Annotated in this window: 52 protein-coding genes and 4 pseudogenes (1 of these 56 running past the window's edge); 17 read left to right on the top strand and 39 right to left on the bottom strand. The window is 59.4% G+C overall.

From position 1 onward, the window contains the following. The 7 genes from ACZYSM_RS19275 to ACZYSM_RS19245 all read right to left on the bottom strand — a co-directional run. On the bottom strand, positions 1 to 1,051 hold the 5' portion of the coding sequence (locus tag ACZYSM_RS19275) for an SfnB family sulfur acquisition oxidoreductase (RefSeq protein ID WP_489073563.1). It extends 143 nt beyond the left edge of the window; 1,051 of the gene's 1,194 nt are visible here — the first part of the coding sequence; the start codon lies at positions 1,049 to 1,051; its stop codon lies off the left edge, out of view. A 38-nt stretch (positions 1,052 to 1,089) separates the two neighbouring features. Beyond that, entirely contained in the window at positions 1,090 to 2,331 is a 1,242-nt protein-coding gene (locus ACZYSM_RS19270) for an SfnB family sulfur acquisition oxidoreductase (RefSeq protein WP_489073561.1), read from the bottom strand. A gap of 256 nt (positions 2,332 to 2,587) precedes the next feature. Beyond that, on the bottom strand, positions 2,588 to 3,352 hold the full coding sequence (locus ACZYSM_RS19265) for a hypothetical protein (RefSeq protein WP_489073559.1): 765 nt from the start codon (positions 3,350 to 3,352) through the stop codon (positions 2,588 to 2,590). 622 nt (positions 3,353 to 3,974) lie between these two features. Next, complete coding sequence (tcyN, locus tag ACZYSM_RS19260) at positions 3,975 to 4,727, bottom strand: L-cystine ABC transporter ATP-binding protein TcyN (RefSeq protein WP_489073557.1); 753 nt, start codon at positions 4,725 to 4,727, stop codon at positions 3,975 to 3,977. 4 nt (positions 4,728 to 4,731) lie between these two features. Next, positions 4,732 to 5,421 carry a cystine ABC transporter permease gene (tcyL, locus tag ACZYSM_RS19255; RefSeq protein ID WP_489073555.1) on the bottom strand — a complete coding sequence of 230 codons (690 nt, stop codon included), beginning with the start codon at positions 5,419 to 5,421 and terminating at the stop codon, positions 4,732 to 4,734. Further along, positions 5,421 to 6,215, bottom strand: a complete 795-nt coding sequence (gene tcyJ / locus ACZYSM_RS19250) for a cystine ABC transporter substrate-binding protein (RefSeq protein ID WP_489073553.1) — start codon at positions 6,213 to 6,215, stop codon at positions 5,421 to 5,423. Before tcyJ ends, tcyL begins: the two co-directional genes overlap by 1 nt. A gap of 319 nt (positions 6,216 to 6,534) precedes the next feature. Continuing rightward, entirely contained in the window at positions 6,535 to 7,527 is a 993-nt protein-coding gene (locus ACZYSM_RS19245; protein WP_489073551.1) for a D-cysteine desulfhydrase, read from the bottom strand. 192 nt (positions 7,528 to 7,719) lie between these two features. Between ACZYSM_RS19245 and epsC the strand changes: the two genes are divergently transcribed. Both epsC and betT read left to right on the top strand, forming a co-directional pair. Continuing rightward, positions 7,720 to 8,646 (top strand): serine O-acetyltransferase EpsC, encoded by a 927-nt coding sequence (gene epsC / locus ACZYSM_RS19240; RefSeq protein WP_489073549.1) that lies wholly within the window; start codon positions 7,720 to 7,722, stop codon positions 8,644 to 8,646. Positions 8,647 to 8,944: 298 nt separating this feature from the next. Beyond that, the gene (gene betT / locus ACZYSM_RS19235; RefSeq protein ID WP_489073620.1) at positions 8,945 to 10,900 is read left to right on the top strand and encodes a choline transporter BetT; all 1,956 of its coding nucleotides are present in this window, start codon (positions 8,945 to 8,947) and stop codon (positions 10,898 to 10,900) included. Positions 10,901 to 10,917: 17 nt separating this feature from the next. Here betT and ACZYSM_RS19230 read toward each other — a convergent pair whose 3' ends face one another. Together ACZYSM_RS19230 and ACZYSM_RS19225 are read right to left on the bottom strand one after the other, a co-directional pair. Then, the gene (locus ACZYSM_RS19230) at positions 10,918 to 11,175 is read right to left on the bottom strand and encodes a hypothetical protein (protein WP_489073547.1); all 258 of its coding nucleotides are present in this window, start codon (positions 11,173 to 11,175) and stop codon (positions 10,918 to 10,920) included. Positions 11,176 to 11,461: 286 nt separating this feature from the next. Then, positions 11,462 to 12,202: an SDR family oxidoreductase gene (locus tag ACZYSM_RS19225; protein ID WP_489073545.1), complete on the bottom strand. Its 741-nt coding sequence runs from the start codon at positions 12,200 to 12,202 to the stop codon at positions 11,462 to 11,464. Positions 12,203 to 12,334: 132 nt separating this feature from the next. Here ACZYSM_RS19225 and ACZYSM_RS19220 point away from each other — a divergent pair, with 132 nt between their 5' ends. Both ACZYSM_RS19220 and mgrA read left to right on the top strand, forming a co-directional pair. Then, complete coding sequence (locus ACZYSM_RS19220; protein ID WP_489073543.1) at positions 12,335 to 13,225, top strand: LysR family transcriptional regulator; 891 nt, start codon at positions 12,335 to 12,337, stop codon at positions 13,223 to 13,225. Positions 13,226 to 13,306: 81 nt separating this feature from the next. Then, positions 13,307 to 14,344 carry an L-glyceraldehyde 3-phosphate reductase gene (gene mgrA, locus ACZYSM_RS19215; RefSeq protein WP_489073541.1) on the top strand — a complete coding sequence of 346 codons (1,038 nt, stop codon included), beginning with the start codon at positions 13,307 to 13,309 and terminating at the stop codon, positions 14,342 to 14,344. A 110-nt stretch (positions 14,345 to 14,454) separates the two neighbouring features. Here mgrA and tauD read toward each other — a convergent pair whose 3' ends face one another. The 7 genes from tauD to ACZYSM_RS19180 all read right to left on the bottom strand — a co-directional run bounded on the left by tauD (position 14,455) and on the right by ACZYSM_RS19180 (position 22,892). Continuing rightward, positions 14,455 to 15,294 carry a taurine dioxygenase gene (tauD, locus tag ACZYSM_RS19210; protein ID WP_489073539.1) on the bottom strand — a complete coding sequence of 280 codons (840 nt, stop codon included), beginning with the start codon at positions 15,292 to 15,294 and terminating at the stop codon, positions 14,455 to 14,457. 247 nt (positions 15,295 to 15,541) lie between these two features. After that, a complete protein-coding gene (tauC, locus tag ACZYSM_RS19205) occupies positions 15,542 to 16,384 on the bottom strand; it encodes a taurine ABC transporter permease TauC (protein WP_489073537.1) in 843 nt (280 codons plus the stop codon). Next, on the bottom strand, positions 16,381 to 17,175 hold the full coding sequence (gene tauB / locus ACZYSM_RS19200; protein ID WP_489073535.1) for a taurine ABC transporter ATP-binding subunit: 795 nt from the start codon (positions 17,173 to 17,175) through the stop codon (positions 16,381 to 16,383). Before tauB ends, tauC begins: the two co-directional genes overlap by 4 nt. A 16-nt stretch (positions 17,176 to 17,191) precedes the next feature. After that, the gene (tauA, locus tag ACZYSM_RS19195) at positions 17,192 to 18,169 is read right to left on the bottom strand and encodes a taurine ABC transporter substrate-binding protein (protein ID WP_489073533.1); all 978 of its coding nucleotides are present in this window, start codon (positions 18,167 to 18,169) and stop codon (positions 17,192 to 17,194) included. 216 nt (positions 18,170 to 18,385) lie between these two features. Continuing rightward, on the bottom strand, positions 18,386 to 19,969 hold the full coding sequence (gshA, locus tag ACZYSM_RS19190) for a glutamate--cysteine ligase (protein ID WP_489073531.1): 1,584 nt from the start codon (positions 19,967 to 19,969) through the stop codon (positions 18,386 to 18,388). 215 nt (positions 19,970 to 20,184) lie between these two features. Continuing rightward, entirely contained in the window at positions 20,185 to 20,568 is a 384-nt protein-coding gene (locus ACZYSM_RS19185; RefSeq protein WP_489073529.1) for a PaaI family thioesterase, read from the bottom strand. Next, the gene (locus tag ACZYSM_RS19180; RefSeq protein WP_489073527.1) at positions 20,568 to 22,892 is read right to left on the bottom strand and encodes a Tex family protein; all 2,325 of its coding nucleotides are present in this window, start codon (positions 22,890 to 22,892) and stop codon (positions 20,568 to 20,570) included. Before ACZYSM_RS19180 ends, ACZYSM_RS19185 begins: the two co-directional genes overlap by 1 nt. A gap of 361 nt (positions 22,893 to 23,253) precedes the next feature. Here ACZYSM_RS19180 and ompR point away from each other — a divergent pair, with 361 nt between their 5' ends. Then, positions 23,254 to 23,994, top strand: a complete 741-nt coding sequence (ompR, locus tag ACZYSM_RS19175) for an osmolarity response regulator transcription factor OmpR (RefSeq protein WP_489073525.1) — start codon at positions 23,254 to 23,256, stop codon at positions 23,992 to 23,994. A gap of 119 nt (positions 23,995 to 24,113) precedes the next feature. After that, positions 24,114 to 25,427 (top strand): ATP-binding protein, encoded by a 1,314-nt coding sequence (locus tag ACZYSM_RS19170; protein ID WP_489073523.1) that lies wholly within the window; start codon positions 24,114 to 24,116, stop codon positions 25,425 to 25,427. 105 nt (positions 25,428 to 25,532) lie between these two features. On the opposite strand, the gene rimK is transcribed toward ACZYSM_RS19170, so the two are convergent. Both rimK and rimB read right to left on the bottom strand, forming a co-directional pair. Continuing rightward, positions 25,533 to 26,438 (bottom strand): 30S ribosomal protein S6--L-glutamate ligase, encoded by a 906-nt coding sequence (rimK, locus tag ACZYSM_RS19165; RefSeq protein WP_411390772.1) that lies wholly within the window; start codon positions 26,436 to 26,438, stop codon positions 25,533 to 25,535. Beyond that, on the bottom strand, positions 26,435 to 26,917 hold the full coding sequence (rimB, locus tag ACZYSM_RS19160) for a retropepsin-like aspartic endopeptidase RimB (protein WP_489073520.1): 483 nt from the start codon (positions 26,915 to 26,917) through the stop codon (positions 26,435 to 26,437). The genes rimK and rimB overlap by 4 nt, the downstream gene beginning before the upstream one ends. A gap of 219 nt (positions 26,918 to 27,136) precedes the next feature. Between rimB and ACZYSM_RS19155 the strand changes: the two genes are divergently transcribed. From ACZYSM_RS19155 to ACZYSM_RS19140, 4 genes are all read left to right on the top strand, one after another. After that, the gene (locus ACZYSM_RS19155; protein WP_489073519.1) at positions 27,137 to 27,544 is read left to right on the top strand and encodes an RNA-binding S4 domain-containing protein; all 408 of its coding nucleotides are present in this window, start codon (positions 27,137 to 27,139) and stop codon (positions 27,542 to 27,544) included. Positions 27,545 to 27,729: 185 nt separating this feature from the next. Further along, a complete protein-coding gene (hslO, locus tag ACZYSM_RS19150) occupies positions 27,730 to 28,632 on the top strand; it encodes an Hsp33 family molecular chaperone HslO (RefSeq protein ID WP_489073517.1) in 903 nt (300 codons plus the stop codon). A 179-nt stretch (positions 28,633 to 28,811) separates the two neighbouring features. After that, entirely contained in the window at positions 28,812 to 30,356 is a 1,545-nt protein-coding gene (locus ACZYSM_RS19145) for a phosphoenolpyruvate carboxykinase (protein ID WP_489073515.1), read from the top strand. Positions 30,357 to 30,486: 130 nt separating this feature from the next. Beyond that, positions 30,487 to 31,818 (top strand): IS4 family transposase, encoded by a 1,332-nt coding sequence (locus ACZYSM_RS19140; protein ID WP_489073513.1) that lies wholly within the window; start codon positions 30,487 to 30,489, stop codon positions 31,816 to 31,818. Between the two features lie 234 nt (positions 31,819 to 32,052). On the opposite strand, the gene ACZYSM_RS19135 is transcribed toward ACZYSM_RS19140, so the two are convergent. From ACZYSM_RS19135 to ACZYSM_RS19125, 3 genes are read right to left on the bottom strand one after another with little or no spacing between them, the layout of a single operon-like run. After that, positions 32,053 to 32,532, bottom strand: coding sequence for a YbaK/prolyl-tRNA synthetase associated domain-containing protein (locus tag ACZYSM_RS19135; RefSeq protein WP_489073511.1), 480 nt, complete (start codon positions 32,530 to 32,532; stop codon positions 32,053 to 32,055). Positions 32,533 to 32,542: 10 nt separating this feature from the next. Next, complete coding sequence (locus ACZYSM_RS19130; RefSeq protein ID WP_489073509.1) at positions 32,543 to 33,307, bottom strand: sulfite exporter TauE/SafE family protein; 765 nt, start codon at positions 33,305 to 33,307, stop codon at positions 32,543 to 32,545. A gap of 4 nt (positions 33,308 to 33,311) precedes the next feature. Beyond that, entirely contained in the window at positions 33,312 to 34,397 is a 1,086-nt protein-coding gene (locus ACZYSM_RS19125; RefSeq protein ID WP_489073507.1) for a TauD/TfdA family dioxygenase, read from the bottom strand. A 110-nt stretch (positions 34,398 to 34,507) separates the two neighbouring features. Here ACZYSM_RS19125 and ACZYSM_RS19120 point away from each other — a divergent pair, with 110 nt between their 5' ends. Continuing rightward, positions 34,508 to 35,437, top strand: coding sequence for a LysR family transcriptional regulator (locus ACZYSM_RS19120; protein ID WP_489073505.1), 930 nt, complete (start codon positions 34,508 to 34,510; stop codon positions 35,435 to 35,437). 17 nt (positions 35,438 to 35,454) lie between these two features. Here the strand turns inward: ACZYSM_RS19120 and ACZYSM_RS19115 are convergent. The 7 genes and pseudogenes from ACZYSM_RS19115 to ACZYSM_RS19085 form a co-directional block, all read right to left on the bottom strand. Next, positions 35,455 to 35,623, bottom strand: a pseudogene (locus tag ACZYSM_RS19115) (MFS transporter); the annotation flags it as partial. Between the two features lie 50 nt (positions 35,624 to 35,673). Continuing rightward, positions 35,674 to 35,827 (bottom strand): annotated as a pseudogene (locus ACZYSM_RS19110) (DUF1493 family protein); the annotation flags it as partial. A gap of 57 nt (positions 35,828 to 35,884) precedes the next feature. Beyond that, positions 35,885 to 37,156: a type II toxin-antitoxin system HipA family toxin gene (locus ACZYSM_RS19105; protein ID WP_489073503.1), complete on the bottom strand. Its 1,272-nt coding sequence runs from the start codon at positions 37,154 to 37,156 to the stop codon at positions 35,885 to 35,887. Further along, the gene (locus ACZYSM_RS19100) at positions 37,153 to 37,650 is read right to left on the bottom strand and encodes a helix-turn-helix domain-containing protein (RefSeq protein WP_489073501.1); all 498 of its coding nucleotides are present in this window, start codon (positions 37,648 to 37,650) and stop codon (positions 37,153 to 37,155) included. Before ACZYSM_RS19100 ends, ACZYSM_RS19105 begins: the two co-directional genes overlap by 4 nt. A 234-nt stretch (positions 37,651 to 37,884) precedes the next feature. Continuing rightward, on the bottom strand, positions 37,885 to 38,238 hold the full coding sequence (locus ACZYSM_RS19095; RefSeq protein WP_489073499.1) for a DUF1493 family protein: 354 nt from the start codon (positions 38,236 to 38,238) through the stop codon (positions 37,885 to 37,887). Positions 38,239 to 38,317: 79 nt separating this feature from the next. Beyond that, positions 38,318 to 38,914, bottom strand: coding sequence for a Fic/DOC family protein (locus tag ACZYSM_RS19090; protein ID WP_489073498.1), 597 nt, complete (start codon positions 38,912 to 38,914; stop codon positions 38,318 to 38,320). After that, entirely contained in the window at positions 38,914 to 39,084 is a 171-nt protein-coding gene (locus ACZYSM_RS19085) for a YhfG family protein (RefSeq protein WP_489073496.1), read from the bottom strand. Before ACZYSM_RS19085 ends, ACZYSM_RS19090 begins: the two co-directional genes overlap by 1 nt. Positions 39,085 to 39,309: 225 nt before the next feature. On the opposite strand from ACZYSM_RS19085, the gene ACZYSM_RS19080 reads away from it, so the two are divergent. From ACZYSM_RS19080 to ACZYSM_RS19065, 4 genes and pseudogenes are all read left to right on the top strand, one after another. Beyond that, positions 39,310 to 41,244 (top strand): RecQ family ATP-dependent DNA helicase, encoded by a 1,935-nt coding sequence (locus ACZYSM_RS19080; RefSeq protein ID WP_489073494.1) that lies wholly within the window; start codon positions 39,310 to 39,312, stop codon positions 41,242 to 41,244. A gap of 187 nt (positions 41,245 to 41,431) precedes the next feature. Continuing rightward, positions 41,432 to 41,521, top strand: a pseudogene (locus ACZYSM_RS19075) (hypothetical protein); the annotation flags it as partial. Beyond that, positions 41,522 to 41,716 (top strand): annotated as a pseudogene (locus ACZYSM_RS19070) (3-hydroxyacyl-CoA dehydrogenase); the annotation flags it as partial. 58 nt (positions 41,717 to 41,774) lie between these two features. Then, positions 41,775 to 42,206, top strand: a complete 432-nt coding sequence (locus tag ACZYSM_RS19065; RefSeq protein WP_489073492.1) for an acyl-CoA thioesterase — start codon at positions 41,775 to 41,777, stop codon at positions 42,204 to 42,206. A gap of 62 nt (positions 42,207 to 42,268) precedes the next feature. Here ACZYSM_RS19065 and ACZYSM_RS19060 read toward each other — a convergent pair whose 3' ends face one another. From ACZYSM_RS19060 to yrfG, 5 genes are all read right to left on the bottom strand, one after another. After that, positions 42,269 to 42,757, bottom strand: coding sequence for a glycine zipper domain-containing protein (locus ACZYSM_RS19060; protein WP_489073490.1), 489 nt, complete (start codon positions 42,755 to 42,757; stop codon positions 42,269 to 42,271). 350 nt (positions 42,758 to 43,107) lie between these two features. Next, positions 43,108 to 45,465: an FdhF/YdeP family oxidoreductase gene (locus ACZYSM_RS19055; protein WP_489073488.1), complete on the bottom strand. Its 2,358-nt coding sequence runs from the start codon at positions 45,463 to 45,465 to the stop codon at positions 43,108 to 43,110. Continuing rightward, positions 45,462 to 46,301: a formate dehydrogenase accessory sulfurtransferase FdhD gene (gene fdhD, locus ACZYSM_RS19050; RefSeq protein WP_489073486.1), complete on the bottom strand. Its 840-nt coding sequence runs from the start codon at positions 46,299 to 46,301 to the stop codon at positions 45,462 to 45,464. The genes ACZYSM_RS19055 and fdhD overlap by 4 nt, the downstream gene beginning before the upstream one ends. Before the next feature lie 104 nt (positions 46,302 to 46,405). Beyond that, positions 46,406 to 47,293, bottom strand: coding sequence for a LysR family transcriptional regulator (locus ACZYSM_RS19045; protein WP_489073484.1), 888 nt, complete (start codon positions 47,291 to 47,293; stop codon positions 46,406 to 46,408). Positions 47,294 to 47,457: 164 nt separating this feature from the next. Then, a complete protein-coding gene (gene yrfG / locus ACZYSM_RS19040; protein WP_489073482.1) occupies positions 47,458 to 48,120 on the bottom strand; it encodes a GMP/IMP nucleotidase in 663 nt (220 codons plus the stop codon). A 145-nt stretch (positions 48,121 to 48,265) separates the two neighbouring features. Here yrfG and nudE point away from each other — a divergent pair, with 145 nt between their 5' ends. Both nudE and cysQ read left to right on the top strand, forming a co-directional pair. Beyond that, the gene (gene nudE, locus ACZYSM_RS19035; protein WP_489073480.1) at positions 48,266 to 48,832 is read left to right on the top strand and encodes an ADP compounds hydrolase NudE; all 567 of its coding nucleotides are present in this window, start codon (positions 48,266 to 48,268) and stop codon (positions 48,830 to 48,832) included. Between the two features lie 11 nt (positions 48,833 to 48,843). Further along, positions 48,844 to 49,671, top strand: coding sequence for a 3'(2'),5'-bisphosphate nucleotidase CysQ (cysQ, locus tag ACZYSM_RS19030; protein ID WP_489073478.1), 828 nt, complete (start codon positions 48,844 to 48,846; stop codon positions 49,669 to 49,671). 194 nt (positions 49,672 to 49,865) lie between these two features. On the opposite strand, the gene ACZYSM_RS19025 is transcribed toward cysQ, so the two are convergent. The 6 genes from ACZYSM_RS19025 to ACZYSM_RS19000 all read right to left on the bottom strand — a co-directional run bounded on the left by ACZYSM_RS19025 (position 49,866) and on the right by ACZYSM_RS19000 (position 56,299). Next, positions 49,866 to 50,321, bottom strand: coding sequence for a thioesterase domain-containing protein (locus ACZYSM_RS19025; protein WP_489073476.1), 456 nt, complete (start codon positions 50,319 to 50,321; stop codon positions 49,866 to 49,868). Between the two features lie 50 nt (positions 50,322 to 50,371). After that, the gene (locus ACZYSM_RS19020; RefSeq protein ID WP_489073474.1) at positions 50,372 to 51,772 is read right to left on the bottom strand and encodes a sigma-54-dependent transcriptional regulator; all 1,401 of its coding nucleotides are present in this window, start codon (positions 51,770 to 51,772) and stop codon (positions 50,372 to 50,374) included. Beyond that, a complete protein-coding gene (locus tag ACZYSM_RS19015) occupies positions 51,769 to 53,577 on the bottom strand; it encodes a sensor histidine kinase (protein ID WP_489073472.1) in 1,809 nt (602 codons plus the stop codon). The genes ACZYSM_RS19020 and ACZYSM_RS19015 overlap by 4 nt, the downstream gene beginning before the upstream one ends. 56 nt (positions 53,578 to 53,633) lie before the next feature. Next, positions 53,634 to 54,179: a dTDP-4-dehydrorhamnose 3,5-epimerase gene (rfbC, locus tag ACZYSM_RS19010; protein ID WP_489073470.1), complete on the bottom strand. Its 546-nt coding sequence runs from the start codon at positions 54,177 to 54,179 to the stop codon at positions 53,634 to 53,636. Positions 54,180 to 54,260: 81 nt separating this feature from the next. Next, positions 54,261 to 55,343 (bottom strand): dTDP-glucose 4,6-dehydratase, encoded by a 1,083-nt coding sequence (gene rfbB / locus ACZYSM_RS19005; protein ID WP_489073468.1) that lies wholly within the window; start codon positions 55,341 to 55,343, stop codon positions 54,261 to 54,263. A 359-nt stretch (positions 55,344 to 55,702) separates the two neighbouring features. Beyond that, complete coding sequence (locus ACZYSM_RS19000) at positions 55,703 to 56,299, bottom strand: DUF3916 domain-containing protein (RefSeq protein WP_489073618.1); 597 nt, start codon at positions 56,297 to 56,299, stop codon at positions 55,703 to 55,705. Positions 56,300 to 56,393 lie beyond the last annotated feature (94 nt).

Here is a 56,393-nt window from a genome sequence, read left to right as displayed (position 1 = left end):
CCTGGCTGCCGGCCAGTTCGAACAAGGTGCTGCTGGCCGCCAGGGAAATTTCAGTGCTGATGGCGCGGGCTTCGGCGACGGCAATCGACGCGGCGGCAACGGTTTTAGCGTTGGTTTCAGCCTGGGCCTTGTCGAGGAACTCACCGGCGCGTTCCAGCAGTGCTTCGGCGGCGTGCAGGCGAATGCTCAAGTGGCCGAAGCTCTTGAGAGTTAATGGGTCTTCAGTGGCTTTGTCGTTGCCGGAATCAATCCACGGCCGGGTTTTGGTTCGTACAAAATGCAGTGCGTCTTCATAAGCGGCGCGGGCGATGCCGGTGTCGATGGCGGCGTGGAGAATCTGCGCCAGCGGGCCGACCGGGGTCGGGCGTTCGAAGGCGCTTTGGAACGGGATCACGTCCTCGGCCGCGACATACACGTCATCGAACACCACCGAACCGCTGCCGGTAGTGCGCTGGCCGAAGCCGCTCCAGTCGTCGATCACGCTCAGGCCCTGGCTGTCGCGCGGCACAAAGGCCAGTTGCTGCACACCGTTTTCATCCACCACGGAGGTCGGAATTCGTTGCGCGTAGATCGCCCCGGTGGAATAGAACTTGCGGCCGTTGATGCGATAACCCTCGCCATCGCGGTTCAGGCGGGTGACGCGGTCGTGAGCAGTTTTGGTGCCCAGTTCTGCAAGCGCATTGCCGAAACGCTGGCCGGCCAATACTTCTGCGTAGAGGCGTTTTTGTTGCTCGGGGCTGCCGTTTACCCGCAGCACTTCGAGGGCATAAAAATGGTTCTGCGGGATCTGCCCGAGGGACGCGTCGCCTTGGGCGATCAAGGCAATGACCTTGGCCAGGGTGACGTTGGAAACGCCTGCTCCTCCGTAGGCCTTCGGCACGCTGATGCCCCACAGGCCGGAGCGCGAAAACACTTCCAGTTCCGGGTACGGCAGTCGACGCTCGCGATCACGTAATGTGCTGTCGCGTTTGAAATCTTCGGCCAGGTCGCTGGCAACGATCAGGGCGTGTTCGTCGCTGCTTATGACCGCGACGTGTTGAGAAATAGTCATATGTTTCTCCAGAGATCTGGTCAAAAGTGTTCTGGTCGTCAGATCCAGGAATGTCTGGCGGGCAAGGTGCCGTTCAGGTGATAGGCGCCCACGGCGTGATATTTCCAGCGCACCGGGTCGTGAAGGGTGTGTACGCGTGCGTTGCGCCAGTGGCGGTCGAGGTTAAATTCGGCGAGGGTCGCGCGGCTGCCGGCCAGTTCAAAAAGCTTTTCACTGGCCAGCAGCGAGATCTCGGTGGTCAGTACTTTGGCTTCGGCCACAGCGATTGATGCGCGGGCCGCGGATTGGGCAGTCACCGGTGCGGCTCTGACTTGATCGAGCACTTGCCCGGCCTTGCGCAGCAGTGCTTCGGCGGCGTGCAGCTCAATTTTCAGCTTGCCGATATCGGCGATGACATACAGGTCATCACTGGCGCGTTCGACGTTGGCGTCGATCCACGGCCGCGATCGTTCGCGGACAAAACTGATGCTGTCGTCGATGGCGCCGCGGGCAATGCCGGCATCGATGGCGGCCTGAATCAATTGCGACACGGCGCCCTGGATATTGGGTATTTCAGTCAGCCTCCAGTTATCCACAACCAGCTCGGCTTCGACGGGGACGTTGTTGAGTAGCACGGTGCCGCTGGCGGTGGTCCGTTGGCCAAAGCCTGACCAGTCATCGACGATGCGCAGGCCGGGCGCGCCGCGGCGGACAAACGCCATGACTTGCTTGCCTTCGTCGTTCAGGGCTTTGACGGCAATCCAGTGGGCGAACAAGGCGCCGGTGGAGTAAAACTTCTGACCGTTGATGATGAAACCATCACCGGCGGCGGTGATCCGGGCTTTGAGTTCAAGGGTGTTTTTGGTGCCGCGTTCCGGCCCTGCATTGCCGATCCGCCAGCCTTCAAGGACGCTTTGGAACAACTGCTTTTTTTGCCGCTCGGTGGCGCTGTCCAATAGCACATTGAGAATGCCGAACTGGTTTTGCGGGATCTGCCCCAGCGCCGGGTCGGCCGCAGAAATAATCGCGAACACCTCAGCCAGGGTGACGAATGAAATCTGCGGACCGCCGAATTCACGGGGAATGGAAATACTGCCCAGGCCGCTGCGGGTGAACTGCTCTATTTCCGACCACGGCAACTTGCGCTGCTGGTCGCGCCGCGATGCTTGCAGGCGGGCAATATCAGCGAGTTCATGAGCGGCTTTTAAAGCTTCAGCGTCGTCACGCAAGACACGTGCGGGCAACAACAGCGGGGCGATGTCCAGATCACTCTGGACGGATGCATCTGCCAGATTAGACATCAGTGCCGCTCCTTGGCTGCACGCAATGCCCTGGCGATGTGCACCGGGGTGATTCTGACCATACCTACCTCACATCTCATGGATATGCCGCGAAAGCTGCGGCGAAATCAAAAACAAGAATGTCCGGTGGTCCGGTTTATATACCCTAATCGCGTATAAAAAATTAATAAACTAACTTTTAGGAATATGCATAGAAGGCCTGCTGTCATGTCCCCGCCTCTGAAGCAGTAGCCCCAGAGCAGGCGGGCGTGTGAGCTCAGCGGCGTCTGGTTTCGGCGGCTTTAAGTACCGTTCTCACGGGTATTTTGTTGTAGGGGTTGGCGCAACCGATCTTCAGTTTTCGGGCCGGTGCCCAGCGTGAGTTGTTACCCACGCGGTCGAGGATGCAGTAGGTGATTTCCAGTTGATTGTCTTCCCCAGCCTCCAGAATGACTGCGGTGGGCACCCAAACATTGATCGGCTTGCCAACCTCGCAGGCTTTGACCTTAGGCAGGTCTATACGCACGTCACCCCAACGCAGGGTGATCTCATCCTCGGCGGCCATGTTCAGGTAGGGCTCGATGGTCAGCGGCACGCCACGTTTGATCTGATTGGGGTTGACCCCCTGGCGGCGGATCGGCTCGGGGATGCCCAGAGGTTCAAGCCCCTGATTTTCTTCGCCGCAGACCTCCGAAGGCTGGCCGCCAGGGCAGCCGAGTTTGACCTGAACCCGTCTGGTGGCTGACAGCGCGGGGCCATGCCCGACTTGCATGACCCGATAGTGGATCCGCGAAGTGCCGTTGTGAATAAAACTCTCTGGCACCCGCAGGCTGACGGGTTGACCAACGTCGGCGACCCTGAGCGACCTGGACGCTACGTAGCAGCTGTCCCAGAACAGCTCGATCAGGTCACCTTCGTCCATGCCGGCGTAAGGCGGTATATCAATTAGCAGGTGAGCGGCGGCGATAACGCCTATGCCATGCGCATGGTTCTGCGCCAGAGACGGAGCGCCAAGTTCTGGTTTTGCCGAGGTATGTGTCATGTCGTTCTCCTTGATAGAGCGCAGCGAAATCCGTTTCGGGCAGGAACACAACGTAAGTGCCAAGCCGTCACTTATATAGCGCTACTCAAGTTGCAAAGTGATAAGCCAATTAGTTTAAACATCCAGAGTGCGTAATTAGCTCTGATATTTTTGTTTAGCTAAGGGGGAGTCAGAGTTCATGTCAAGTCAATGCGTGGGCAAACTTATCGAACTGCCTCTATTCAGAAATGGCCTACAGATAATTGGCATTTTAGTGTGCGTTCCTGGTGACTTTTGCCCAGAAGTTATTGCGCGAGCAACCGTGTTGCTGGCCAGTAACGCCAAGCAAACCATAGCCAGGATTATTGTGGTTTTTTGAGAGAAATGTATAACCGGAGGCATGTATGAACGCAGCCTACAATTAATAATCGCGCTGCCGAGCGGCTCATATGGCAGGGGAGTAAACGACGTTGTTTGTATAAAGACGTGGCGTGAACTGCTTCTATACAGAGCGGCTAGTCGCACGGGTCTGAATCAAAGTACTCATTTGAGAGTGGACGTTGGCAGGAAGGGTGGGCTTAAAAAGCAAACGTATTCCAGTAAAACTCGCTCCATCCTTGGTACGAGTTACTGGATCCGATAATTAAATATCGACGTTAAGAAATTTACTGAGAAACTGCCGCGTGCGTTCTTCTTTAGGGTTGGCAAACAATGCCTTGGCCTCTCCCTGCTCGACGATTACGCCCTTGTCGAAAAATACCACCCGGTTGGCCACGTCCCGGGCGAAGCTCATTTCGTGGGTGACGATCACCATGGTGCGTTTCTCTTCAGCCAGGCCACGGATGGTCGCCAGTACCTCGCCAACCAGTTCCGGGTCCAGGGCTGAGGTGGGCTCATCGAACAGGATCACCTCCGGTTCCATCGCCAGCGCGCGAGCAATCGCTACGCGCTGTTGCTGCCCACCGGAGAGCCTGCGTGGGTAAGCGTCTTCCTTGCCCGCCAGGCCGACCTTGGCCATCAGTGCGCGGCCCAAAGCGAGCGCTTTGTCCTTGGGCATTTTTTTTACCACCAGCGGGCCTTCGATCACGTTTTCCAGTGCTGTGCGATGGGGGAACAGGTTGAAGTTCTGGAACACGAAACCCACGTGCTGACGCAACCTGCGCACCAGACCTTGCTGCTGGTTCAACGGGCGGCTGCCATCGATTTCGATATCGCCGACCTTGATCCGGCCACTGGTGGGTTCCTCGAGAAAATTCAGACAGCGCAGGAAGGTCGTTTTTCCCGACCCGCTGGGTCCGATGATTGCGACCACCTCACCTTCCTCGACCCGCAGGTCGATGCCGTTGAGGACCGTCTGACCTTTAAATTGCTTCGTCAGTTTTTCAACCACAATCATGCGTTCAAGACTCCTGGTCGTGCCGATTGACCCGCTCTTCCAGACGGTTCTGCAGGTGCGCGAGCAGGCTGGCCAGAATCCAGTAGATCAGTGCGGCGGCAAGATACATGGTGAAAATTTCGAAGGTCCGGGCGGTGATTAGCTGCGCCTGACGGAACAATTCAGGGACCTGAATGGTGGCCGCCAGAGCGGTGTCCTTGACCAGCGAAATAAAGCTGTTGCCCAGTGGCGGCAAAGCAGTGCGCGCCGCTTGCGGCAGGATGGCCCGGCGCAAGGTTTGCGCGCGTGTCATACCGATACTGGCGGCAGCTTCCCACTGGCCGCGTTCGATCGAGCTGATCGCGGCACGGAGAATTTCGCAGGCATAGGCGGCCATGTTCAGCGAGAAGCCGATCAACGCCGCCGGCAGCGGATCAAGTTCGATGCCCAATTGCGGCAAGCCGTAATAGATCACGAACAACTGCACCAGCAGCGGTGTGCCGCGAAAGAACGACACGTAGACGCGGGCAATCCAGCTCACCAGCTTGAAGCGCGAAAGACGCATCAAGGCCAGGCCGAACCCCAGCAACAGGCCGAAAAACATCCCGCCCAGACTGAGGAACACTGTGTAATACGCGCCCTTGATCAGGAAGGGCGCGGAGTCCAGCGCAAGCTGCAGCGCCGCCTGGAGCTGCGGGAAGTGCAGTGCTTCCATTATTGAGTGACGTCAGCGTTGAAATACTTTTCCGAGAGCTTTTTCAACGTGCCGTCGGCGCGCAGTTTCTCGATGGCTTTGTTGATGGCGGTCAACAGTTCAGGCTCGCCTTTGCGCAGAGCGATACCGGCTTCCTGACGGGAGAAGGGCGCGCCGGAGACTGCGGTGTCTTTGGCTTTGCCCACCAGCTCGAGAGCGGCCAAGCGGTCCACCAGAATGGCATCGATACGGCCTACGCGCAGGTCCTGGTACTTGGTTGGATCATCGTCGTAGGTCTTGATGATGGCTTGCGGGACGTTGTCCTTGAGCCACTGCTCGTAGTTGGTGCCAAGGCCCACACCGACTTTCTTGCCGGCCAGATCGGCGGCGGTCTTGATGGTGCCTTCGTTCTTTTTCAGGGTCAGTGCCTGAATCCCGGAGATGGTGTAAGGCGTGGAGAAGTCGTACTTTTTCTTGCGCTCTTCAGAGATGGTTACCTGGTTGATCACCACGTCCAGACGCTTGGATTCCAGTGCCGCGAGGATGCCGTCCCATTTGGTCGGCTGCAGTTTCACTTTCACACCCAGCTCTTTTCCCAATGCCTCGGAGAACTCTACTTCGAAGCCTGCCAGCTTGCCGTTTTCATCGACGAAACTGAACGGTGGGTAGGTGCCTTCCAGACCGACATTCAGCGTGCCGCTGTCTTTTATTTTTTGCAGTTGCTCACCGGCAACTGCTTGCCCCAGCAGGCCTGCACCGAGTGCCAGACCCAGCGAGCCGATAAGCAGATTTCGACGTAGTGCGGAAAAATTCATGACAAGCCCCTATGTTTTCTTATGAAGATGCATTTGGAAAAGAAGGCAAATCTCAGGATCTGGACGACTGCAACATCCTGCCTGAAAGCAGCCTATGCGTCTTTCGGCATATTCGCCTACGGCGCGACTATATGACGGCTTTTTTAGATTGGAAAATAATATAAATTCACTTTGTTATTCTTTTATTGAATAGTAAACGATTGAATTTTGTCGAATTCGAAAAAATCGCAGCCTGCGGCAGCTCCTACAAAGGCAGGTTGATAACCGATTCCGTAGGAGCTGCTGCAGGTTCGGGCCGTGTTCGGGCGATTTTTTGCTTTTAAAATGCCCCCGCATACGCAAACAACGCCGGTGCTCCACCGGTGTGCAGGAAGATGATCGGGCCGTCATTAAAGCGCTGCCGACCGATGCCATCGAGCAGTCCGGCCATGGCTTTGCCGGTGTACACCGGGTCCAGCAACAAACCTTCCTGACTCGCCACCAGCTTGATCGCAGCCAGCGTGCCGGCGTTCGGCTCGCCATAGCGCGGGGCGAAATACTCGTCCCACAGCTCAACCTTGAAGCTCGCCGGCAAACTCACGCCGAGCAGCTCGGCAGTGCGTTCGGCCAGGCCTTGAACCTTCGGCCGCTGGGCTTCATCGCTGCGGGAAACCGTGACGCCCACCACAGGTAAATCCGGTAGCACTTCGCTCAGCGCCAACGCCAGACCGCTATGGGTCCCGGCACTGCCGGAGGCCAACACCACGGCGGCGAATTTCAAACCGCTGTCCTCAATCTGCCCGGCCAGCTCCAGGCCGGCGCGTACATAACCCAAAGCCCCCAAGGCGTTGGAGCCGCCAATGGGCACCAGGTACGGTTTTTTGCCGTTGGACCGCAGGCGCTCGGCGAGGGCGTGTAATTGATCGTCGGCATTGTCCAGGTTGTCCACTAACTCGACCTTGGCGTCGAACAAATCCAGCAGCAGGCGATTGCCGTTAGCCAGGTAGTTGCTGTCGCGGGTACCGATCGGATTTTCCAGTAGCGCCACGCACCCCAGCCCAAGCTTGGCGGCCAGCGCGGCGGTCTGGCGCACATGGTTGGACTGGATAGCTCCGGCGGTGATCAACGTATCGGCACCGGCAGCCAGTGCATCGGCGGCCAGGTATTCAAGTTTGCGCAGCTTGTTGCCGCCCAGCGCCAGCGGGGTGGTGTCATCGCGTTTGACATAGATGTCGCGACCCAGCCAGGTCGACAGGCGTTCGAGCTTTTCGAGCGCGGTGGCATTGCCGAGGAGTTCCAGACGATTGAAGCGAGCAAGCTGTTGTTTGATCATGGGTCCGCACTGGCTGTAGGAGATGTCTGGACTATAGGCAGGCCCTTTTACTCGAGCAACCGCCAATCGCTTATATCGAAAAGTGCTGAGCGCCGCACAATTCGTTCTTAATTCAGGTTTGGGCGTATACCGTAAAGTGGATGCCGTTTGTGCGGCCAGACAGTCCGGCCGCCAGAGTGAGGAGTCATTATCGTGAGCGAGCGTTCCAGCCATTGGCAATTGCAGACCATCGTCGGCCAACTGCGCTCCGCCAGAGACCAGTGGCGCACTCAGAACGGTCGCATCAGCGGCGAGCAGGGCGGGCGCGAACTGCCGTCGCGTGCCGCCATGGCCGAGATTCTCGAGGCCCTGTGTGGCGCGCTGTTCCCGATGCGCCTTGGCCCAGTGGATCTGCGCGAGGAGAGTGAAGACTTTTACGTCGGTCACACCCTGGACGTGGCGCTCAATGCCTTGCTGGCCCAGGCACGGCTTGAGTTGCGCTATGTGGCTCGGCAAAGCGCCAAGGTCGATAACGAAGTCGAGATCAAGGCGATCCGGCTGATCCAGGACTTCGCCCTGGCCTTGCCGGGATTGCGCAGCCTGCTCGATACCGATGTGCTGGCGGCCTTCCACGGTGACCCGGCGGCGCGCAGCGTGGATGAGGTGCTGCTGTGTTACCCGGGGATTCTCGCGGTGATCCACCATCGCCTGGCGCATCACTTGTACCGCGCCGGGTTGCCGCTGCTGGCGCGGATCAGTTCGGAAATCGCCCACTCGGCGACGGGCATCGATATCCACCCTGGCGCGCAGATCGGCGCCAGCTTTTTTATCGATCACGGGACGGGTGTGGTGATCGGCGAAACCGCGATCATCGGCGAGCGGGTGCGCATCTATCAGGCCGTGACCCTCGGGGCGAAACGTTTCCCCGCAGATGAAGACGGTCAGTTGCAAAAGGGCCATCCGCGCCACCCGATTGTCGAAGACGACGTGGTGATTTACGCCGGTGCGACCATTCTCGGACGGATCACCATTGGCAAGGGTTCGACCATCGGCGGCAACGTCTGGCTGACCCGCAGCGTGCCGGCAGGCTGCAACCTGACCCAGGCGAATTTGCAGCACGATGACGGGACGCAGAAGTAGCGACACCGATCGTTCCCTGTGGCGAGGGCGCAAGCTCCCTCGCCACAGAGATTTCCCCCCCCACGTCATACCCCTCCTTGAGCTAGCGTACGACAGGGACCGCTGAGCCTTGCGATTAGTCCTGAAACGCCTATCCATGTTTAACTTGACCGTTCGTTCAAGTTAAATCGGTGGTTCGCTGCCCGCTCACAACAGGAGGCTTACCTTTGCTGAGTCCGTTTTATTCAGCCACATTTCACTCCCTCGAGGTGCACCTTTCATGAGTGCACCGTCTACCTCTCCCGGCGGCCAGATGCGCATGAACCCGCCGGTGTTTTACTTCGCTGCGAGCTTCATTCTGTTGTTCGGCCTGGTGGTAATTGCTATGCCCGAACAGGCTGGCGCGTGGCTTCTGGCCGCACAAGACTGGGCAGCCAATACGGTCGGCTGGTACTACATGCTGGCGATGTCCCTGTATCTGGTCTTCGTGGTGGTCACCGCCTTATCTGGCTACGGCAAGATCAAGCTCGGTGCCGACCACGACGAGCCCGAATTCAGTTACCTGTCCTGGGCCGGCATGCTGTTCGCCGCCGGGATCAGCATCACGCTGTTTTTCTTCTGCGTCTCTGAACCGCTGACCCACCTGCTGCAGCCGCCCCAAGGCGAAGCCGGCACCGCAGACGCTGCGCGCCAGGCCATGCAGATTCTGTTTCTGCACTGGGGCCTGCACGGTTGGGGGGTGTTCGCTTTTGTCGGCATGGCGCTGGCCTACTTCGCCTATCGGCATAACCTGCCGCTGGCGCTGCGCTCGGCGCTTTACCCGCTGATCGGCAAACGCATCAATGGTCCAATCGGCTACGCAGTGGACGGCTTTGGGATCATCGCGACGGTGTTCGGTCTCGGCGCGGACATGGGCTTCGGCGTGTTGCACCTCAACTCAGGGCTCGACTTCCTGTTTGGCGTCGCTCACACCCAATGGATTCAGGTTGGCCTTATTACCCTGATGATGGGCGCGGCGATACTCGTTGCGGTCTCCGGCGTCGATAAAGGCGTGCGGGTGATGTCGGACATCAACATGCTGCTGGCCTGTGCGCTGCTGCTGTTTGTGTTGTTCGCCGGGCCCACCCAGCACTTGCTCAACACTCTCATCCAGAACATCGGCGACTACCTCGGTGCGCTGCCGACCAAGAGTTTCGACCTCTACGCCTACGACAAACCCAGCGACTGGCTGGGCAGCTGGACGGTGTTCTACTGGGCTTGGTGGATCGCATGGTCGCCGTTCGTGGGCCTGTTCATCGCGCGGATTTCCCGTGGTCGGACCATCCGCGAATTCGTCTTCGGCGTACTCCTGATTCCGCTGGGCTTCACCCTGGCGTGGATGTCGATCTTCGGCAACAGCGCCATCGATCAGGTGCTCAATCACGGCATGAGTGCGCTGGGCATGTCGGCCCTCGAAAATCCGTCGATGACCCTTTACCTGCTACTGGAAACCTACCCGTGGGGCAAGACCGTGATCGCGGTCACGGTGTTTATCAGCTTCGTGTTCTTCGTCACCTCGGCGGACTCCGGCACCGTAGTGCTCTCGACGCTCTCCGCCCGTGGCGGCAACCCCGACGAAGACGGGCCGAAATGGCTGCGGGTGTTCTGGGGTGCAATGACCGCGCTGATCACCAGTGCCTTGCTGTTCGCTGGCAGTATCGATTCGCTGAAGTCGGCGGTGGTGCTGACCTCGCTGCCGTTCTCGTTGATTTTGCTGCTGATGATGTGGGGGCTGCACAAGGCGTTCTATCTCGAGTCGCAGAAACAGATCGCGCAACTGCACTCGCTGGCGCCGGTATCCGGTTCGCGACGCGGCGGTTGGCGTCAGCGCCTGAGCCAGGCCGTGCATTTCCCTTCACGGGATGAGGTGTACCGTTTCCTCGATTCGACGGTGCGCCCGGCCATCGAAGAAGTGACGGCGGTGTTCGTCGAAAAGGGCCTCAACGTGGTCGCTCAGCCGGACCCGGCCAATGACAGCGTCAGCCTGGAAATCGGTCATGGCGAGCAGCATCCGTTTATCTATCAGGTGCAAATGCGCGGCTACTTCACACCGTCCTTCGCTCGTGGCGGGATGGGCTCCAAAGAGCTCAACAACCGTCGCTATTACCGGGCTGAAGTGCACCTGAGCGAAGGCAGTCAGGACTACGATCTGGTGGGTTACACCAAGGAGCAGATCATTAACGACATCCTCGATCAGTACGAGCGTCACATGCAGTTTCTGCATCTGGTGCGTTGATCGAGGGCCGGTGGCGCTCAGGTTCTGGTCAGCATCAGGAACAGCACCAGAGCGATCACCGGTATGCCGAACACCACACAACCGATCGTCAGTTCCGTGGCCAGCGGCTGCCCGGCAGTGACCCTGCCGGCCGCGCCATTGATCACCGTGAGTGCCAACCCCAGGCCGACGAAGCTATAGCTGAGCGTCTGCTGGCTGAAGCCAAGCTTGTTGCCGATGAACAGCATCAGGGCCAGGAGTATCAGGCCGAAGGTGGTGATGATAGTGGTGTGCATAGGGAACCTCTTGGATGTGAACAATCTCGTAGCAGCTGGCGAAGCCTGCGTCCGGCTGCGCAGCAGTCGTAATTCGGAGGGCTCGGTGTATCAGAAAGAACGCGATTAACCCTTTTACGACCGCTGCGCGCTCGGACGCAGGCTTCGCCAGCTGCTACGAAGTGCGTGTCGCTCAGGAGAGGGGAAACACATCATCAATCCCGATCTGCTTGGTAAAATCGATCCTCACCCTTCCATCACCCCGTCATAACGAGCATAGGCGTCGCTGCGGGCCATGTCGCAAGGCTTAAACCAGCCCGCCATTGGTGCGCAGGATTTGCCCGTTGACCCAAGCGGCAGCCGGGCTGACCAGGAAGGAGATGACATGGGCGATGTCTTCCGGCTGACCGAGGCGTTCCAGTGGCGGCATCTTGGCGAAGGTCTGGATCTGTTCTTCGCTTTTGCCGTGCAGAAACAGTTCAGTGGCGACCGGGCCGGGAGCGACCGCATTGACCGTAATGTTGCGACCGCGCAGCTCCTTGGCGAACACCTGGGTGAAGGATTCCACCGCCGCCTTGCTGGCGATGTACACCGCGTAGCCCGGCAGGTTCATGGCCACGGTACTGCTGGAGAAATTGACGATGCGGCCGCCGACATTCAGGCGGGTCGCGGCTTCACGCAGGGTGTTGAAGGTGCCGCGGGTATTGATGGCGAAGGTCTGCTCGAACAACTCATCGCTGTGCTGGGCCAACGGCAGAACTTTAAGGATCCCGGCGTTGTTCACCAGTACGTCGACCTTGCCCAGTTGTGCTTCGGTCTCATCGAACATCCGGCTCACGTCGGCAGCGTTGGACACGTCGGCCTTGATCGCTATGGCCTGATGGCCAGCCTGGCGCAGCTCCACTACCAGAGCCGAGGCTTCGTTGGCGCTGCTGGCGTAGTTGATGGCAACGGCAAAGCCTTCAGAGGCGAGTTGTCTGGCGATCACTGCGCCGATGCCGCGGGAAGCGCCGGTAACGATTGCAACTTTCGAAGTGTGAGTAGTCATGGCGGGTTTCCTTGAGGTGGTGAAGTTGTCGGGTGTGGGAGCAAGGTTCACATGTTTACTCAGGGCGATAAATGCACCAGAGTTGCCTTGACTGTTCAATAATCGCCAACAATAAAGCGTCAGGAGCCCCGCGTGGATCAAGTCAAAGCGATGAAGGTTTTCGTGCGAATCTACGAGCGCAGCAGTTTCACGCTAGCCGCCGATGACCTGAATCTGCCCCGCGCTACCCTGACCCACACCCTCAATCAATTCGAAGCCTGGCTCGGCACCCGACTGCTGGAACGCAGCACGCGGCGGGTGCGCCCGACCCTGGATGGCGAGGCGTACTACCTGCGTTGCGTGCAGTTGCTGGCGGAGCTGGAAGAGGCCGAACTCGCGTTTCGTTCGGTGGCACCGAAAGGGCGGTTGCGGGTCGATTTGCATGGCACCCTGGCCAAGTATTTCGTGATCCCGGCGCTGCCGCAATTCATGGAGCGCTACCCAGATATCGAGTTGTCCATCAGCGAAGCAGATCGCTTTGTCGACCTGATCGCTGAAGGGGTCGACTGTGTGTTGCGGGCCGGTACCTTGGGCGATTCATCGCTCATTGGTCGCCGCGTCGCGACCTTGCGTCAGGTGACCTGCGCGAGCCCGGCCTACCTGCGTAAATTCGGCGAACCGAAGAGCCTCGACGATCTGGGGCAGCATCGCGCGGTGAACTACGTTTCGCGCACTACCGCGAAACTGTTTCCGTTCGAATTCATGGTCGACGGTGAACTGAAAGAAGTCGCCATCGATGGCACGCTGTCGGTGTTCGGCGCAGAGATATACGCCGCCTCGGCAGTCGCCGGTTTAGGACTTATCCAGTGCCCGCACTACCGCATGGCGACGCAGATTTCCCAAGGCCTGGTGCAGGAAATTCTCACCGATACACCGCCACCGCCCATGCCGGTGTCGGTGCTCTATCCACACAACCGACACATGTCGCCGAGGGTGCGGGTGTTTGTCGATTGGTTGAGTGAGGTGTTTGCCACGGCAGTTTGATCCGCAGGTTGATGGGGCTGACCCCTGGTTTGGTGTTAACGTCGAAGCGTTTCGCGTGGACCCAAACCGAGAGAGGATTCGATGACTTATATTGCTGCCGAAAACCGCTACGACTCCCTTCCTTACCGCCGCGTTGGTCGCAGCGGGTTGGTACTGCCGGCACTGTCCTTGGGCCTGTGGCACAACTTCGGCGACAGCACGCCGATCGACACCCAACGATCCTTGTTGCGCACCGCATTCGACCTGGGCATCAACCACTTCGACCTGGCCAACAACTACGGCCCGCCGTACGGCAGCGCCGAGATCAACTTCGGTCGTTTGCTGCGCGAAGATTTCAAGCACTACCGCGACGAGTTGATCATCTCCAGCAAAGCCGGTTGGGACATGTGGCCGGGTCCGTATGGTCAGGGCGGCGGCTCGCGTAAATACGTGTTGGCCAGCCTTGATCAGAGCCTGCAACGCATGGGGCTCGACTATGTGGATATCTTTTATTCGCACCGCTTCGATCCGGATACCCCGCTGGAAGAAACCGCCGGTGCATTGGCCACTGCCGTGCAGCAGGGTAAGGCGTTGTACATCGGCATCTCGTCCTATTCCGGGGCCAAAACTCGTGAAATCGCAGCCTTGCTCAACGAGTGGAAAGTCCCGCTGCTGATCCACCAACCGGCCTACAACCTGCTCAACCGCTGGGTGGAAAAAGACCTGCTGGACACCACCGACGAACTCGGTGCCGGGGTGATCGCCTTCACTCCGTTGGCCCAGGGCCTGCTGACCGACAAATACCTCAACGGCGTGCCCAAGGATGCGCGGGTTAATCGTCCGGGCGGCGGTTCGCTACAAGCCTCGCACTTGTCGCAAGCGAACATCGCTCAGGCGCGCGCGCTCAACGAAATCGCCAAACGCCGCGACCAAAGTCTCGCGCAGTTAGCATTGGCCTGGACCCTGCGCGACCCACGTGTAACCTCCGCCCTGATCGGCGCCAGCCGCCCGGAGCAAATCATCGAAAACGTTGGGGCGTTGAAAAACTTGAGCTTTAGCGCTGAAGAGTTGGCCGAAATCGACCGGTTTGCGCAGGAAGGTGGGATTAACTTGTGGGAAAAGCCGTCTACGGCTGAGTAGGGCGATCAAGCGATCCTGCGGATCGCATCGCGAGCAAGCTCGCTCCTACAGTCGATTGTCTTCTACCTGTAGGAGCGAGCTTGCTCGCGATCGACTGCGCAGCAGTCAACTTATTTGAAAAACGGCACATCCCCCAAAATCGTCGCCCGATGCATCACGCGCCGATGCGGGCGATAGTCATCCACCGCGTAATGCTGCGTCACGCGGTTGTCCCAGAAGGCCACGTCGTTTTCCTGCCAGCGCCAGCGGATGGTGAATTCCGGGCGGGTGGCGTGGGCGAACAGAAGTTTCAGAATCGCTTCGCTTTCGGATTCCGACAGCTCATTGATGCGGGTTGTGAAACCGTCGTTGACGAACAGCGACTTGCGCCCACTGACCGGGTGAGTGCGAATCACCGGGTGCGACAGCGGCGGGTTTTTCTTGCGGGCTTCTTCCCAGCGCGTCAGGTCTTCGGCGGTGGTGCCGAAGCGTTCCAGCGGGAAGGACTTGGTGAAGTCGTGGGTCGCGGTCAGTCCTTGCAGCAGGGTTTGCATCGGTGCCGACAGCGCCTCATACGCCGCGATGCCGCTGGCCCATAAAGTGTCGCCGCCAAACGCTGGCAATAGCTTGGCGCTGAGAACCGCACCGAGCGCCGGGGTCGGCAGGAAGGTCACGTCGGTGTGCCACACGGCATTATCACGCACGTCGGTGACGGCGGTGTCGAGGATCAGCACTTCAGGCTGTTCCGGCACATTTGGGTAAATCGGGTGGATATGCAGATCGCCGAAGTTGGCGGCGAAACGCGCCTGTTGCTGTGGGTTCAACGGCTGCTCGCGAAAGAACAGCACTTGGTGCTTTAACAGCGCCTGCTCGATGGCGTCGCGCTGCTCGACGTTCAGCGGCTGAGTGATGTCGACACCGCTGATCTGGGCACCGAGTGCGGAGCTAATCGGGATGATGGTCAGGCTCATGATCGTTCTCACATTCGGCGCCGAGATGTCGGCGTAGTCAGTTCTGTTTGTCTGAATAACGTTGGAACGTTGCAGCCCCGTAGACGCTAAGGCCCTGTAGCAGCTGTCGAGCCCCAGCGAGGCTGCGTCCGCCTGCGAAGCAAGCGTATCCCGTAGCACGAGGTACACCTGAAACACCTCCGTGCAGGATTTACGACCGCTGCGCGATCGAACGCAGCCTCGCGGGTTCGGCAGCTGCTACGAAGACTTAGTGCGCCTGGCCATGCCATGGCACCCATTTTCGTTGCAGGGCGCGCAGGCCCATTTCCATGGCGAAGGCGATCAGCGCGATAACCAGAATCCCCAGCACCACCACATCGGTGACCAGAAACTGCGCGGCCGACTGGACCATAAAGCCCAAGCCGCTGGTGGCGGCGATCAATTCGGCGGCCACCAGGGTCGACCAACCGACACCCAGGCCAATGCGCACACCGGTGAGAATGTCCGGCAAGGCGCTGGGCAGAATCACGTGGCGAATCAGCTGTGCCCGCGTCGCACCCAACGATTGCGCAGCACGCAGTTTGGCCGGGTCGACCGTGCGCACGCCGGTAGCGGTAGCGATGGCAATCGGGGCGAAGATCGCCAGGTAAATCAGCAGGACTTTGGACAGCTCACCAATGCCGCACCAGATGACGATCAGAGGCAGGTAGGCCAGCGGTGGAATAGGGCGGTAGAACTCGATCAACGGGTCGAGAATGCCGCGCGCGATGCGGTTATGACCAATGGCGATGCCGACCGGAACGGCGGTCAACACCGCAAAGCCCAAGCCCAGCCCGATACGACTGAGGCTGGCGCCCAGATGCTGCCACAGCGTCGAGTCCATATAGCCGGAGGTGGCCAGCAACCAGCCTTTTTGCAGCACCGCTGAGGGTGGCGGCAGAAACAGGGGTTCGATCAGCCCGCTGGCGGTTACGGCCCACCAGATGGCGAGCAGGGTGATCATCGTCAACACGCTGATCCAGCGGGTGCTCAGGCTGCGACGAACAGTAATCACAACCGATTGGCTGGCGGCAGGTTTAGTGGCTGTGACCGGTAATCCGTAGCTGCTCATGCGCGCTCCTGGCGCTGGATGGCGCTACGTTGGGAGAACACTCGGGCCAGCACGTGTTCGCGGGTTTCGATAAAGCGTGGGTCGGACTTGATCGCTCGGGCCGATTCACCGGCGGCGTAACGCTGACCGAAATCCAGGCTCAGGCGCTCGACGATTTGCCCAGGATTAGGTGCCAGCAGGATCAAGTCGGTGGCGAGGAACACCGCTTCTTCAATGTCGTGGGTAATCAGGAACACCGGTTTGGCGGTGCGCTTCCAGACTTGCAGCAGCAGTTCCTGCATCTGTTCGCGGGTGAAGGCATCGAGGGCACCGAAAGGCTCGTCCATCAGCAACACGCGTGGATCGGCAGCGAGAGCGCGGGCCAAGCCGACACGCTGCTTCTGGCCGCCGGACAGCTGCCAGATGCGACGATTATCGAAGCCGGCCAGGTCCACCAATGCGAGCATTTCCCGCGCACGGATTTCCCGTTGCGGCTTGGAGATGCCCGCCAGTTCCAGGCCGAAACCAATGTTGGCCAGCACGTCTTGCCACGGCAGCAGCGCGTCATCCTGAAACACCACGCCGCGCTCGGCGCTCGGGCCTTTGACCGGCACACCGTCGAGGGTGATGCGCCCGGCGCTGGGTTCAACGAAACCGGCAATCAGGTTCAACAGCGAGGTCTTGCCACTGCCGGAAGGACCGAGGGCTACCAGCAATTGCTGTGGCCCAAGGCTCAGGGAAATATCCTCCAGCACCCGCTCGGCCGCACCGGGGTACTGTGCGCTGATGCGCTCCAGTTCTAACAAGGCCATCGCGATGTGCTCCTGATCAGTTAGTGATGAACTTGGCGCTGACGTACGGGGCGTAATCCGGCAGTACGGCTTCGACCTTGCCTTGCTCCTTGAGGAACGTGGCGGTGTCGGTGATTGCCTTGGTGGTCGGCGCGCCGAGGGTGATCACCTGGTCAGCCGCCAGCGGGTAGACGTTGCCTTGCAGCAGCAATGGAATGTCGCTGGTCTTGGCGCCGGAGAGTTTCACCAGTTTGTCGACGTTGCCTTTGTCAGCCAGCCAGGCTTGTGGGTCTTTGCGGTAAGCGGCGTAGGCGTCCAGGGTGACTTTGGCGAACGCGGTGACAATTTCCGGGTGCTTCTCGGCGAAGTCTTTGCGCACGATCCAGGCGTCGAAGGTCGGCGCGCCGAACTTGGCCAGTTCGCCCGAAGTGATCAGCACCTTGCCGTTTTCTTTGGCCACGCCCAGCGCCGGGTCCCAAACGTAGGTAGCGTCGATGTCGCCGCGTTTCCATGCAGCCACGATCGCCGGTGGCGCGAGGTTGAGGATCTGTACTTTCGAGGGGTCAATGTTCCAGTGCTTCAGCGCCGCCAGCAGGCTGTAGTGGCCGGTGGAAACGAAAGGCACGGCGATTTTCTTGCCGATCAGGTCGTGTGGGGTTTTGATTCCGGAACCGTCGCGGGCCACCAAGGCTTCGGCGGCGCCGATCTGGGTAGCGATGAGGAAGGTTTGCACTGGGACTTTGCGGGTAATCGCCGCAGTCAGCGGACTGGAACCGAGGTAGCCGATCTGCACGTCACCGGAAGCGATGGCGGCGATGATGTCGGCACCGTTGTCGAATTTGCGCCAGGCGATGTTGGCGTGGGTGGCTTTTTCATAAGCGCCGTCGGCCTGGGCGACTTTCGCCGGATCAACGGTGGTTTGGTAGGCGACGGTAACGTCAGCTGCTTGAGCAAAAAAACTCGCCGCAGCCAGAGAAGCGGCTGCCAGGAGGCGAAGGGGGAAGTACGTTTTCATTGAGAAGCTCCTTATCAGGCGGCCGAGAGCCGGCTGACAAGAAGACTAAATGATCTAAGAATACTAAAATAAATAACTTTTTCGTATTAGCTTATGAGCGGAAAAACCTGACAGCGACCGCTACGCAGTCATCGCGAGCAGGCTCGCTCCCACAGAGATAGCCGAATCCTGTGGGAGCGAGCCTGCTCGCGATAAGGTCCGAAGGACCTTCCGGGATCAGTTACTGATCGCCAGAATACTCGCCTGATACGACCCGACAAACACATCGAAATCGCCGACTTCGTTCTTCTCAAGCTCAGCCTGTTGTGCCAACGAGTTGCGCGCCAACTCTTCGAAACGAGACTGATCTTCACCACTCAGCGGTTCGCTGCGGAAGTACTCCGCGTGAACCTGGCTTTGACGCAGGGAGAACTGGGTAAAGCTCTCTTTATGCTCGTTCATGGCCGCCAGCACCTGCGCGGATGGCGTCAGGGACGAGTCCTTGACCTTGGCCCGTTGTGCGTCGAGGGCTTTGCTGTGGGCATCACCGCCGTGGCTTTGATCGAGCAGTGCAGCCAACGGCGCAATTTTTTCCAGCAACTCGTTGGCCCACACCCTCAAATCCACCGGCTGGCCGTTGCGCTGCAATTGCAGGTCCGGGCGGCGACCTTCCTTGACCACGCTGAGGAAGTTCGAGGTGCAGCTGCCGCATTCATTGCTTTCAAACAGCGGGCTTTCATTCAGTGCGCAATACAGCAGGAAGGCGTCGAGGAAATGCGACTCTTGCAGGTCGATGCCCATCGGCAGGAATGGGTTGATGTCCAGGCAGCGCACTTCGACGTACTGAATGCCGCGGGCCACCAACGCCTGGATCGGCCGCTCGCCGGTGTAGGTCACGCGTTTTGGACGGATGTTGGAGTAGTACTCGTTTTCGATCTGCAGGATGTTGGTGTTGAGCTGAACCCACTCACCGTCCTGATGGGTGCCGATTTCGACGTACGGCGCATAAGGTGTGGCCACGGCCTTGCGCAGGCTGTCGGTGTAGCTGTCCAGATCGTTGTAGCACGGCGTCAGCCCTGCCTGAGCGCTGCTCTGGTAACCCAGATCGCTCATGCGCAGGCTGGTGGCGTAAGGCAGATACAGCGTGTCGGCATCCAACTGTTCAAGCTGATGGGAGCGACCGCGCAAAAAGCCCGCATCGAGTGCCGGCGAAGCGCCGAACAGGTACATCAACAGCCAGCTGTAGCGGCGGAAATTACGAATCACCGCAATATAGGCCGACGACTGATAGTCACGGTCAGTGCCGACGAAGCCCTCGGCCTGCTTGAGCAGCGGCCAGAGTTTCTCCGGCAGGGAGAAATTGTAGTGAATCCCGGCAATGCATTGCATGGTCTTGCCATAACGCAGGGCCAGGCCCTTGCGGTACACGTATTTGAGCTTGCCGATGTTGGAGGTGCCGTAATAGGCAATCGGGATATCTTCCTCGGCCGGCAACGGGCACGGCATCGATGGACTCCACAGGTACTCGCTGCCGAGTTTGCTGTAGGCAAAACGGTGGATCTTGTCGAGGCTGCTTAGCATTTCTGCCGGGTCGGGCAGGGCCGGAGTGATGAACTCCAGCAGCGACTCAGAATAGTCAGTGGTGATCAGTTCGTTGGTCAGTGCAGCGCCCAGCTCTTCTGGATGCGGCGTCTGCGCCAGGCGGCCAGCACCTGTGACGCGCAGGCATTCGCGCTCGATGCCGTGCAGGCACTGCTCGAGCAGAGAGAGGTTAGCGCGCTCGCCAAGCAGAGCCAGGCGGCGGTTGAGAAGTTCGCTCAAGTTGGATTCCTTCACGCGTCAGTCGCCCCAATATGGGGGTGGGCAAGACGGTCTACAAGGGTGAAGTGAAAACTGGCGTGGTCGCCCGGTTATTGAGTCGTTTTGACCCGTATGAAAACGCCAACGCTTCTTCCCTGAATCTGGCTTTGGCGCAGACGGAAAACTCCGACGCCACATTCGCAGCGCCGAAATTAACTCAAAATGATGGCAGGGAGCTATAGGACAGCGAACGTGCCTTGCGCTTTTGCGACGAGTTTGTCGCCTTGCATCACGTCCGCTTCGACCACCAACGTGCGTCGGCCAGGGTGGATCACCTTGGCTACGCACACCACATCGCCACCATCAACGGCGCGAATGTAGTTGATCTTGCACTCGATGGTCGCGCTCTGCTGGTCGAAACCATGGGAGCTGGAGCAGGCCAACCCCATGGTGATATCCACCAGACTGAACAACGCCCCGCCGTGCAGCTTGCCGCCGCGATTGCGCAACTGCGGCGTCAGCGTCAGGGCAACTTCGGCAATGCCGACGTCCAGCCGCTGCAAACGGCAGCCGATCAACTCGCTAAAGGCGCTCTGAGTGAGGCCAGCGGGGATTTCCATCAGCGTTTCTTCAACTGCTTGGCGTTGGCGAACAGCGAAGCCATGGCGTTGTTGCTCGCAGCTGGCGCCGTGGTTTCTTTACGCGGTGCAGTGTTTTGCGACTGACGTTGCGCCGAGCCAGGACGAGCTCCACGGGCGCCGTCGATCTTCTCGCCCGGGGTGTCGCTCATGCGCATCGACAGGCCGACGCGTTTGCGCGGGATGTCGATTTCCATCACCTTCACCTTGACCACATCACCGGCCTTCACCGCTTCACGCGGATCCTTGATGAATTTCTCTGACAAGGCCGAGATGTGGACCAAACCGTCCTGATGCACGCCGATATCGACGAAAGCACCGAAGTTGGTCACGTTGGTCACCACGCCCTCGAGGATCATCCCCAGTTCCAGGTCCTTGAGGTCTTCGACGCCGTCCTGGAACTCGGCAGTCTTGAACCCGGGACGCGGGTCGCGACCGGGCTTTTCCAACTCTTGAAGAATGTCGGTCACCGTCGGCAGGCCGAAGGTTTCGTCAGTGTACTTCTTCGGATCTAGGCGCTTGAGGAAGCTCGCATCGCCGATCAGCGAACGGATATCGCGGTCGGTTTCAGCGGCGATGCGCTGTACCAGCGGGTAGGCTTCCGGGTGAACCGCAGACGAATCCAGCGGGTTGTCGCCGTTCATGACGCGCAGGAAACCGGCGGCCTGTTCGAAGGTTTTTTCGCCCAGGCGAGCGACTTTCTTCAGCGCGGCGCGGGTCTTGAACGCACCGTTTTCATCACGGTGATTCACGATGTTCTGCGCCAATGTCGCGTTGAGGCCGGAAATCCGCGCCAGCAGCGCTACCGAGGCAGTGTTCACGTCCACGCCGACGGCGTTCACGCAGTCCTCGACCACTGCATCCAGGCCGCGCGCCAGTTTCAGCTGCGACACGTCATGCTGGTACTGGCCGACACCGATGGATTTCGGATCGATTTTCACCAGCTCAGCCAGTGGGTCCTGCAGGCGACGGGCAATCGACACCGCGCCACGGATCGACACGTCGAGGTCCGGGAATTCCTTCGATGCCAGTTCCGACGCCGAATACACCGACGCGCCGGCCTCGGAGACCATGACCTTGGTCATTTTCATGCCTGGGTATTTTTTGATCAGCTCAGCGGCCAACTTGTCGGTTTCCCGGCTGGCGGTGCCGTTACCGATGGCAATCAGGTCCACCGAATGCTTGGCGCACAACGCGGCCAGCACGGCGATGGTCTGGTCCCACTGGTTTTTCGGCACATGGGGGTAAACCGTGGCGTAGTCCAGCAGCTTGCCGGTGGCATCGACCACTGCGACTTTGCAGCCAGTACGCAGGCCCGGGTCCAGGCCCAGGGTTGCGCGCGGGCCAGCCGGTGCGGCCAGCAGCAAGTCGTGCAGGTTATGGGCGAACACGTTGATTGCCTCGGTTTCCGCACCGTCGCGCAGCTCACCCAGCAAGTCGGTTTCCAGGTGGGTGTAGAGCTTGACCTTCCAGGTCCAGCGCACCACTTCACCCAGCCATTTGTCCGCTGCACGGTTCTGGTTTTGAATGCCAAAGCGCTCGCCGATCATGATTTCGCACGGGTGCATGGCGCCCGGCAGCTCTTCGCCGACTTTCAGGGCGGAGCTGAGAATGCCTTCGTTACGGCCACGGAAAATCGCCAGCGCGCGGTGCGACGGCATACTTTTCAGTGGTTCATCGTGTTCGAAATAATCGCGGAATTTGGAGCCTTCCTCTTCCTTGCCGGCGATCACGCGGGCACTGAGGGTGGCTTCCTGCTTGAGGTAGCTGCGCAGTTTGTCCAGCAGGCTGGCGTCTTCGGCAAAACGCTCCATGAGGATGTACTTGGCGCCTTCCAGGGCCGCTTTGACATCGGCAACGCCTTTTTCGGCGTCAATGAAGCGAGTGGCTTCGGTGTCCGGGGTCAGCGTCGGGTCGTTGAACAGGCCGTCAGCCAGCTCGCCGAGACCCGCTTCCAGGGCGATCTGGCCCTTGGTGCGGCGCTTTTGCTTGTATGGCAGGTACAAATCTTCGAGGCGGGTTTTGGTGTCGGCGAGTTTGATGTCGCGGGCCAACTCCGGGGTCAGCTTGCCTTGCTCTTCAATGCTGGCGAGGATGCTGATGCGCCGTTCGTCGAGTTCTCGCAGGTAGCGCAGGCGCTCTTCCAGGTGTCGCAACTGGATGTCATCGAGGCTGCCGGTCACTTCTTTCCGGTAGCGGGCGATGAAGGGCACCGTGGAGCCTTCATCCAGTAGAGCGACGGCCGCTTCGACCTGTTGCGGGCGTACACCGAGTTCCTCGGCGATGCGGCTGTTGATGCTGTCCATAAAACCACCTGACAAATTGTGAAAGCAGGCTCGCAGGCACTGTTTATAAGGCTCGGCGAGTCTGGTTGAGCGGCCTGGCCGGCGCCGCTACCTGGATCAAAAGGCAGCCTGTTGACCCGTGAAATCGGAAAATTACTGCGCGGCAATGAAAAATAAATAGCAGCCTCTCACAGTAACGATCAGACGTTGCCCTACACAAAAGGCGGCGCATTATAACCAGCGTTCTGTGCTTCGGGGGCATCGCGCCATGTGGGCACATTGGCTGGTTTGCTGGCGGTCGAGGAAAAATCTGCTAACAATGCACACGGTGCGTATAACGATGGCTACGCCATAATGCGCGCCGAGATCAAAGGAGCATCCAATGAGCAGCACTGCACAAACTGCTGAAGGCGAAAAAATTCTCATCGTTGATGACGACCCGGGGCTTAGCAGCCTGCTGGAACGTTTTTTCGTCAGCAAGGGCTATCGCGCCCGCGCGGTGCCGAACACCGAACAAATGGACCGCCTGCTGGGCCGTGAGGTTTTCCACCTGGTGGTGCTTGACCTGATGATGCCTGGTGAAGACGGCTTAAGCGCCCTCAAGCGCCTGCGCACGGCGAAGAATCAAATACCAATCATCATGCTCACCGCCAAGGGTGATGAGCTGAGCCGCATCAATGGCCTCGAACTGGGCGCCGATGATTACCTGGCCAAGCCGTTCAACCCGGACGAGTTGATGGCCCGCGTCAAAGCGGTCCTGCGTCGTCAGTCGGCACCGGTGCCTGGCGCTCCAGGCAGCGAAGACGAAAGCGTGACCTTCGGCGACTACGAACTGTCTTTGGCTACCCGCGAACTCAAGCGTGGCGACGAAGTGCACATGCTCACCACCGGTGAGTTCGCTGTGCTCAAGGCGCTGGTGATGAACGCTCGTCAGCCGCTGACTCGCGACAAACTGATGAACCTGGCCCGTGGCCGCGAATGGGATGCTCTGGAGCGTTCCATCGACGTGCAAATCTCCCGCCTGCGCCGGATGATTGAACCCGATCCGTCCAAACCGCGTTATATCCAGACAGTCTGGGGCGTGGGTTATGTGTTCGTACCGGACGGCACCGCAACCAAGTGATCGGTGATTTGTAGGAGCGGGTTTCTCGGGCGTTTTGTCACATGACGATGACCTGGGCGGCTCGCGATCCGCAATTCTGCGAGCGCTGCTCGCTCCTGCAAAGTGTATAGCTGCTGTCTATGAAAACCCCCGTGTGGTTCCCCCAAAGTTTCTTCTCCCGCACCCTCTGGCTGGTGCTGATCGTGGTGCTGTTCTCCAAAGCGCTGACCCTGGTTTATCTGTTGATGAACGAGGACGTGCTGGTGGATCGCCAATACAGCCACGGTGTCGCACTGACCTTGCGGTCTTATTGGGCTGCGGACGAAGTGAATCGCGAAAAAATCGCTCAGGCCGCCACTCTGATCCGGGTAGTTGGCGCTGGCGTGCCGGAGGGCGAGCAACATTGGCCCTACAGTGAAATCTACCAACGACAGATGCAGGCCGAACTGGGTGCCGACACCGAAGTGCGCTTGCGCATGCACGCGCCGCCGGCCCTTTGGGTGCGTGCGCCGAGCCTGGGTGATGGCTGGCTGAAAGTGCCGCTGTATCCACACCCGTTACGTGGCCAGAAAATCTGGAGCGTGCTTGGCTGGTTCCTGGCGATCGGGTTGTTATCCACAGCCTCGGCCTGGATCTTCGTCAGCCAGCTCAACCAACCTCTCAAGCGTCTCGTGGATGCCGCCCGCCAATTAGGTCAGGGGCGTAGCGTGCGTCTGCCGATCAGCGATACCCCGAGTGAAATGGCTGAGGTGTATCGCGCCTTCAACCAGATGGCCGAAGATGTCGAACAGGCTGGGCGTGAGCGTGAGTTGATGCTGGCCGGGGTGTCCCATGACTTGCGCACACCGTTAACCCGCTTGCGGCTGTCCCTGGAACTGATGGGCGATCACAGCGACCTCAGCGACGACATGGTGCGCGATATCGAAGACATGGACGCGATTCTCGATCAGTTCCTGGCCTTCATTCGCGATGGTCGTGATGAGATGGTCGAAGAAGTCGACCTCAGTGATCTGGTACGTGAAGTCGCGGCGCCTTACAACCAGAACGATGAGCGGGTTCGCCTGCGTCTGGAACCCATCCAGCCGTTCCCGTTGCGTCGGATTTCGATGAAGCGTCTGCTGAACAACCTGATTGGCAACGCGTTGAATCACGCAGGCACTGGGGTCGAAGTGGCCGCCTATGTGTCAGGCGACACCAGCGCACCTTATGTGGTGTTGAGCGTGATGGACCGTGGGGCAGGCATCGATCAGTCAGAGCTGGAAGCGATCTTCAACCCCTTTACCCGTGGCGACCGCGCCCGTGGCGGCAAAGGCACCGGGCTTGGTCTGGCAATCGTCAAGCGGATCGCCTCCATGCACGGCGGCAATGTAGAACTGCGCAACCGTGCAGGTGGTGGGCTGGAAGCGCGAGTGCGCTTGCCGTTGGGGCTGATGTTGCCCAGGGATGCGGTTTAAAGCCACCTCAAGATGGAATAGATCATTCCCATGCTCCGCGTGGTAACGCATCTGGTGACGCTCTGCGTCACAGCGGAGCCGGACGCGGAGCGATCAAAGCTGCTTTTATCCTTTGCCCTTGGTCCGCGTCATATTCGGTCCGCTGTTCTTCTCCAGATGCTGAATGATGATCCCCGCCACGTCCTTGCTCGTGGTGGTTTCAATCCCTTCAAGCCCAGGCGAGGAGTTAACCTCCATCACCAACGGCCCGTGGTTGGAACGCAAGATATCCACACCCGCCACACTCAGACCCATGACCTTGGCCGCGCGTAGAGCGGTCATGCGCTCCTCGGGGGTGATCTTGATCAGGCTGGCGCTGCCGCCACGGTGGAGGTTAGAGCGGAACTCGCCTGGCTTGGCCTGACGCTTCATCGCGGCAATCACCTTGTCGCCCACCACGAAACAGCGGATATCCGCACCGCCGGCTTCCTTGATGTACTCCTGGACCATGATGTTCTGCTTGAGACCCATGAACGCCTCGATCACCGACTCCGCCGCAGTGGCCGTTTCACACATCACCACGCCGATGCCCTGAGTGCCTTCCAGCACCTTGATCACCAACGGCGCGCCATTGACCATCTCGATCAGGTCGGGGATATCGTCCGGCGAGTGAGCAAAGCCGGTGACCGGCAAGCCGATCCCGCGACGCGAGAGCAATTGCAGCGAGCGCAGCTTATCCCGCGAGCGGGCGATGGCCACCGACTCGTTGAGCGGGAACACACCCATCATTTCAAACTGGCGCAACACCGCGCAGCCATAAAACGTCACCGAAGCGCCGATCCGCGGGATCACCGCATCGAAGCCTTCCAGCGGCTTGCCACGGTAGTGGATCTGCGGCTTATGACTGGCAATGTTCATATAGGCGCGCAGGGTATCGATCACCACCATTTCATGGCCACGCTCGGTGCCGGCCTCGACCAGACGACGAGTGGAATACAGACGCGGGTTACGCGACAGCACAGCGATCTTCATGCAACACCTGTGGCAGAGGTAGTGGAAGCCGGAAATGCCGGCTTGTCTTGAACGTATTTGATCCCGGGATTGACCACCAACTGGCCGTCGATCAGGGCTTTGGAACCGAGTAACAAGCGATAACGCATGGATTTTCGGCAGGCCAGGGTGAATTCCACCCGCCAGACCCGATCACCCAGTGCGAGGGTAGTACTGATTACGTAGCGCACCTGCGCTTGGCCGTTGGAGCTTTTAATGGTTTTCATCGCCACCAGCGGCGCTTCGCAATGACGATGGCGCAGTTGCACCACCGTGCCCAGGTGCGCATTGAAGCGTACCCACTTTTCCCCGTCGCGCTCGAACGGCTCGATCTCGGTGGCATGCAGGCTGGAGGTGCTTGCTCCGGTGTCGATCTTCGCCCGTAGGCCCGCCACTCCCAAATCTGGAAGCGCCACCCACTCGCGTAGACCGACAACGGTCAAATGGTCAAAAGTCTTCAAATGTGCTCAACCGGTGAGAAACCTGCTCGCGCCGCAAGCGGCCGAATTCGCGGTATTCACGCAGAATAATGGGTAAAAGGCGACAGATATCTACGGCCCGGATTTCCAGCCCTCGAACGAGGCTCTGGAGAGGCGCGCATTCTAAACTGAGCCGGTGTAATTCATGGCACAACAGAAACGGTAGTACAGTTCAGAAATATTTCAGGATGAGGAAGTCCCATGGCACAAAAAACCGAAGAGGACGACAAAGTCCGTCTGGATAAGTGGTTGTGGGCTGCGCGCTTTTACAAAACCCGCGCGCTGGCCAAAGCGGCGATTGAAAGTGGCAAAGTGCATTGCCGGGGTGAGCGCTGCAAGCCGGGCAAAGAGCCGAGAGTCGGCGATGAGTTTCAGATTCGCGTCGGTTTTGATGAGCGCACTGTTAAGGTCCTCGGGTTATCGGTCGTGCGTCGTGGCGCACCGGAGGCTCAGGCCCTGTACGCCGAAACCGAAGTCAGCATCGCCAAACGCGAAAACGCCGCCGCGCTGCGCAAGGCCGGCGCTCTGGGTGTCAGCACCGACGGCAAACCGACCAAGAAACAGCGGCGCGATCTATTCAAGTTTCATGGTGGGAATGATGGGGAGTAGGGCTGCGGTGCCAGAGGGAGTAAATTACACAGAGCCAACCTGCCGAGGTTCTACCTCGCTTGGAACAAATCCGGATTGTTCATAAAATGTCTCCCATGGCTGAATAGTTTCGCACCAAAATGGTGCCGTAACGCAAGTTTCGACCCTTGTAACCCTTTTTGTTATCACTTCAGATACCCAGACCTATGACCGATCTAACGGATACCGACTACACCCAACGCTTCATCTTCGATGACAGCGACGTCCGCGGCGAGCTGGTTGCGTTGGAGCGTAGCTACGCCGAAGTCCTCGCCAAACACCCCTATCCGGAGCCCGTCGCACAATTGCTCGGCGAGCTGATGGCGGCGGCATCGTTGCTGGTCGGCACCTTGAAGTTCGATGGCTTGCTGATCCTCCAGGCCCGTTCTGAAGGCCCGGTGCCGCTGCTGATGATCGAGTGCTCCAGCGAGCGTGAAATCCGTGGCTTGGCTCGTTACCACGCCGAGCAGATCGCCCCTGATGCGACCCTCGCCGACATGATGCCCGAGGGCGTGCTGGCGCTGACCGTCGATCCAACCCATGGCCAGCGCTACCAGGGCATCGTCGACCTCGATGGCGCTGACCTGTCGGAATGCTTCACCAACTATTTCGTCATGTCCCAGCAAGTCGGCACGCGCTTCTGGCTCAACGCCGACGGCCGTCGCGCCCGTGGTCTGCTGTTGCAGCAACTGCCGGCCGACCGCATCAAGGACGACGAAGAACGCGCCGCCAGCTGGCAGCACATCACCACCCTGGCCGGCACTCTGACCGCTGACGAACTGCTCAGCCTGGACAACGAAACCGTGCTGCATCGCCTCTACCATGATGAAGCGGTACGCATGTTCGACGTGCAGACCTTGCGCTTTCGCTGCAGCTGCTCGCGCGATCGATCGGGTAATGCGCTGGTGAGTTTGGGTCAGGAAGACGCTCAGCAACTGGTCATCGAAAACGGCGGTCGCATCGAGATCGATTGCCAGTTCTGCAACGAGCGCTACCTGTTCGATGCTGCCGATGTGGCTCAATTATTCGCTGGAGCGGGTGTTGACACACCGTCAGATACTCGTCACTAAAACGTTTCAGCGCAGGTAAATCACCTGACAAACGCCGGATTAACGCCGCCCTGACGGGAGGGTCCTACTTTTTTTGGGCTTTTCTGGCATAATCCGGCCCACTTTTTTAGCGGTAGTAGTGCGCAACTTTCTACTACAAAACGTTTGGAGCACTCGGCCACTGGCCGACGGGGAACCTCATGACGCAAGCCAATAACGCCGTGTACACCGATCTGAGTGTTGACGATCTGGTTAAAGAAGCCCTGAACCGCGGTGAAGGCGAGCTTTCCGATACCGGCGCTCTGGTAGTGAAAACCGGTCACCGCACCGGCCGCTCGCCAGTCGACCGTTTCATCGTTGAAGAGCCTTCCACCCAGGACGCCATCGCCTGGGGCCCGATCAACCGCAAGTTCCCGGCCGACAAGTTCGACGCTCTGTGGAACCGCGTTGAAGCCTACCTGGGCGAGCGCGAGCGTTTTGTTTCCCACGTCCACGTAGGTTCTGATCCTGCGCACTACCTCGCCGTCAAAATGACCACCGAGACTGCCTGGCACAACCTGTTCGGCCGTTGCCTGTTCATCAATCCTGAACAGTACAACCCAGCCGGGAAAACCGAGTGGCAGATCCTCAACGCCCCAGCGTTCGTCTGCGAACCTGAGCGTGACGGCACCAACTCCGACGGCACCGTGATGATTAACTTCGCGGCCAAGAAAGTCCTGCTCGCGGGCATGCGTTACGCCGGCGAAATGAAAAAAGCCCTGTTCTCGGTACAAAACTTCCTGCTGCCAGCAGTCGACGTTCTGCCGATGCACTGCGCTGCCAACATGGGCGAAGAGGGCGACGTAACGTTGTTCTTCGGCCTGTCCGGCACCGGTAAAACCACCCTGTCCGCTGACGAAAGCCGCTACCTGATCGGCGACGACGAACACGGCTGGGGCGTTGGCGTAGTGTTCAACATCGAAGGCGGTTGCTATGCCAAGTGCATCGACCTCTCCGAGAAGAACGAGCCGGTTATCTGGAAAGCCATCCAGCACGGCGCCGTCCTGGAAAACGTCGTACTCGACCCAGTCACCAAGAAAGCCGACTACGCCGACGACAGCCTGACCCAGAACAGCCGCGCCGCTTACCCGCGCGAACTGATCGAAAAACGCGCCCCGAAAAACCTCGGCGGCGAGCCAAACGCTGTGATCTTCCTGACCTGCGACCTGACCGGCGTACTGCCGCCAGTCTCGATCCTCAGCGAAGAACAAGCGGCTTACCACTTCCTGTCCGGCTACACCGCTCTGGTGGGCTCGACCGAAATGGGTTCCGGCAGCGGCATCAAATCGACCTTCTCCACCTGCTTCGGCGCACCGTTCTTCCCGCGTCCGGCCGGCGAATACGCTGAACTGCTGATCAAGCGCATCCGCGGCTTTGGTTCCAAGGTCTACCTGGTCAACACCGGCTGGACCGGCGGTGGCTACGGCGTCGGCAAACGCTTCAACATCCCGACCACCCGTGGTGTCATCGCAGCTATCCAGAGCGGCGCGCTGATCGGTGCAAAAACCGAACACCTCGACACCATCAATCTCGACGTGCCGCTGGCCGTACCGGGCGTTGAAACCGGCCTGCTCAACCCACGCAACACCTGGGCTGACAAGGCTGCTTACGACGAAGCTGCTAAAGCATTGGCTGGCTTGTTCGTTGAGAACTTCAAGAAGTTCGATGTGAGTGACGCGATCAAGGCTGCTGGTCCGAAGTTGTAATTATCGGGTAGTGGTTTGAGGTAACAAAAAGCCGCCCTTTTGGGCTAATGCCGATCAGTTAAGCCTTCTCGCTTGACCTTTGGCCGCAAGAAATCAAAATCCGATGCCTGTACTGGCATCGGATTTTTTTATGCGTCTCGCTCGGGCACTGGAACTGACCCACAACATCGCCTCTACCCCCAACGCCATCGAGGGATTGGATGCTTTGCTCGATCCTTCTTTGGTCGAACAGGCGCTTGAACAAGCTGGTGTGGCGACGCTGCGCAAGCGTCGTTTGCCGCTGGAAATGATGCTCTGGTGCGTGATCTCCATGGCGTTCTTCCGGCGCATGTCGGCCTGGGATGTGGTCAGTCGCATGAATATCATGTTGCCGGGCCAGCGCCCGTTGGTGGCCCCCAGCGCCGTAGTCCAGGCACGCCAGAGATTGGGCAGCGAAGCTGTACGACAAGTCTTCGATTTGACCCAGAAAAGTTGGCATGAGGCGGCCGGTCACCCGATTTGGGCCGGCCTGCGTTTGTTGGGCGTCGATGGCGTTGTCTGGCGCACGCCCGACACGCCGGAAAATCGGGCGCGCTATGACTCCGCCAGCAACCAGCATGGCGACACCGGTTTTCCTCAGGTGCGGATGGTCTGCCAAATGGAGTTGACCAGCCATTTGCTGATTGGAAGTGCGTTTGACGGCTACCGCAGCAACGAAATGAAACTGGCCGAGCAACTGATCGAAACCACCCCCGATCACTCGCTGACGCTGTTTGATCGTGGTTTTTACTCGTTAGGTTTACTGCATCAGTGGCAGCAGGCAGGCGTCGAACGCCACTGGCTGATGCCGCTGAAAAAAGGCTCGCAGTACGAGGTGATCCAGCGTTTGGGGCGCCAGGATGCGATTGTTTCGTTGAGCACTTCGCCGCAGGCCCGCAAGCAATGGCCTGGGTTACCGGAGCGGCTGACCGCGCGACTGCTGAGCAAAACCGTCAAGGGCAAGGTGTGTCAGATTCTGACCTCGATGGCTGACCCACTGCGTTTTCCTTCCGACGAGATCGTTGATCTGTACAGCCAGCGCTGGGAAATCGAATTAGGCTTTCGGGAAATGAAGCAGACGCTGCTCAACAGCAGTTATACGCTGCGCAGCAAGACACCCGAGATGATCGAGCAAGAGTTGTGGGGCGTGTTGTTGGGCTACAACTTGTTGCGCTATCAGATGGTGGAAATGAGTCGCCACTGTCCTGGCATTTACCCGTGCGAAATGAGCTTTACCGCGTGTACCTGGGCGATTCTCGGGTTTATCAACAGCGTCTCGGCCGACCGTTCCGGGAACATCCCCAAGTATTTGGCCGAGCTTCATGCTTCAGCGCCGCACTACGTGCTGCCGCATCGACGTGAGGAGCGCGTTTATCCTCGGGCGATTCGGCTGAAATCACCGAAGTATCCGATCAAAAATAAAAATGCCAGTCAGCTTAACTGACTGGCATTACCCTTTTGGGCGGCTTTTTTTTTGTTGTGTTTGGGCATGACTGTCCGACAGATAGAACACGTCGACTTGAGGTTGTAGTCATAGAACTGTGCGGTCCCCGTAGGAGCCTGGCTTGCCAGCGAAGCTTTTGGCGATCATGAAGGCCCCTTCGCGGGCAAGCCCTGCTCTACAGGGACCGCGTTCAGCCTTGCTTGAGCGGCATTCCCCCACGCAGTAGCGGTGTGCTCAGGCCTGGCTGATATCCAGCAACCGAGGCTTGGCAATCTTCAGGTAATCCTGCGTATCGAGCACCATCGATGCATCCAGCCGACCGGCGTTGAAGGCGATTTCGTCGTAGCCTGTGGTCAGGGCCGGGTCGACGATCAATTGAATCCGCTCATCGAAGACGAAAGGAGGGATGGCGCCGATCCTGCACCCGGTTAATTCCATGGCGGTTTCGGCTTTCACCAGTTCGGCTTTTTTCCCGCCCAGGGCCGCTCCGACCTTCTTCATGTCGAGCTTCTGGTCCCCCGGCAGTATCACCAGGGCATACGGTTCGGACTGACCCTTGAGCGAGCAGAGCATGGCCTTCGCACCTTGGCCGGGCTCGGTGCCACGGATTTCGGCGACCCGCGCCGACTGGCCCTCGGCATCGTGCATCAATACCCGGTAGGAGGCTGCGTGGGCATCGAGTAGCGCCACCAGGCGATCGAAAATGGGCTGCATGGGGTTTTCCTCAGGTTTTCAGCAACAGGTCGTAGGACAGTTTGCTGATCAGGATCACCAGCAACACCAGGAACAGGGCCCGGACAAAGGGCACGCCTTTACGAACCGCCAGCCAAGTGCCGGTCAGCGCGCCCAGGATGTTGAATGCCGCCATGGGGATGGCGATCAGGTAGAGCACGTTACCCGTCGGAATGAAGAAAATCAGTGCCGCTACGTTGGTCGCGATGTTCACCAGCTTGGCCGACGCCGAGGCATGAAGGAAGTCGAAGGCAAAGCAGCGGATAAACAGGAAGATCAGGAAGCTGCCGGTGCCGGGACCGAACAGCCCGTCGTAGAAGCCGATGGCACCGCCGATGACGATCGCCAGCAGTTTCTCCCTGGTGCCGATGCGCATGGGTGTGTGCAGGGCGCCAAAGTCCTTTTTCCAGAAGGTGTAGATCGCCATCAGAATGATCAACACCAGCACGGCCGGCCGCATCACCGACTGGGGGACGGACGTCACCGTGGCCGCCCCGAAGAAGGCCATGACAAAGGCTGCACAGGCGGCGGGGATCACCAGCCCCCAGTCGATCACCACCTTGCGCACGAAGGACCGGGCCGCGAATGCGGTGCCGAAGGCTGCCGCGACCTTGTTGGTACCCAGCAGCGCCGCCGGTTGTGCCGTGGGTAGCACGTTGAACAGCGCGGGTATCTGGATCAGTCCGCCGCCGCCCACCGCTGCATCGATCAGGCCGGCGGCGAAGGCGAACACGCAAAGGATGACAATATCGACCATGAAATCAGGCTCTGACAATGAAGGGTTGATGAGGGGTCAGCGGCACCACGCGTGCCGGGTCGTTGACCCCGAAGACGCGCAGCATCCAGCGGTCGAGGCCGTCGTAGCGGGGGGTAAAACCGTCCCGGGCATGCAGGGTTTGCTGGTTCTTGAAGATCAGCATGTCCCCCGGCTGCAGCAGGATGTGGTGCACGACATCAGGATGATTGGCAGCGACGGCGAACAGTTGCAGGGCAAACTGCGCGTTGGCGCAGGTCGCTGTGACACTGGCCTTGTTGTAGCGGCAATACAGGCCACCGGTTGCGCTTGTGTACAGCAAGGGGACGTTTTCCAGCACATTGCCCTGTTTGCCGAAGGAGGCCGGTCGGCGAATGGCGAAGTGCGGTCGTGACAATTCATCTTCGACCCAGGCCGGCAGCATGGCCAGCACGTCGCTAATGGCGACGATGCGTGTCGGTACGCCGAGCTCGCAGCGCACACCGGTCAGGGACAGGTACTCCGGACAGGCCGACAACTGCGACACGGGTTCGCAGGTCAAGGGCAGGTGAGGGTTGTCGACATGCATGCTCAGGTCCATGCGCGAGCCATAGGAGCTCTTTTCGGCTTCACGCTTGTGCTTGGGCGATACGTGGCGAAACACCGTATCGTCGTTTTCACCCTCGTAGGCCACCGGACGGGTTTGCAGGGTGTGCAGCACGGACAGGATAGCCCCGGCCAGTACCGACAGGTTCTCGATGCCCGGCGCCATGTCGTAGGGCGTGGCGGGCAGGTTCGGGTCCAGGGGCAGCCCCCTGACGATCATCGCCACCTCACGGGCCTTTGGAAAGTTGCGCAGCCGCTGGATTTTCTCGGCGCACAGGGCGCTCTCCAGCAATTGCCCCAAGGCCGGCATGCGCCGGATACCCGAGGCGCTGTCGGTCACGGCCAGCGATGCCAGGCCGGTTTGAAGTGTGCGCTGTTCTTCGAACGACACATGAACGTGCGGTATCTCCTGTCGGGTCGACGTGGCTGATTTTTGTCCCAGCCATTCACCCATTTCTTCACCGATAGGGGTTGCGGGTTTTCCGACTATTTCTTCCAGCTTTGACACGTCCTTCTGCTCCTGTTTGCCTACATCCTTGTGGGTTGAGCGGGAAGGTTAACGGAAGGGCCTTTTTTGTGTTGCAATGCCACGTTGTGAGAAGTGCAATGAGGTGGCGAGTGGCACTGGATATGTTAGGGGCGCTTGAAGCCTTCGCGGCGGTGGCTCGCAAGCGCAGCTTCGTCGCGGCGGCACGTGCTCTGGGGCGCTCCCCAAGCTCGCTGACCCGTGCTGTTCAAGCCCTGGAGGAAAGTGTCGGGGTCAAGTTGTTCAATCGCTCCTCCAATGCCGTGAGCTTGACCGAGGCGGGTGAGCGCTTGTTGCCCCACGCTTACAAAATGCTGGATCTGCAACGTGAGGCGGATGAAGATCTGGCCGGTCTCAGCGGCCTGGCCTGCGGCTGGATCCGCTTTTCTGCCCCCGAGTCTCTCGGACACGGGGTATTGCCGCGATTGATCGCGCAGTATGGCGAGCGTTATCCAGACGTGAACGTCGATGTGATTTTCACCGATGAGACCATTGACCCGGCCAAGAGCAAGCTGGACTTCTCGATTCGCGGCGCGTTTGCGCAATCCAGTGACCTGATCGGCTTTGCGCTCTGGAGTTATTCACGTTACCTGTATGCCAGCCCCGGGTATCTGGAGCTGCGCGGGATGCCCGACTCCATCGAGGCGCTGGAGGCGCACTCGCTGATCCTGCATACGGCACCGCGGATTCTCAAGGAGTGGAATTTTCGCAGTGAGGAGCAGGCCATCAGCTTGCGGGTTCATCCCAAGTTTCGCTTCAGCTCCGGTGTGGCGGTGTTCCAGGCGGCCCTGGCGGGCGTCGGGATCGCCCGCCTGGCGGACTGGTTGGCGGAGCCCGAAGTGGAAGCGGGGCACCTGCGCCGGGTCTGTCCCGAGTACAAGCTCACCTCCAGCGCCGGTGAGAGCCCGCAGATGCACGCGGTGTACCCCGCCGGGAATCTGCCGCTGCGGGTGAAGTCGCTGCTGGAGGTGATCCGTGGCTTTGGCGAAAGCCTTGATCGAAAGCATGCACTGACGCTCTAGGCGGCTGCCAGCCGCCGTCAGTTCTTGAATGCCGAGTGCTTTTTCCCTGGTCGCACAAGGCGAAGACCACGACACAGACCGCCCCGCCCGCCCCGCCGCGATCGCGAGGATCAGTGCCACGCCGTCGGTGGAATGGGTCGCCGAAGCCGACACCAGCGACAGAGCACCCCAGGGGGGCAGTCCACCGGGTGGTATGTCTGGCTTAGGTGTGGGAAGCGTAATTTTCGATACGCGCGCTACAGACCTTCAAGCGCTTGAGTGTCCCAGCGTTGGGCCTTGATGGCCTGGTAGAGCATGCCAATGGTCAGCGGGAGTTTGTCGCCGCGACCCTTTGGCCCTGCGTTTGAGGAACACATCGTAGCCGTCGGGTTGGAAGTAGCGATAGGTGTCTAGTCGATGGGCGGGGGAATGGCATGGCGTCCATTTACACCCCCAACCCCATAGATATTAGTTGCCGGAAAGCCGGAACGCGGGGGCCATGTTGTTTTGTTCACGCTTGGAAAGCCCCAACGCGTCGGCCACCGTTGACCATTGGCTGACGACTTCCTGGAAGTTCTCGATAATGTTGTCTGCGTCTGCGCGGCTGACACGGAAGTACTCGGCAACCTCGCGAGCGAGTTCAAGATCCAAGGCGTTGTCGGCGTCGGTGATGTTGAGTTTCAATCCATCGGTGTGTGCTACCGGGTTCATATCGTAGGCGTCAGACAGACGCCATCCCCGACCAGGATCAAGGATAAAACCGTGGTTGCGCAGGTGGTCGTCGGTATTGGATACCAGGATGTTGAACACAATGCGGGACCACAATTCGCGAAGATCTGCCTTGGTTTCCGAGCCGTGCTTTATGAGTACTTCAGCCAACTCCAGATAGCTGGCACCTACCGATGCATCGTCGCCGTCCACCCTATCGGTCATGGTCATGGCCGAGGCGAAGTGCAGTCGGCCACCTTTTTCGGTTCGGTCGAAGCGCTTGACCATGAAGCAGTGATGGTTGCTCGCGAAGCGATGCGCCATACCGGTCGCGACCCGCAGTCCGCAACTATTCGCCAAGGCGTTCACCACCATTTCCCAGCCTCCGACGTCATAGTCATCGCGAGTGCTTGGGAATTTTGCGATCCACAAATGACCAACCTCATCGGCGACGCTGGCCTTAGGTCTGGCTCCGCCCAATGAACCGCCGGGTGCAATCAGCATTCTCAGCCATTCGCGCCCGTCGGGAGATGTGTTGTCCGGATCGCTCTCCAAGGCGCGACTTGCCTGTTCCAAAGCGCGTAACTCGACGAAGGGCGGTGCGGCTAACCCATCGCGATCATCCAGAAAGTTGCCTTCGTCGTTGAGCTTGTAGCGGATCGCTCCTACCCGGTAACGGTCATGAACACCCAGGAGAAAGTCGGACTCGTACAGCTTGGTGCCATTAGGTGCCAAGCCTTCGCGGATGTCTCGTTCCAGCCGACGTTTCATCAGCAATTGGCCCCACCGATCCGGACTTGAGTCGGCAAATACGCCGAACCGGCTCTGATGTTGACCTGGGTACTGTCGGCCTTCAAAGAGCCCGATGCGGGGATCCAGTGATGTGAAACTCAATGCGGGGTCGGCCAGTGCTGCAGGGTCGTACTCAAACTCGAACACGTTAGAAGAACGAGTCGTTCTGACGTGGAGGAACCCAAGACGCCTTGGGCTGTTCAAGGATTCCCAATCGGCATAGACGGCGATCATCGTCATTTCTCACCTGCCGTAGGCGTGGGGTTTTTTTTCTTGGTCAACAGATTGGATAAAGACTGGGTGTTGATAGGGAAATCAGGAATACGATTCGAACCGGTGTCCGGCCTTCCAATCATTGGCGTCACCTTTTCCCCCGTCGGTGACGACGTTTTAACCGGAATCACGCTGCGCGCACTTCGACGTTTATTGGCTGCGAGGCTTGTTACAGGGCTTAATTGAGCATCCTGCAGTTGGCGTCCCACCTCATCAGCTGCGGCGAGCTTACTCAAGTCCTTTTCCAGGCCGAGCACCTGCATCACTGACAAATAGGCGCCAATCGTCACACCTGCTCTGCCTGACTCCAGAGAGCGCAGTGTCATCAGTGACATGCCAGCCCTCTCGGCGACTTGCTTGGATGTCAGCTTTCGGCGAAGTCGAGCGAGTTTCAGTCGCTCGCCAAACTCGCTGAGCAGCTTGGTCGCGGCGGGCAAGAGTGGCGCTGTTTTCTTAGCCATATGCCATTATTCCTTCATTTTTAAGCCTTAACTGCCAGAATAATAGCACTTAAGTGAAGGGGCGGAGTGGCCTCACCATGAATCTGTCATTGCTCAAAGGTCTCGTATGACTGGGATCTGCTATACGAGGATAACTGCCATTATTCCTGCTGAAATAGAGCTAAGCAGCCAGAATAATTGCACTTTGTGGTGTGTCTGGCTTAGGTGTGGGAAGCGTAATTGGCGATACGCGCGCTACAGACCTTCCAGCGCCTGAGTGTCCCAGCGTTGGGCCTTGATGGCCTGGTAGAGCATGCCGATGGTCAGCGGGAGTTTGTCACCACGACCCTTGGCTCTGCGTTTGAGGAACACATCGTAGCCGTCGGGTTGGAAGTAGCGGTAGGCGTCGTAGTCGATAAAGTCGATGGCGAATTGCTCGTTCAGCGCTTCGATCAAGTGCTCTGCGTCAGCGCCGTCGCAGCCAAGGTCGAGGTTGATCGAGGTGTGCAGACTGATGGTTTTGCGTTCAGGCAGGCCGAGTTCTTCGTGCAGCAGCTGCATGAGGAGTCGCATCGCTTGATCGTCGGGAAAGCCGATGGCGAGTTTCATGGTTAACAATCCGGTTGGGGCTTGCGGGGGGCTGACGTGCAGCCGGAATGACTGGGAGTTTACGGCCAACTCACCGAATCTAGCGCAGATGCTTGCCGATACAGCGTTTGAATATGTTCTCCAGACCCCGGTAGTCGCAGGCTACGGCGTCTATGTTGGCCGGGAGCCAATCGGTCTGTTTGACCAGCCACCAATCGACGGAGAAACCGGCATTGATGATGATTTGCTCGAACAGGATGCGTTGGGCTCGACCGTTGCCATCCCGGAAAGGGTGAATGACGTTGAGGTCGCCATAAGCTTCGGCAACCTTAACAACCAGATCGGTTTTAGTCGTACCGGTGAACCGGGAGGCTTTCTCCATGGCGCGGAATATTTTTTCGGCCTCAGGGACGATCCGTTCGGCTGTGCAGAACAGGGTATCGCCCTTCTGGATATTGACTGTCCTCAGCTCTCCGGCCCATTCGTAGACGTCCGAAAATAGAGTTTTATGAATGAGCTGAAAAAAGCTCAGGTCGTAGGGCGCAGGGAGTAGGCGAAATTTGCTGGCTGCGATTTCGGAGAGTTCTCGTTCAGCTTCCTGAAGGAGGTCTTCGTCATGAATATTGAGGAGGTTGCGCAGCACTCCACTATCTGGATAGCGATAAGGATCCTGGCTGCCCCCATATTTATCCGGCATTAGCTTGGGTTCTTGAAGTATTTGCTGAGTACGGCTTCCCGGGTGGGGAGCGGTTTATCGGCGTCGGCACGTGTTGTGTCAAAGCCTTCCAGACGCAGACTTGCCAAGTAGTTTGACCGGCGGATCTTGTCGTAATGATCCCGCTTTTGCTCAAACGTCAGTTTGCTCATCACATCTGCCTCACCGTGCAAGACCCAATTGTAGTTCAAACGATCAGGGCCGGCCGTCTCTGGGGCTAGGGTCCGTTCCTGAAAGGCGAGCGGCTGTAAGAGATCGTTAGACCGCGCGGTTCAGCCTGTATCATTGCGTATCCTTTTTGCGCCCGACCTTTTCTCGACCCGCTGAATATGCCGGCTAGGCTTCAGGCATCTCAGCGGTCAACGGAGTGACAGCTTATGCACAACACCCTTGAACAGGTCTTTGGTTATCCACAGTTTCGGCCCGGCCAGGAGGTGGCGGTCAGTGCGGTGTTGGCCGGGCGGTCGGCGGCGGCGATTTTTCCTACCGGGTCCGGCAAGTCGTTGTGTTATCAACTATCGGCCTTGTTGCTGCCGAACCTGACGCTGGTGGTCTCGCCGTTGCTGGCGTTGATGCAGGACCAGTTGGCGTTCTTGGCGCGCCATGGCATTGCGGCGGCGAGTATCGATTCGGCGCAGAGCCGCGATGACGCCAACGACGTGATGGTGCGGGCGCGGTCCGGCGAGTTGAAGATTTTGATGATCTCCGTGGAGCGCCTGAAGAACGAACGCTTCCGCAACTTTTTGCAGCAGGTGCCCATCTCGCTGCTGGTGGTGGACGAGGCGCACTGTATATCGGAGTGGGGGCATAACTTCCGTCCGGATTATTTGAAGCTGCCGGCCTATCAGCGTCAGTTCAACATTCCTCAAGCGTTGCTACTGACCGCCACAGCAACGCCTAAGGTGATCGCCGACATGCAGGCGAAATTCGCCATCGCCCCGGCGGATGTGGTGACCACCGGTTTCTACCGACCCAATCTCAACCTGTTGGTGGAGCCGGTGCGCGGCCAGGACAAGCGTCGGCGTTTGGTCGAGTGGATGGGCCAGCGCGCCGGGCAGCCGAGCATCGTCTACGTCACGTTGCAGAAAACTGCCGAACAGATCGCTCAGCACTTGAGTCAGCACGGCATTCAGGCCGAGGCTTATCACGCCGGTTTACCCCATGAGCAACGCGAAGCGATTCAGCGGCGGTTCATGGGTGGGCAGTCCAACTGCATCGTCGCCACCATCGCCTTCGGCATGGGCATCGACAAGAGCGACATCCGCAACGTGGTGCATTTCGATTTGCCGAAATCCATCGAAAACTACAGCCAGGAAATCGGCCGTGCGGGGCGTGACGGGCAACCGTCCGACTGCCTGGTGCTGGCCAACCGTGACAGCCTCAACGTGCTGGAGAATTTCGTTTACGGCGATACGCCGGAGCTGGACGGTATTCGTTGTGTGCTGGACGAACTGCAAGCGGCCAGCCCCGATGGTCAGTGGGAGTTTCTGCTGGGGCCGTTGGCGGATCAGAGCAACATTCGTCAGTTGCCGCTCAAGACCTTGCTGGTGCAGCTGGAACTGCGTGGTTTGATCGCGCCGCGTTATGCCTACTTTGCTGAGTACCGCTTCAAGTTTTTGGTCGAACCCGAAGCCTTGCTGGCGCGTTTCGAGGGCGAGCGGCGGGACTTTGTTTCGGCGATTATCCAGACGTCGAGCCGCGCCAGGACCTGGGCTACGGTGAATTTCGATGCGCTGTATCTACAGCATCAGGCCGAGCGTAACCGCGTGGTGAAGGCGCTGGATTACTTCCAGGAAAAGGGCTGGGTGGAGCTTGAAAGCAAGCAAATGACCGAGGTCTACAGCCTGCTGGTGACGGATTTCGATGCGCAGTCATTGAGCGCCGAATTGCACGCCTACTTCACGCAGCATGAACGCACTGAGATCGCGCGGATCCACGCGATGCTCGATCTGTTCGCTACCGAGCGTTGCCTCGGTTATCGACTGGCGCAGTACTTCGGCGATGAAAACGCGCCGCAACAGTGCGGGCATTGTTCAGTGTGCCACGGTCAGGTTGCACGTCTGCCAGAGCCTCCTGAATTGCCGGCGCTTGTGGATAAAAACTTCCGGGCACTGTGCGGCGACTTTATCCACAGGCATGAGCAGTACAACGGCAGCCTGCCGGGTGCGGAACGGCTGACGCGGTTTTTGTGCGGCATCAGCGTGCCGCTGTTCACCAAGCTCAAGGCGCGGGCAATTCCGGGGTTTGCGGCGTTGGAGGATTACCCGTATGCGGGAGTGAGAGCGTGGGCTGGAACTCATTTGGCCGGATGATCGCGATCTCGTAGCAGCTGCCGAAGGCTGCGTCCGGCCACGAAGCGGTCGTAAACCTGACACCTTGTTTCCAGGTAAAGATTGAGTCGCCCGGATTGCGTCCGCTTCGTGGCCGGACGTAGCCTTCGGCAACTGCTACAGGGGGTGTGTCGTCTATGAGATATCAGACCGAAAATCCATTCGCTGAATGCCGTTCGATATTCAGCGCGCCGCGGTGATCGGTGCGGGCACCATGGGCCGTGGCATTGTGATGTGCCTGGCTAACGTCGGGGTGCCGGTGCAATGGGTGTACCTCAATGGCTACGGATTCCCGGCGGACAACGGTGGGCCGATGGCCTGGGCGGATCAGCAGGGCCTGGCGAATATCCATGAACGCTTGTTGCGGTTGGAGGCGGAGCAGGGCGATCTGTGGAAGCCGGCTCGGTTGATTGGAGAGTTGGCGGCGGTGGGTAAAGGGTTTGCGGATCGGTAGACTCGCTGATCGTTCCCACGCGGACGGTTCGACGCCTATTTATCCGAGAGACCACTCAATGACCGACCAAATGCCGCAGCGCGCGGATTACCGTTACTTTCAGCCGATCATCACCCGGTGGCACGATAACGACGTTTACGGCCATGTGAACAATGTCACCTACTACAGTTTTTTCGACACGGCGGTGAACACCTACCTGATCGAAGTCGGTGGACTGGATATTCATGACGGTGAGGTGGTGGGTTTTGTGGTGAGTTCGGCGTGCGATTACTTCGCCTCGATTGCTTTCCCCGAGCGCATTGAAATCGGCCTGCGGGTGGGCAAACTGGGCAATAGTTCGGTGCAGTACGAGTTGGCAGTGTTTAAAGCGGGTGAGGAAGACGCCTGTGCGGCAGGGCGGTTCGTGCATGTGTTTGTGGATCGGGCGTCGAATCAGCCGGTGGCGATTCCTGCCGGGTTGCGCGGGGCGTTGGAGCAGTTGGTGGTGTGAGGTCGTCAGCTACAGCGAGGATTTCTGTAGCCGCTGCGCAGGCAGCGGCTACAGGCTGCATATCAATCCCGGTCGCGATAATACCGGTGATGCTTGTGATGCCCATAGGCATGACCGCGACCGCGATGGTCGTCGTCGTCGCGGTAGTAGCGGCGACCATCATGCCCACGACCGCCACGGTCGTCGTCATAGCTGCTGTTGCCCATATGGTTACCCAGCGCACCGCCCAAGCCGCCGCCGGCTGCTGAGCCGATCAGGCTGCCGGAGGTGCCGCCCATGCTGCGGCCAACCACGTTGCCGCCCGCGGCACCGAGTGCGCCGCCAATGGCCGCTTGGCCACGGCTGCGTCTGTCGGCTCCGACCGCACTACCGCCTGCGCCGCCCAAGGCTGCGCCAATGGTGGAACCGGTGTTGCCACCTAGCGACTGACCGACGACCGAGCCTAGAACCCCGCCCAATGCGCCGCCCACGCCTGCTTCGGCGGTGCCTCCGGCAGAAGCAATGCCACTGACCAAGCTAAGGGACAACAAGAGAATCGAGGAGTACTTCATGGCGGAGCCTCAAGGGGATGACGGCGCGATCCTGAGGCTGTGTCGTACCCGTTACAATCGAAATCCGACGAATAACACGACTTGAACACAATTCTATAAGTTACTGTTTTTAGGCGGAACTTAAGTGTTTTTCGCCGGTCTTTAGCTACTTGTTACAGGCCGATTTTATGCAAAGTCGGCCTTTTTTATGGGCGTTTGAAAAGTTGGGCGATCCGCGGTGACCTGAAAAGATCGCAGCCTGCGGCAGCTCCTACGCCGACCGCATACATCCGTGAAATTTCAGACATACACCCATTCTGTAGGAGCTGCCGCAGGCTCGGGCCGCGTTCGGACGATCTTTTGATCCTGCTTTACGCCGACTTCGCCATGATCAGCCCGTTATCGCTCGCCGCTTCCAACCGAATCGCGACGAACTTCGATGTTGGTGTGTGGCTGCCGTCACCAGTGCTTTCCAGAGGGACCAGCGGGTTTACTTCCGGATAGTAGGCGGCTGCTTGCCCTGCGGGGATATCGAATGCCAGCAAGGTGAAGCCCTTGACCCGACGTTCGCGACCGTCATCCCAGATCGACACGATGTCAGCCTTCTGACCGGGTTTGAAGCCCAGACGAATGATGTCGGCTTCGTTGACGAACAGCACGTCACGCTGACCTTTGACGCCACGATAACGGTCGTCCAGACCATAAATGGTGGTGTTGTACTGATCGTGGGAACGCATCGATTGCATGATCAGGTCTGGCAGCACGCCAGTGGCGCGTGTGCGCTCGTGGACCAGATCGACCGGCAGGATATTCGCGCGGAAGTTGGCGCGGCCTGACGGGGTGTTCCAGCGGCGTGCACCGGCAGAGTTGCCCAGGTAGAAACCGCCTGGGTTTTCAATACGCTGGTTGAAGTCTTTGAAGCCAGGAATGGTGTCGGCGATCAGGTCGCGGATGCGGCGGTAGTCGGCGACCACCCAGTTCCAGTCCACCGGATGTGCGCCCAACGTGGCGGCGGCGATACCGGCAATGATCGACGGCTCAGAACGCATTTGTCTGGACAGCGGCTGCAACTGGCCGTTGGAGGCGTGGACCATGCTGAACGAGTCTTCCACGGTCACCGCTTGCGGGCCTTCGGTTTGCAGGTCGATGTCGGTACGGCCCAGGCACGGCAAGATCAGCGCTTCTTTACCATGAGCCAAATGGCTGCGGTTGAGCTTGGTGCTGATCTGCACGGTGAGGTCGCAGTTGCTCAGCGCCTGAAAGGTCCGCGGGCTGTCTGGGGTGGCTTGGGCGAAATTGCCGCCCAGGCCGATAAAGACTTTTGAGCGACCGTCGAGCATCGCGTGGATCGCTTCGACGACGTTGTGACCATTTTCGCGCGGTACTTTGAACTGGAAACGCCGTTCCAGCGCATCGAGGAAGAACGCTGGCGGGCGTTCGTTGATGCCCATGGTGCGGTCGCCCTGCACGTTACTGTGGCCACGCACCGGACACAGGCCTGCGCCTGGTCGGCCAAGGTTGCCGCGCAGTAGCATCAGGTTGGCGATTTCCTGGATGGTCGGTACCGAATGGCGATGCTGGGTGATGCCCATCGCCCAGCACATGATCACGTTCTTGGCCTTGGCGTACATGCGCGCGGCTTGTTCGATATCGGTCAAGGGCAGCCCGGACTGCTCGATGATCTGTTCCCAAGGGGTGTCGTCGATGGCGGCCAGATAATCGAGCACACCACCGGTGTGTTCGTTGAGGAAGTCGTGGTCGAACACTGCCGGTTCGTTCGCCAGCTGTGCTTCGCGTTCCCATTGCAGCAGGAATTTGGCCATGCCCCGCAGCAACGCCATGTCGCCGCCCAAAGCGGGCCGGAAATAGGCGGAGTTGGTCGGACGATCACTGTTGGTGAGCATTTCGATCGGGTTTTGCGGGTGTTGGAAGCGTTCCAGCCCGCGCTCTTTGAGCGGGTTGACGCAGATCACTTGAGCGCCGCGTTTTACGGCTTCGCGCAGCGGTTCGAGCATTCGTGGATGGTTAGTGCCGGGGTTTTGCCCCAGGACGAAAATCGCATCGGCGTGTTCGAAGTCGTCGAAGGTCACCGTGCCCTTGCCCACACCGACGCTTTGCGCCATGGCCACACCGCTGGCCTCGTGGCACATGTTCGAGCAGTCGGGGAAGTTGTTGGTGCCATAGGCGCGCACGAACAGCTGATAAAGGTACGCCGCTTCGTTACTGGCCCGGCCCGAGGTATAGAACTCGGCCTGATCGGGGCTGTCGAGGTTCTGCAGGTGTTTGCCGATCAGGGCAAAAGCCGCTTCCCAACTGATGGGTGTGTAGCGGTCGGTTTCAGCGTCGTAACTCATCGGCTCGGTGAGACGGCCCTGGTATTCGAGCCAGTAATCACTTTGCTCCAGCAGCGAGCTGACGCTGTGTTTGGCGAAGAAGGCGCCGTCGACACGGCGCTTGGTGGCTTCCCAGTTGACCGCTTTGGCGCCGTTTTCGCAGAACTTGACCATGCCGCTTTCCGGCGAGTCGCCCCAGGCGCAACCCGGGCAGTCAAGGCCGCCATTCTGGTTGGTCTTGAGCATCATGCGGATGTTTTTCAGAGCATTGTCGCTGGTCAACCAGGCTTGAGCGACACTGATCAGTGCGCCCCAACCGCCGGCCGCGCCTTTGTAGGGCTTGTAATGCTTGTAGCGCGGGGTTGGTTTTTGGTCGGATTGAAGATGAGTGCTCACGCTTGATTTTCCATCGAAGGGCTATAGACCCGCGGCGCACTTTTCTGCGGCAGGTGGATGAGATTGAGGTTGTGTCGGCGCGCCCACTGCAGGGCCAGGCCGGTGGGCGACGACAGGCTGACTAAGGTCTGAATGCCTGCGCGCAAGACTTTCTGGATCAATTCCAGGCTGCAACGGCTGGTGACAATGGCCAGGCCGCCAGAGGTCGGGATGTTCTGCCGGATCAGCGCGCCGATCAGCTTGTCGAGGGCGTTGTGCCGACCGATGTCTTCGCGACCCAGTAGCAGTTCGCCCTGGTTGTTCATGAACACTGCCGCATGCACCGCGCCGCTGTGCTGGCCCAAGGGCTGGAAGGCACTGATGCGCTGACGCAACCCGTCGAGCCACTCGGACGGCGGCAAGGGCGCGCCGGGCAACACCTTCAGATCAGGCAATGCCTGCTCAACTGCTTCTACGCCGCAGAGCCCGCAACCGCTGGTGCCGGCCAGTTGGCGACGTTGCTGTTTGAGGTTCCAGAAGGCGCGGCTGGAGATTTGCACTTGCGCGTATTGCGCCGAGCCGGATCCGCTGAGTTGCAGGTCGTAGATGTCGGAGGCGTCGGCAATGATGCCGCTGCCCAGGCTAAAGCCGACGATGAAGTCCTCAAGGTCGCTCGGGGTGACCAGCATCACTGCCTGGCTGATGCCGTTGTAGGCAATCGCCAATGCAACTTCCTCAGCGAGCGCAGTGCTGGCCGATTCGGTTTGCTCAAGGTTGCAGTAGCAGTAACTCTGACTGGCGGCGGGCGCAGGCGTTTCAAGGGCAGGCGCCGCGCGGGACGGGCGCTTGGCGTTCATGGGTATTACCGGCAGTTTCAGGTCGTATTGACTACTGATAAGACTAGGCGCGTCAAAGTGTCGCGTCTAATCGCTAATACTGATCTGCCGATAGATGCCGTCGATCAAGAGTCCGTCAGCGATTTCTGATACAGCGCAAAACAGGCCTCGGCCAAGGCTGAGCGTGGCGTGCCGCGGCGCATGATTAGGCCAAGGCGGGCGAGGGTCTGGGCGTTTTCAATCGGTTGCAGACGCAGGTCGTCGGTCAAGGCTTCAAGGCCGCCTTCCAGGGGCATCACCGCGCAGCACAGACCACCGTGTACCGCTTGTAACAACTGATGGACCGCGTCGGTTTGCAGCAGCGGTTGCGGGTTGAGGCCGCGGCTGTGGAAGTTGTGGTCGATGGACTGGCGAAAGTGCATGCCGCTGGTGAGCATGCCCAGCGGCAACTCGATCAGCGACTCCCAGCTCAAGGGTTTTTCGCCGAAGCTGAAGAAGCGTTGGTCGTAGAGCAGGCCCATGCGGGTTTCGCTAAAGGCCAACGAGTCGAAGCGTTCGCTGTCCAGCCGCTCCAGGTACGAAACGCCGAGGTCGAGGCGATTGCTCGCCAGTTGCTCAAGAATGTCCTCGGAGCTCAACGCCGAGAGTTCGAAGCGCAGGATCGGGTGTTCCTTGTGCAGGCGTTGCATCAGTGGCAGCGGGTCGAAACTCGACAGTGGCACCACGCCCAGACGTAAGGTCCCGACCAGATTGCCGCGACAGGCTGCGGCTTCGGCTTGCAGACCGTCGTAGGCCGCCAGCACAGTGCGGGCCCAGGCCAGTACGCGCTCGCCTGGTGCGGTAAAACTTTCAAAGCGTTGACCACGGTTGACCAACTGCAGCTCAAGCTCTTCTTCGAGGCTGCGCAGGCGCATGGATAAGGTTGGCTGGGTGATGTGGCAGCGGGCGGCGGCCTGGCCGAAGTGACGGGTTTCGTCGAGGGCGATGAGGAATTTCAGCTGTTTGATGTCCATCGTCGCTCCAGGGCGCAGGCAAGGGCGGAATTCTAACGCGCTTGCGGGGAACTTGAGTCATTGGTCGGATCGCAACCTCGTCCTTGGCCATCGCGGGCAAGCCTCGCTCCTACGGATCGCGCTATCTGTGGGAGCGAGCTTGCTCGCGATGAAGGCGACTCGGTCTAGAGCCCTTCAATCAACTCCCGATAATCCCCCACCGCCGCAAATTCTGCGGTGTCTTTGGGCCCTTTGCGGCTGTCCGGTTGGCTGACCGCCAGCAGATGCCCGACGCCAAAATCTCGCGCGCTACGCAGGATCGGCAAGGTGTCATCGATAAACAGGCTGCGAGCCGGGTCGAAGCCGATATCGGCTTGTAAGGCATCCCAAAACTGCGGGTTTTCCTTGGCGAAGCCGTAATCGTGGGAGCTGATCAACCGCTCGAAATACGGCGCCAGTTCGATTTTTTCCAGCTTCAATGACAGCGAATCGCGGTGGGCGTTGGTGATCAGTACCACGCGCTTGCCGGCCTGTTTGATCGCGGCCAGAAAAGTGTTGGCGTCGGGGCGCAGGGCAATCAAATGGGCGGTTTCCAGTTTCAGTTCACGCACCGGCAGTTTCAGCTCCGCGCTCCAGAAGTCCAGGCAATACCACTGCAACTGGCCGGCGTTGTGCTCGAACAATGGCTGCAACTCAAGCTCGGCCATGGCCCGGCTCACACCATGCAACTCGGCATAGCGCTGGGGCAGGTGCTCCATCCAGAAATGGTTGTCGTAGTGCAGGTCCAACAGCGTGCCGTCCATATCCAGCAGAACGGTATCGATGTCGCGCCAGGGCAATGAGGGCATGGAAAGCTTCTCGAACAGTAGAAAGATATCCGACACAAACAATCGGGAAGTCCGGGTACGGACTGATTTGAAAGCGTAGAGAGTGATGCGCGCAGTAGCTTTCAAACAGCCTGTATAGTAACGCGTTCACGCCAAGGAGCTTGTCATGCGCCAGAAACCCACCGTACTCGCCCGCGAGATCGTCGCCACTAGCCGTTTGTTCTGCGTCGAAGAGCTGCAATTGCGCTTTTCCAACGGCGTCGAACGCACCTATGAGCGATTGGTCAGCAGGGGTGCCGGTTATGGCGCAGTGATGATCGTGGCGATGGTCGATGACGAGCATGCGGTATTGATCGAAGAGTATTGCGGCGGCACTGGCGAGTACGAACTGTCTTTGCCCAAGGGCCTGATCGAGCCGGGCGAAGATGTGCTGGCGGCGGCCGAGCGAGAGCTCAAGGAGGAGGCCGGTTTCGGCGCGCGTCAACTTGAGCATCTGACTGAGCTGTCGTTGTCGCCCGGTTACATGAGCCAGAAGATTCAAGTGGTCCTGGCGACCGATCTTTACGAAGAGCGACTTGAGGGCGACGAGCCTGAGCCGATGCGCGTGGATCGCGTCAACCTGCGGGAATTGTCTGCTCTGGCGCAGAACCCGCAATTCACTGAAGGTCGTGCCTTGGCGGCGTTGTACCTGGCCCGTGATCTGCTGACCGAGCGCGGGGTGTTTCAACCATGAGTGTGCTCTCCATGAATTCCCCCCATCCGTTACTGGCCCCGGTCATCGAACTGGCGCTTCAGGCCGGTGAAGCCATCTTGCCGTTCTGGCGCTCCGGCGTAGCGGTCACCGCCAAGATCGATGACTCGCCAGTGACCGTGGCTGACATGGCTGCTCATCATCTGATCCTCGCGGGCCTGACGGCGTTGGACCCGAGCATCCCGGTGCTCTCGGAAGAGGACGCCGACATCCCGCTGAGCACGCGTGCCGGTTGGCAGCGCTGGTGGCTGGTGGATCCGCTGGATGGGACCAAGGAATTCATTTCCGGCAGTGAGGAATTCACGGTCAACATCGCGCTGATCGAGCAAGGTCGCGTAGTGTTCGGCGTGGTGTCGATGCCGACCAATGGTCGCTGCTATTTCGGCGGTGCTGGCCTGGGTGCCTGGCGTGCAGACAAAGATGCTCAGCCGACGCCGATCCATGTCCGGGACGTTCCGCCAGTAGGTGAAGCGTTTACCGTGGTTGCCAGCCGTCGACATTCGAGCCCTGAGCAGGAGCGTTTGCTGGCCGGTCTGAGCGACAGCCTGGGTGAGCTGCAACTGGCAAATATCGGCAGCTCGTTGAAGTTCTGTCTGTTGGCGGAGGGGGCTGCCGATTGTTATCCACGCTTGGCGCCGACGTCTCAGTGGGACACCGCCGCTGCGCAGGGTGTGCTGGAAGGAGCAGGTGGCGAGGTGTTGAATTTGAGCGGCGAGCCGTTCAGTTATCCAGCGCGTGAATCTCTATTGAATTCATTTTTCCTGGCGTTGCCGGCCAAAGCCGCATGGCGGGATAAGTTGTTGGTGTTGGCCCGGACTTGAAAGTCAGATCCAAAATCCACCCCTCACCCTAGCCCTCTCCCCAGAGGGGCGAGGGGACTGATTGGCGGTGTTCTTTAGAGTTACTGCGACCTGAGAGCCCGAGTCGAACATGCCTTCTGCAAGCAACATCAATCGGCACCCTTTCCCCCTCTCCTCTTTGGGGAGAGGGCTGGATCTTGAAATCAGCGCCAAGATTACCGATGCAACACGTACTGCCCGGTAAACCGTACGGCGTCCTCTTCGCTGCCGACGTTGACGATGCGTGAATGCAGCGTCAGCCGCGCTCGTCCGTAGCGCTGGTACGTCGCGAGAAACTTCTTCCATACCGCCACACTTGGCGCATCGCAGATTGCCGTCGCATCGGTCGTGACCGGCAATGGATAGCTGATGTGCCCTTCCTGAATCACGATATGCCCGTCTTCGATACCTTCTTCACGCAAGCGTAAATGCAGCCAACCCCAGCCGGCCAGTACCGCACCGCAGTACAGGCTGCCGCCGAACATGGTGCTTTTGTGGTTGACGTTGGCTTCCAGCGGCAGGTGCAGATGCAGTTGTTGCTCTCGCCACTCAAGCACTTTGAGGCCCATGTCCCGCGTGAGGGGGATGTCGTGATGGAGGATTGATTCCAGGTAACGACTGTTGCGGCTCATGCATGGACCTCTTTTTTCAGAATGCTTTTTTCAAGATTAGTCGGCGAGTCTCAATCGAGTTCGTCAGCGCTGCTGTTGGCGCCGCCGTCGGCGAAGTTCAGACCGTGTTTGCGCAGTTTGTCATGCAAGGTTTTGCGCGGAATGCCCAAGGCTTCGGCGAGGCTGCGCAGCGAACTGTGGGAGTGCGCCAGCTCGGCGGCGATCAAGGTTTTCTCGAAGTTTTCCACTTGCTCGCTCAGGCCGCCACTGATGTTTGCAGTGATCGGCGCAACGCTGCCGTCCGGGGCGCTGTTATCCAGGGCCAGTTCCAGGCCGAGGGCGAAGCGTTCAGCAACATTCTGCAGTTCGCGCACATTGCCTGGCCAGTTATGGCGCAACAGTAATGCCCGTTGCCCCGGTTGCAGTTCGTGGGGCGGCAGGCCATGGCGGGTGCTGGCTTCATCGGCGAAATGCTGGAACAGCATCAGCGCGTCTTCGCCGCGCTCGCGCAGCGGTGGGATGCGCAGCGGCGCGACGTTCAAACGGTAATACAAGTCGGCGCGAAAGCGCCCCTGATCCGCTGCTTGGCGCAGGTCTTCCTTGGTCGCGGCGATGATGCGGATATCCAGCGGGATCTGTTGATTACCGCCCAAGCGCTCGACCACCCGCTCTTGCAGCAAGCGCAGCAGTTTGACCTGGACATCCAGGCTCATGCTTTCGATTTCATCGAGGAACAGCGTGCCGCCGTTGGCGAACTCGAACTTGCCGATGCGGCGCTTTTGCGCGCCGGTGAAGGCTCCCGGTTCATGGCCGAACAACTCGCTCTCCACCACCGACTCCGCCAGGGCTCCGGCGTTGATCGCAACAAACGGCCCGCCGCGACGGTTCGACAGGTCGTGCAGCGCGCGGGCCACCACTTCCTTGCCGGCACCGGTCTCACCGAGGATCAACACATCGGCTTTGGTCGCCGCCAGGGCACCGATCTGTTCGCGCAAACGCAGCATTGGCGCCGACTGCCCTACCAGCCGCGTGCTCAGTTCATTACGGTCGCTCAGGGCCAGGCGCAGGCTGCGGTTGTCCAGCACCAGCCGGCGCAGCGCCAGGGCGCGGCGCACGCTGTCGAGCAGGGCGTCGCTGGCGAAGGGTTTCTCCAGAAAGTCATAGGCCCCGGCACGCATCGCTTGCACCGCCAGCGGCACGTCGCCGTGACCGGTGATCAGTAGCACCGGCAGCTCCGGGTCTTGCTCGTGCAGTTCGCTCAGCAGTTCGAGGCCATCCATGCCGGGCATGCGAATGTCGCTGACCACCACGCCCGGCCAGTCGCGCTCAAGACGTCCGGCCAGGCCCTTGGCCTCAGCCAGCGGCAGGATTTTCAGCCCGGCGAGGTCGAGGGTCTGGCTCAGGGCCTGACGCAAATGTGGATCGTCGTCGATCAGCACCACCTGGATGCGGTTGTCGATGGCGTTGCTCATGCGCTGCGGTCCTCGGATGGTTGCAGATTGACTCCTGGCGCACCGGCGCGCAGTCGCAGGGTTAGCAGGGCGCCGCCATCGCGGTGGTTGGCGAACGACAGTTCACCACCGAAAGCGCGCATCAGGGTGTCGCAGATCGCCAATCCCAGCCCGAGCCCTTGGGTGCGGGTCTTGGTGGTGTAGAAAGGCTCGCTGGCGCGGCCTAGGGCCTCCATGCAAAACCCCGGGCCGTTATCGCGAATGTACAGATTGACGCCATCGGCGGTGGATTCGGCACTCAACCAGAGTTTGCGCGGCGGGCCTTTTTCGGTCAGCGCGTCGAGGGCGTTGGCCAGCAGGTTGCCGAGCACCTGGCGCAGGCGGGTTTCTCCGGCCTGAACCCAAAGAGTGGCGGCCGGCAGGTCGCGGATCAGTTCGACTTCCATGGCGCGTCTGCGCTTGGCCAGCAAGGCTAGCGCGTCGTCCAGCGCCGGTTGCAGGGCGACGCTTTCCGGCGCGTGGCGGTCGCGGCGGGCGAAGGCCCGCAAGTGGGCGATGATCGAGGCCATGCGCCCGGTCAGTTCGCTGATCAGTTTCAGGTTACCGCGAGCGTCGTCGGTGCGTTCGTGATCGAGCAGCACTTCGGCGTTTTCCGCATAACTGCGGATCGCTGCCAGCGGTTGATTGAGTTCGTGGCTGATGCTCGCCGACATCGTGCCGAGCGCCGACAGTTTGCCGGCCTGTACCAGATCATCCTGAGCGCGCACCAGTTCTTGCTGAGCCTGTTCGCGTTCCAGCACTTCCTGTTTGAGGCGACGGTTGAGGCCTTCGAGGTCGCTGGTGCGTTCGGCGACGCGCATTTCCAGCTCGCGGCGGGCCTTGGCTTCGAAAGCGATGCGCTCCAGGTAATGCCGTCGGCGCTGCATCATCAGACCGAGCAGCAGCATCAACACCAACAGCATCGCGCCGCCGACCGCGACCACGGTGCGCACCGGCCTGTCGATCAAGGTTCGCGGGGCGAGGATACTGACGCTCCAGCCGGTTTCTTCGATTCGCTGGGTCTGGGTCAGCCAGGCGTTCTGGTTCAGGTCCAGCGGTTGCGGGTCGCGGGTCGGGTAAGGCTGGACCGTGATAATCGCCTTGCGTTCTTCGTCGGTCAGCGGGCGGGTCGCACGAAAGCGCCATTCCGGCCGAGAGGTAAGAATCACCACACCGTTGTGGTCAGTCATCAGCATTTGTTCGGGGGTTTTGCCCCACAGGCTTTCGGTGAGATCGAGGTCGACTTTGACCACCAGCACCCCGATGATCCGCTCGCCATCGCGTACGGCACCGGCAAAGAAATAACCGCGTTTGGCAGAGGTCGTGCCCTGACCAAAGAAACGCCCCAGGCGACCGGCCATGGCCTCACTGAAATACGGCCGAAAGGAGAAATTGCGCCCAACGAAGCTGTCGTGTTTGTCCCAGTTGGACGCGGCCAGGGTCTTGCCGGTGGTGTCCATCAAGTACATGACTTCGGCGCCAGTCTGGGCGCAGATGTCTTTGAGCAGACGGTTGGCGTTGTCCTGGCTGATGCTCTGGCCCGGCGCGGCAAGGGCCGCACGCAAGGCCGGCAGATCACCGAGGATTTGCGGCAGCACTTCGTAGCGATGCAGCGTGCCCAGCAGGTTGGCGACGTACAGGTCGAGGATCTGACGGTTTTGCCCCACCAGTTCGCTGCGGTAGTAACGTTCGGCCAGGTGCTCCAGCGGCCACAGCAATGGCGCCAGGCACAGTGCGAGCAGTGCCAGACTGCGCCAGCGAGGTCTGCGGGGGAGGGTCGGAGTCATGGGGGTCGAGCGCCTGTGGGTACAGGCGCATTATGCCTAGCCGCGAACGAGAACGCTCACGGGAACAGATCGGCCTCTTGAAGGGTTTTGCCGGCCAGATCCTTCGCTGACAGCTGGGGTGTTTCAGTGAGCTGCCAGTCAATGGCCAGGGTCGGGTCGTCCCAGCGAATGCAACACTCGGCTGATGGCGTGTAGTAGTCGGTGGTTTTGTAGAGAAATTCAGCGAAGTCGCTCAGCACCACAAAACCGTGGGCGAAACCTTCCGGAACCCAGAGTTGGCGATAGTTTTCTGCCGACAAACGTACGGCAACCCAGCGACCGAAATTCGGCGAGCTGCGACGGATGTCCACCGCTACGTCGAGTACTTCACCAGCGGTGACGCGCACCAGTTTTCCCTGAGTATTTTCAAGTTGGTAGTGCAAACCTCGCAGCACACCTTTTTGCGAGCGGGAATGATTGTCCTGAACAAATTGCGTGTTCAGGCCGGTCGCTTTCTCGAAAGCCTTGGCATTGAAGCTTTCGTAGAAAAAGCCGCGCTCGTCACCAAACACCTTGGGTTCGATGATCAGAACACCGGGCAGGTCGGTGGTGACTACATTCATTGGTTTTCTCCAGCAATAGTGAACAGGTAACGGCCGTGGTCGGCTTGCCCAAAGAGTGGGCATGATAGAGCAGTACCTTGATCAGGCGATCAGATCTTTGAAGTCGCTGGCGCCCAGGCGTTCGCCTTGATAGCTGCCGTCCTGAACCCGCTGGCACCACTCCAGGTTATCCAGATACCACTGCACGGTTTTGCGCAGACCGGTTTCGAAGGTCTCCTCGGGAACCCAGCCCAGTTCGCGTTCGATTTTGCTGGCATCGATGGCGTAGCGCAGGTCGTGGCCCGGACGGTCCTTGACGAAGGTGATCAGATCGGCAAATTTTGCAACGCCAGCCGGGCGCTGTGGCGCCAACTCTTCCAGCAGGCTGCAAATGCCGCGCACCACGTCGATGTTCTTCTGCTCGTTATGACCGCCGATGTTGTAGGTCTCCCCGACCACACCTTCGGTGACCACTTTGAGCAGCGCCCGAGCGTGGTCTTCGACGAACAACCAGTCGCGCACTTGCAGACCGTTGCCGTACACCGGCAGCGGTTTGCCCGCCAGTGCGTTGAGGATCACCAGCGGAATCAGCTTCTCGGGGAAATGGAACGGCCCGTAATTGTTCGAGCAGTTGGTCAACAGCACGGGCAAACCGTAGGTGCGCTGCCAGGCGCGAACCAGGTGGTCGGACGCGGCTTTGCTGGCCGAATACGGAGAGCTCGGAGCATAAGGCGTGGTTTCGGTGAACAGGTCATCGACGCCATGCAGGTCGCCGTAGACCTCGTCGGTGGAGATATGGTGAAAACGGAAGGCGCCTTTCTCGGGATCGGCCAATGTCTGCCAATAGGCGCGAGTGGCCTCCAGCAGGCTGTAGGTGCCGACGATGTTGGTCTGGATAAAGTCCGACGGGCCGTCGATGGAGCGGTCGACATGGGACTCGGCCGCCAAATGCATGATGGCATGGGGCTGGAACCGCGCGAGCACCGCGCTGACGGCGGCCCGGTCGACGATATCGGCCTGCACGAACTCATAGCGGGTATCGGTCGCAATGCTGGTCAGCGACTCCAGATTGCCGGCATAGGTCAGCTTGTCCAGGTTGAGCACTTCGTGTTCGGTGTGCTGAATCAGATGGCGGATCAAGGCCGAACCAATAAAACCGGCGCCGCCGGTAATGAGAATGCGCATGTCAGGAGCCTTCTTCCGTAAGACGGGCGTAGAGCGAATTGAGCATAGCTTGTCGGTAGGCGCGGGGCGGTGCAAGAGGGGTGTTGGTCAGATTTGGGGTCGGTCCGGGATTGAGGTTGGTCTGGATGACGCTATCGCGGGCAAGCCTCAATGCCTATCAGTTAAGGAAATGAGGTCTCTGTAGGAGCGAGCTTGCTCGCGATGGACTCAAGGGCGGCGTGTTTATTCAGAAAACACGCGTTATCGTTAACGTCCATCGCGAGCAAGCTCGCTCCTACAGATATTGTGCTGCCCTCGTGGGCGCGGGCTTGCCCGCGAAGAGGGTTGAATGGCCCACCACCATTCTTTGATTTGCTGTGTTAGCTGAAGAGCGTTGGGTTTTCTGCGCGAAAAGTCTTGAAGGTTTTGAATCTCCAACGCTCCTCCTCGGAGCCATCATCGGCTTCATCAACCTCGCCAAAGTACCAATGCTCGGATTCAAACCGTTGCCCGTCTTCATCCTCGTGAATAAAGTGAAACCCTGCTTCATTCATTCCGGCAGGAAGGGTTAGGTCCCAATCGACGGCGAGGCTCTTGTCGGTGATGCGGGTCTGACAGAAATGTTCGTAGTCGAACGGCAATACGTGGCCGCGATAGCGGCTCATGTCGGTGTAAATGCAGATTTCACTGGAGAACATAGAGGGAGTGATAATGCAGGCGACTACTCGACAGTTGATAGTATCGTCAGGTCTAGCCTGGAGCAGGTGATGGGCGGCATTGATCAGTTGTTGGGCGCATTCTTTCTGGATGGCGAAGGTTGTTTGTTTTCCTTCTACCAGGGTTTCCAGAACAGGAATTTTGTCTTTGAGATAGCCATCTTCCAGAGACAGATCTTCGGGGAAGTATCCTTTGTAACTGGCTGCCCACCGGGTCAAGGCCCTTAGGGAGACGCTGCAAAAATAGCCAACCGTCCCCACCCTTGGCACACTGAGTACCTTCAACCAACCACCCTCTCCGTGAGCGTTACGCGCGTGCAGAAGACCTTCTCCGAACTCGAATACACCGGCAAGA

The organism is Pseudomonas sp. F220 (assembly GCF_057813935.1).
The sequence above is the reverse complement of the archived record's forward strand: the minus strand, read 5'-3'. Positions and strand labels throughout refer to the sequence as shown.

Coding starts and splice junctions, on each gene's coding strand:
- ACZYSM_RS19105 (WP_489073503.1), bottom strand. CDS start 37,156: ATGACGATGATCGCCGTCTATGCCGATTGGGAATCCTTGAACAGCCCA.
- rfbC (WP_489073470.1), bottom strand. CDS start 54,179: ATGAATGTAGTCACCACCGACCTGCCCGGTGTTCTGATCATCGAACCC.
- ACZYSM_RS19090 (WP_489073498.1), bottom strand. CDS start 38,914: ATGCCGGATAAATATGGGGGCAGCCAGGATCCTTATCGCTATCCAGAT.
- tcyJ (WP_489073553.1), bottom strand. CDS start 6,215: ATGAATTTTTCCGCACTACGTCGAAATCTGCTTATCGGCTCGCTGGGT.
- ACZYSM_RS19080 (WP_489073494.1), top strand. CDS start 39,310: ATGCACAACACCCTTGAACAGGTCTTTGGTTATCCACAGTTTCGGCCC.
- ACZYSM_RS19060 (WP_489073490.1), bottom strand. CDS start 42,757: ATGAAGTACTCCTCGATTCTCTTGTTGTCCCTTAGCTTGGTCAGTGGC.
- nudE (WP_489073480.1), top strand. CDS start 48,266: ATGCGCCAGAAACCCACCGTACTCGCCCGCGAGATCGTCGCCACTAGC.
- ACZYSM_RS19230 (WP_489073547.1), bottom strand. CDS start 11,175: ATGCACACCACTATCATCACCACCTTCGGCCTGATACTCCTGGCCCTG.
- hslO (WP_489073517.1), top strand. CDS start 27,730: ATGACCGATCTAACGGATACCGACTACACCCAACGCTTCATCTTCGAT.
- ACZYSM_RS19065 (WP_489073492.1), top strand. CDS start 41,775: ATGACCGACCAAATGCCGCAGCGCGCGGATTACCGTTACTTTCAGCCG.
- ACZYSM_RS19100 (WP_489073501.1), bottom strand. CDS start 37,650: ATGGCTAAGAAAACAGCGCCACTCTTGCCCGCCGCGACCAAGCTGCTC.
- ompR (WP_489073525.1), top strand. CDS start 23,254: ATGAGCAGCACTGCACAAACTGCTGAAGGCGAAAAAATTCTCATCGTT.
- ACZYSM_RS19140 (WP_489073513.1), top strand. CDS start 30,487: ATGCGTCTCGCTCGGGCACTGGAACTGACCCACAACATCGCCTCTACC.
- ACZYSM_RS19130 (WP_489073509.1), bottom strand. CDS start 33,307: ATGGTCGATATTGTCATCCTTTGCGTGTTCGCCTTCGCCGCCGGCCTG.
- tauC (WP_489073537.1), bottom strand. CDS start 16,384: ATGAGCAGCTACGGATTACCGGTCACAGCCACTAAACCTGCCGCCAGC.
- ACZYSM_RS19095 (WP_489073499.1), bottom strand. CDS start 38,238: ATGAAACTCGCCATCGGCTTTCCCGACGATCAAGCGATGCGACTCCTC.
- ACZYSM_RS19180 (WP_489073527.1), bottom strand. CDS start 22,892: ATGGACAGCATCAACAGCCGCATCGCCGAGGAACTCGGTGTACGCCCG.
- ACZYSM_RS19270 (WP_489073561.1), bottom strand. CDS start 2,331: ATGTCTAATCTGGCAGATGCATCCGTCCAGAGTGATCTGGACATCGCC.
- ACZYSM_RS19170 (WP_489073523.1), top strand. CDS start 24,114: ATGAAAACCCCCGTGTGGTTCCCCCAAAGTTTCTTCTCCCGCACCCTC.
- mgrA (WP_489073541.1), top strand. CDS start 13,307: ATGACTTATATTGCTGCCGAAAACCGCTACGACTCCCTTCCTTACCGC.
- ACZYSM_RS19020 (WP_489073474.1), bottom strand. CDS start 51,772: ATGAGCAACGCCATCGACAACCGCATCCAGGTGGTGCTGATCGACGAC.
- ACZYSM_RS19185 (WP_489073529.1), bottom strand. CDS start 20,568: ATGGAAATCCCCGCTGGCCTCACTCAGAGCGCCTTTAGCGAGTTGATC.
- cysQ (WP_489073478.1), top strand. CDS start 48,844: ATGAATTCCCCCCATCCGTTACTGGCCCCGGTCATCGAACTGGCGCTT.
- ACZYSM_RS19135 (WP_489073511.1), bottom strand. CDS start 32,532: ATGCAGCCCATTTTCGATCGCCTGGTGGCGCTACTCGATGCCCACGCA.
- ACZYSM_RS19015 (WP_489073472.1), bottom strand. CDS start 53,577: ATGACTCCGACCCTCCCCCGCAGACCTCGCTGGCGCAGTCTGGCACTG.
- tauA (WP_489073533.1), bottom strand. CDS start 18,169: ATGAAAACGTACTTCCCCCTTCGCCTCCTGGCAGCCGCTTCTCTGGCT.
- ACZYSM_RS19145 (WP_489073515.1), top strand. CDS start 28,812: ATGACGCAAGCCAATAACGCCGTGTACACCGATCTGAGTGTTGACGAT.
- tcyN (WP_489073557.1), bottom strand. CDS start 4,727: ATGATTGTGGTTGAAAAACTGACGAAGCAATTTAAAGGTCAGACGGTC.
- ACZYSM_RS19225 (WP_489073545.1), bottom strand. CDS start 12,202: ATGACTACTCACACTTCGAAAGTTGCAATCGTTACCGGCGCTTCCCGC.
- ACZYSM_RS19155 (WP_489073519.1), top strand. CDS start 27,137: ATGGCACAAAAAACCGAAGAGGACGACAAAGTCCGTCTGGATAAGTGG.
- yrfG (WP_489073482.1), bottom strand. CDS start 48,120: ATGCCCTCATTGCCCTGGCGCGACATCGATACCGTTCTGCTGGATATG.
- ACZYSM_RS19265 (WP_489073559.1), bottom strand. CDS start 3,352: ATGACACATACCTCGGCAAAACCAGAACTTGGCGCTCCGTCTCTGGCG.
- betT (WP_489073620.1), top strand. CDS start 8,945: ATGAACCCGCCGGTGTTTTACTTCGCTGCGAGCTTCATTCTGTTGTTC.
- rfbB (WP_489073468.1), bottom strand. CDS start 55,343: ATGCGCATTCTCATTACCGGCGGCGCCGGTTTTATTGGTTCGGCCTTG.
- rimK (WP_411390772.1), bottom strand. CDS start 26,438: ATGAAGATCGCTGTGCTGTCGCGTAACCCGCGTCTGTATTCCACTCGT.
- ACZYSM_RS19025 (WP_489073476.1), bottom strand. CDS start 50,321: ATGAGCCGCAACAGTCGTTACCTGGAATCAATCCTCCATCACGACATC.
- tauB (WP_489073535.1), bottom strand. CDS start 17,175: ATGGCCTTGTTAGAACTGGAGCGCATCAGCGCACAGTACCCCGGTGCG.
- ACZYSM_RS19245 (WP_489073551.1), bottom strand. CDS start 7,527: ATGATCAAACAACAGCTTGCTCGCTTCAATCGTCTGGAACTCCTCGGC.
- ACZYSM_RS19045 (WP_489073484.1), bottom strand. CDS start 47,293: ATGGACATCAAACAGCTGAAATTCCTCATCGCCCTCGACGAAACCCGT.
- tcyL (WP_489073555.1), bottom strand. CDS start 5,421: ATGGAAGCACTGCACTTCCCGCAGCTCCAGGCGGCGCTGCAGCTTGCG.
- tauD (WP_489073539.1), bottom strand. CDS start 15,294: ATGAGCCTGACCATCATCCCGATTAGCTCCGCACTCGGTGCCCAGATC.
- ACZYSM_RS19085 (WP_489073496.1), bottom strand. CDS start 39,084: ATGAGCAAACTGACGTTTGAGCAAAAGCGGGATCATTACGACAAGATC.
- fdhD (WP_489073486.1), bottom strand. CDS start 46,301: ATGAACGCCAAGCGCCCGTCCCGCGCGGCGCCTGCCCTTGAAACGCCT.